This window comes from Stenotrophomonas sp. PD6 (assembly GCF_049199305.1).
Taxonomy (GTDB): Bacteria; Pseudomonadota; Gammaproteobacteria; order Xanthomonadales; family Xanthomonadaceae; genus Stenotrophomonas.
The window spans coordinates 1-40,731 of the sequence record NZ_JBLZQD010000004.1 but is presented as its reverse complement, the minus strand read 5'-3'; the positions used below and the strand labels follow the sequence as shown (position 1 = coordinate 40,731).

The 40,731-nt window shown below is 64.8% G+C and carries 43 protein-coding genes; 23 read left to right on the top strand and 20 right to left on the bottom strand.

Going from position 1 to position 40,731, the window contains the following annotated elements:
- Positions 1 to 120 precede the first annotated feature (120 nt).
- From ACOZHM_RS07875 to ACOZHM_RS07860, 4 genes are all read right to left on the bottom strand, one after another.
- Positions 121 to 915 carry a dienelactone hydrolase family protein gene (locus tag ACOZHM_RS07875; RefSeq protein WP_421568681.1) on the bottom strand — a complete coding sequence of 265 codons (795 nt, stop codon included), beginning with the start codon at positions 913 to 915 and terminating at the stop codon, positions 121 to 123.
- 139 nt (positions 916 to 1,054) lie between these two features.
- Entirely contained in the window at positions 1,055 to 2,464 is a 1,410-nt protein-coding gene (gene murD / locus ACOZHM_RS07870) for a UDP-N-acetylmuramoyl-L-alanine--D-glutamate ligase (protein WP_421568680.1), read from the bottom strand.
- A complete protein-coding gene (gene murL, locus ACOZHM_RS07865) occupies positions 2,445 to 3,797 on the bottom strand; it encodes a UDP-N-acetyl-alpha-D-muramoyl-L-alanyl-L-glutamate epimerase (protein ID WP_421568679.1) in 1,353 nt (450 codons plus the stop codon). The genes murD and murL overlap by 20 nt, the downstream gene beginning before the upstream one ends.
- Positions 3,798 to 3,881: 84 nt before the next feature.
- A complete protein-coding gene (locus ACOZHM_RS07860) occupies positions 3,882 to 6,485 on the bottom strand; it encodes a bifunctional aspartate kinase/diaminopimelate decarboxylase (RefSeq protein ID WP_421568678.1) in 2,604 nt (867 codons plus the stop codon).
- Positions 6,486 to 6,658: 173 nt separating this feature from the next.
- On the opposite strand from ACOZHM_RS07860, the gene ACOZHM_RS07855 reads away from it, so the two are divergent.
- On the top strand, positions 6,659 to 7,534 hold the full coding sequence (locus ACOZHM_RS07855; protein WP_421568677.1) for a PhzF family phenazine biosynthesis protein: 876 nt from the start codon (positions 6,659 to 6,661) through the stop codon (positions 7,532 to 7,534).
- Between the two features lie 126 nt (positions 7,535 to 7,660).
- On the opposite strand, the gene ACOZHM_RS07850 is transcribed toward ACOZHM_RS07855, so the two are convergent.
- Positions 7,661 to 8,095: an OsmC family protein gene (locus ACOZHM_RS07850; RefSeq protein WP_282246895.1), complete on the bottom strand. Its 435-nt coding sequence runs from the start codon at positions 8,093 to 8,095 to the stop codon at positions 7,661 to 7,663.
- A 385-nt stretch (positions 8,096 to 8,480) separates the two neighbouring features.
- On the opposite strand from ACOZHM_RS07850, the gene ACOZHM_RS07845 reads away from it, so the two are divergent.
- From ACOZHM_RS07845 to ACOZHM_RS07830, 4 genes are all read left to right on the top strand, one after another.
- Positions 8,481 to 8,879 carry an HU family DNA-binding protein gene (locus ACOZHM_RS07845; protein WP_421568676.1) on the top strand — a complete coding sequence of 133 codons (399 nt, stop codon included), beginning with the start codon at positions 8,481 to 8,483 and terminating at the stop codon, positions 8,877 to 8,879.
- Between the two features lie 259 nt (positions 8,880 to 9,138).
- Positions 9,139 to 9,447, top strand: a complete 309-nt coding sequence (locus ACOZHM_RS07840) for a DUF3861 family protein (protein WP_421568675.1) — start codon at positions 9,139 to 9,141, stop codon at positions 9,445 to 9,447.
- 40 nt (positions 9,448 to 9,487) lie between these two features.
- Entirely contained in the window at positions 9,488 to 10,024 is a 537-nt protein-coding gene (locus tag ACOZHM_RS07835; RefSeq protein WP_421568674.1) for a hypothetical protein, read from the top strand.
- 135 nt (positions 10,025 to 10,159) lie between these two features.
- Positions 10,160 to 10,756, top strand: a complete 597-nt coding sequence (locus tag ACOZHM_RS07830; RefSeq protein ID WP_421568673.1) for a DUF1439 domain-containing protein — start codon at positions 10,160 to 10,162, stop codon at positions 10,754 to 10,756.
- A gap of 96 nt (positions 10,757 to 10,852) precedes the next feature.
- Here ACOZHM_RS07830 and ACOZHM_RS07825 read toward each other — a convergent pair whose 3' ends face one another.
- The gene (locus ACOZHM_RS07825; protein ID WP_313346307.1) at positions 10,853 to 11,320 is read right to left on the bottom strand and encodes an SET domain-containing protein; all 468 of its coding nucleotides are present in this window, start codon (positions 11,318 to 11,320) and stop codon (positions 10,853 to 10,855) included.
- Between the two features lie 132 nt (positions 11,321 to 11,452).
- Between ACOZHM_RS07825 and ACOZHM_RS07820 the strand changes: the two genes are divergently transcribed.
- From ACOZHM_RS07820 to ACOZHM_RS07800, 5 genes are all read left to right on the top strand, one after another.
- A complete protein-coding gene (locus ACOZHM_RS07820; RefSeq protein ID WP_313346309.1) occupies positions 11,453 to 11,905 on the top strand; it encodes an SUF system Fe-S cluster assembly regulator in 453 nt (150 codons plus the stop codon).
- Between the two features lie 16 nt (positions 11,906 to 11,921).
- Positions 11,922 to 13,397 (top strand): Fe-S cluster assembly protein SufB, encoded by a 1,476-nt coding sequence (gene sufB / locus ACOZHM_RS07815; RefSeq protein ID WP_421568671.1) that lies wholly within the window; start codon positions 11,922 to 11,924, stop codon positions 13,395 to 13,397.
- Between the two features lie 61 nt (positions 13,398 to 13,458).
- Positions 13,459 to 14,223 (top strand): Fe-S cluster assembly ATPase SufC, encoded by a 765-nt coding sequence (gene sufC / locus ACOZHM_RS07810; protein WP_313346313.1) that lies wholly within the window; start codon positions 13,459 to 13,461, stop codon positions 14,221 to 14,223.
- Positions 14,223 to 15,485, top strand: a complete 1,263-nt coding sequence (sufD, locus tag ACOZHM_RS07805) for a Fe-S cluster assembly protein SufD (protein ID WP_421568670.1) — start codon at positions 14,223 to 14,225, stop codon at positions 15,483 to 15,485. The genes sufC and sufD overlap by 1 nt, the downstream gene beginning before the upstream one ends.
- The gene (locus ACOZHM_RS07800; RefSeq protein ID WP_421568669.1) at positions 15,482 to 16,738 is read left to right on the top strand and encodes a cysteine desulfurase; all 1,257 of its coding nucleotides are present in this window, start codon (positions 15,482 to 15,484) and stop codon (positions 16,736 to 16,738) included. The genes sufD and ACOZHM_RS07800 overlap by 4 nt, the downstream gene beginning before the upstream one ends.
- 148 nt (positions 16,739 to 16,886) lie before the next feature.
- On the opposite strand, the gene ACOZHM_RS07795 is transcribed toward ACOZHM_RS07800, so the two are convergent.
- From ACOZHM_RS07795 to ACOZHM_RS07735, 13 genes are all read right to left on the bottom strand, one after another.
- A complete protein-coding gene (locus ACOZHM_RS07795) occupies positions 16,887 to 17,456 on the bottom strand; it encodes a hypothetical protein (RefSeq protein ID WP_421568668.1) in 570 nt (189 codons plus the stop codon).
- A gap of 10 nt (positions 17,457 to 17,466) precedes the next feature.
- Positions 17,467 to 17,775: a DUF5076 domain-containing protein gene (locus tag ACOZHM_RS07790; protein ID WP_421568666.1), complete on the bottom strand. Its 309-nt coding sequence runs from the start codon at positions 17,773 to 17,775 to the stop codon at positions 17,467 to 17,469.
- A 102-nt stretch (positions 17,776 to 17,877) separates the two neighbouring features.
- Entirely contained in the window at positions 17,878 to 18,354 is a 477-nt protein-coding gene (locus ACOZHM_RS07785; RefSeq protein WP_421568665.1) for a hypothetical protein, read from the bottom strand.
- 175 nt (positions 18,355 to 18,529) lie between these two features.
- The gene (locus tag ACOZHM_RS07780; RefSeq protein ID WP_421568664.1) at positions 18,530 to 19,192 is read right to left on the bottom strand and encodes a hypothetical protein; all 663 of its coding nucleotides are present in this window, start codon (positions 19,190 to 19,192) and stop codon (positions 18,530 to 18,532) included.
- 73 nt (positions 19,193 to 19,265) lie between these two features.
- On the bottom strand, positions 19,266 to 19,793 hold the full coding sequence (locus ACOZHM_RS07775) for a hypothetical protein (RefSeq protein ID WP_421568663.1): 528 nt from the start codon (positions 19,791 to 19,793) through the stop codon (positions 19,266 to 19,268).
- A gap of 626 nt (positions 19,794 to 20,419) precedes the next feature.
- On the bottom strand, positions 20,420 to 20,713 hold the full coding sequence (locus tag ACOZHM_RS07770; protein WP_421568662.1) for a hypothetical protein: 294 nt from the start codon (positions 20,711 to 20,713) through the stop codon (positions 20,420 to 20,422).
- 249 nt (positions 20,714 to 20,962) lie between these two features.
- Entirely contained in the window at positions 20,963 to 21,325 is a 363-nt protein-coding gene (locus ACOZHM_RS07765) for a hypothetical protein (RefSeq protein ID WP_421568661.1), read from the bottom strand.
- 345 nt (positions 21,326 to 21,670) lie between these two features.
- A complete protein-coding gene (locus tag ACOZHM_RS07760) occupies positions 21,671 to 22,063 on the bottom strand; it encodes a hypothetical protein (RefSeq protein WP_421568660.1) in 393 nt (130 codons plus the stop codon).
- Positions 22,032 to 22,949, bottom strand: a complete 918-nt coding sequence (locus ACOZHM_RS07755; protein ID WP_421568659.1) for an RHS repeat domain-containing protein — start codon at positions 22,947 to 22,949, stop codon at positions 22,032 to 22,034. The genes ACOZHM_RS07760 and ACOZHM_RS07755 overlap by 32 nt, the downstream gene beginning before the upstream one ends.
- Before the next feature lie 942 nt (positions 22,950 to 23,891).
- Positions 23,892 to 24,770 carry a hypothetical protein gene (locus ACOZHM_RS07750; RefSeq protein WP_421568658.1) on the bottom strand — a complete coding sequence of 293 codons (879 nt, stop codon included), beginning with the start codon at positions 24,768 to 24,770 and terminating at the stop codon, positions 23,892 to 23,894.
- A complete protein-coding gene (locus ACOZHM_RS07745) occupies positions 24,767 to 25,813 on the bottom strand; it encodes an RHS repeat domain-containing protein (RefSeq protein WP_421568656.1) in 1,047 nt (348 codons plus the stop codon). The genes ACOZHM_RS07750 and ACOZHM_RS07745 overlap by 4 nt, the downstream gene beginning before the upstream one ends.
- The gene (locus ACOZHM_RS07740; protein WP_421568654.1) at positions 25,806 to 26,429 is read right to left on the bottom strand and encodes a hypothetical protein; all 624 of its coding nucleotides are present in this window, start codon (positions 26,427 to 26,429) and stop codon (positions 25,806 to 25,808) included. The genes ACOZHM_RS07745 and ACOZHM_RS07740 overlap by 8 nt, the downstream gene beginning before the upstream one ends.
- A 517-nt stretch (positions 26,430 to 26,946) precedes the next feature.
- A complete protein-coding gene (locus tag ACOZHM_RS07735; protein ID WP_421568653.1) occupies positions 26,947 to 27,144 on the bottom strand; it encodes a hypothetical protein in 198 nt (65 codons plus the stop codon).
- 393 nt (positions 27,145 to 27,537) lie between these two features.
- Between ACOZHM_RS07735 and ACOZHM_RS07730 the strand changes: the two genes are divergently transcribed.
- Positions 27,538 to 28,311 carry an energy transducer TonB gene (locus tag ACOZHM_RS07730; protein WP_421568651.1) on the top strand — a complete coding sequence of 258 codons (774 nt, stop codon included), beginning with the start codon at positions 27,538 to 27,540 and terminating at the stop codon, positions 28,309 to 28,311.
- Positions 28,312 to 28,323: 12 nt separating this feature from the next.
- Here ACOZHM_RS07730 and ACOZHM_RS07725 read toward each other — a convergent pair whose 3' ends face one another.
- Positions 28,324 to 28,737, bottom strand: coding sequence for a hypothetical protein (locus ACOZHM_RS07725; protein WP_421568650.1), 414 nt, complete (start codon positions 28,735 to 28,737; stop codon positions 28,324 to 28,326).
- 304 nt (positions 28,738 to 29,041) lie between these two features.
- Between ACOZHM_RS07725 and ACOZHM_RS07720 the strand changes: the two genes are divergently transcribed.
- The 12 genes from ACOZHM_RS07720 to ACOZHM_RS07665 all read left to right on the top strand — a co-directional run bounded on the left by ACOZHM_RS07720 (position 29,042) and on the right by ACOZHM_RS07665 (position 40,589).
- On the top strand, positions 29,042 to 29,578 hold the full coding sequence (locus ACOZHM_RS07720) for a GNAT family N-acetyltransferase (protein ID WP_421568649.1): 537 nt from the start codon (positions 29,042 to 29,044) through the stop codon (positions 29,576 to 29,578).
- The gene (locus tag ACOZHM_RS07715) at positions 29,575 to 29,907 is read left to right on the top strand and encodes a non-heme iron oxygenase ferredoxin subunit (protein WP_421568648.1); all 333 of its coding nucleotides are present in this window, start codon (positions 29,575 to 29,577) and stop codon (positions 29,905 to 29,907) included. Before ACOZHM_RS07720 ends, ACOZHM_RS07715 begins: the two co-directional genes overlap by 4 nt.
- Before the next feature lie 262 nt (positions 29,908 to 30,169).
- Complete coding sequence (locus ACOZHM_RS07710; protein ID WP_421568647.1) at positions 30,170 to 30,793, top strand: LysE family translocator; 624 nt, start codon at positions 30,170 to 30,172, stop codon at positions 30,791 to 30,793.
- A 103-nt stretch (positions 30,794 to 30,896) separates the two neighbouring features.
- The gene (locus ACOZHM_RS07705; protein WP_421568646.1) at positions 30,897 to 31,262 is read left to right on the top strand and encodes a hypothetical protein; all 366 of its coding nucleotides are present in this window, start codon (positions 30,897 to 30,899) and stop codon (positions 31,260 to 31,262) included.
- A 150-nt stretch (positions 31,263 to 31,412) separates the two neighbouring features.
- Positions 31,413 to 33,710: a TonB-dependent receptor gene (locus ACOZHM_RS07700; RefSeq protein ID WP_421568644.1), complete on the top strand. Its 2,298-nt coding sequence runs from the start codon at positions 31,413 to 31,415 to the stop codon at positions 33,708 to 33,710.
- A 50-nt stretch (positions 33,711 to 33,760) separates the two neighbouring features.
- Positions 33,761 to 34,450 (top strand): Fe2+-dependent dioxygenase, encoded by a 690-nt coding sequence (locus ACOZHM_RS07695; RefSeq protein WP_421568642.1) that lies wholly within the window; start codon positions 33,761 to 33,763, stop codon positions 34,448 to 34,450.
- The gene (locus tag ACOZHM_RS07690) at positions 34,443 to 35,156 is read left to right on the top strand and encodes a tetratricopeptide repeat protein (RefSeq protein ID WP_421568641.1); all 714 of its coding nucleotides are present in this window, start codon (positions 34,443 to 34,445) and stop codon (positions 35,154 to 35,156) included. Before ACOZHM_RS07695 ends, ACOZHM_RS07690 begins: the two co-directional genes overlap by 8 nt.
- A 299-nt stretch (positions 35,157 to 35,455) precedes the next feature.
- A complete protein-coding gene (locus ACOZHM_RS07685; protein WP_421568639.1) occupies positions 35,456 to 35,884 on the top strand; it encodes a hypothetical protein in 429 nt (142 codons plus the stop codon).
- A 146-nt stretch (positions 35,885 to 36,030) separates the two neighbouring features.
- Positions 36,031 to 38,463 (top strand): TonB-dependent receptor domain-containing protein, encoded by a 2,433-nt coding sequence (locus ACOZHM_RS07680; RefSeq protein ID WP_421568637.1) that lies wholly within the window; start codon positions 36,031 to 36,033, stop codon positions 38,461 to 38,463.
- Positions 38,464 to 38,543: 80 nt separating this feature from the next.
- Positions 38,544 to 39,185, top strand: coding sequence for a PepSY-associated TM helix domain-containing protein (locus ACOZHM_RS07675; RefSeq protein ID WP_421568636.1), 642 nt, complete (start codon positions 38,544 to 38,546; stop codon positions 39,183 to 39,185).
- Between the two features lie 22 nt (positions 39,186 to 39,207).
- Positions 39,208 to 39,726, top strand: a complete 519-nt coding sequence (locus tag ACOZHM_RS07670) for a DUF2271 domain-containing protein (RefSeq protein WP_421568635.1) — start codon at positions 39,208 to 39,210, stop codon at positions 39,724 to 39,726.
- A 56-nt stretch (positions 39,727 to 39,782) separates the two neighbouring features.
- Positions 39,783 to 40,589 carry a DUF4198 domain-containing protein gene (locus ACOZHM_RS07665; protein WP_421568634.1) on the top strand — a complete coding sequence of 269 codons (807 nt, stop codon included), beginning with the start codon at positions 39,783 to 39,785 and terminating at the stop codon, positions 40,587 to 40,589.
- The last annotated feature ends 142 nt before the right edge of the window (positions 40,590 to 40,731 follow it).

The following is a 40,731-nucleotide window of genomic DNA, read 5'->3' as shown; positions in this document are numbered from 1 at the left end:
TTTTTTAAATACCCCCGTGCGGGGGCCTCCGCGCCCCCCCCCCTCCTCACCCCCCCACACCCTTTTGTTCTACATTCGGGGCGGGGGCGGGCGGGGGGGGGCCCCCCCCCCCCCAACGATCTATCGCTTGTCGAACAACCCTTCAAAGAACGTATCCAGCGACTTCCACGCCCGCTTCGCTGCCCGCTCGTTGTACAGGCAGCCCGGCGGGCTGTTGGCGTCGGCCTCGGCAAAGCAGTGCACCGCGCCGCTGTAGTTGGTGAACTCCCAGTCGACCTTGGCCGCGTTCATCTCCTGCTCGAAGCTGGCGATGTCCTCCTTGCTCACACCCTTGTCGTCGGCGCCGTTGAGTACCAGCACCGACGGGTGCGTGCCTTCGGCCTTGGCCGGCAGCGGTGAGCCCAGCCCGCCGTGCAGGCTGACCACACCCGCCAGCGGCGCGCCGGCGCGGGCCAGCTCGAGCACGGTGGTGCCGCCGAAGCAGAAGCCCACCGCACCGATCTTCGTCACATCCAGCGGCGCGTTGCCGGCCTGGGCCTTGAGCACTTCCAGCGCCTTCAGCGCGCGGGCGCGGAGCACCGGCCGGTCATTGCGCAGCTTGGTCGCGACCGGTCCGGCCTCGGCGTCGGTCTTCGGGCGCACGCCCTTGCCGTAGACGTCGGCGACCAGCACCACATAGTCGTCGCCGGCCAGCTGCTTGGCCTTGGCGATGGCCGACTCGTTGACGCCCTTCCAGTTCGGCACCATCACCAGGCCGGGGCGCTTGTCGTTGTCCTCATCGTCGTAGACCAGCACGCCACTGAACGTGGTGCCTTCGTGCTTCCACTCCACCGGCTTGGCCTGCATCGCTGCCACCGCCGGCAACGCCGTCATACCCAACAGCACCGCCGCACCCCACTGCCATTGCCTGCTCATGCGTCTGCTCCTCCAGATGGAAACCCGAATATACGGCGCGCAGGCGCAACATGTCGTAGAGCGGGGCTCTGCCCCGCTGCACGGATCGCCGGACATCGCACGCGGCCGGGCAGAGCCCGGCGCTACGGGGGCTGCGGGATCAGGCGATCCCGATCCCCGGAATCGCGGTGATCTGGTCCGGGTCGAACCCGGCCAGTTCGGCGAAATGGCGGCCACGCGCGACGTAATCGCGGTACACGCCATAGCTCGGCGCGCCTGGCGACATCAATACCACCCCACCCTGCCCGCCCAGCGCGGCGCGGGCCAGTTGCACCGCCTCGTCCAGATCGCCGGCCGCATGCAGGCCGAACCGCCCGGCATCCGCCAGCGGCTGCAGCAGCGCGTGGATACGGGGGCCGTTGGCGCCCATGGTGACGATCTCCACCGGCGGCACGTCGTGCGCCATGTGGTCCACGAAATCCTGCCAGTCCAGCCCGCGGTCATGGCCACCCACCAGCAGCGCGATGCGCTGGCCGCCGAAGCACTCCAGCGCCGCCAGACTCGCGTGCGGGGTGGTGCTGATCGAATCGTTGACGTAGCGCAGCCCCTCGCGCTCGCCGACGGTCTGCAGGCGGTTGGGCAGCGGGCGGAATGTCTGCACGGCCGGCGCCAGCGCCACCGCATCCAGTCCCAGCGCCTCGATGGCCGCCAGTACCGCACACAGGTTGCCGCGGTTGTGCCGCCCCGGCAGCGGCGTGTTCGCGGTGTCGAACACCGCCTGCCCGCCGCGATACACCACCTCACCGCGCATGTGCCAGCCCTGCGGCTGGTTGAACCACACCACCTCGCTGTGCGGCAGCACCAGCGCGGCCAGGTGCGGATCGGCGGCGTTGAGCACGGCCACGCGCGGTGCCGCCTCGGTCACCAGCGACAGCTTGTCGGCGATGTAGCGCGCTTCGCTGCCGTGCCAGTCCAGGTGTTCGGGGAACAGGTTCAGCACCACCGCCACCTGCGGGTGCGCACCGCTGCGCGCCACTTCGCCGGTCTGGTAGCTGGACAACTCCACCGCCCAGTAATCCGGCGTCGGCTCCGGCGCCAACACTTCCAGCAGCGGCAGGCCGATGTTGCCGACCAGCCCCGCACGCGCGCCGGAGGCACGCAGCAGGTGGGCCAGCAGCGAGGTGGTGGTGCTCTTGCCCTTGGTACCGGTCACGCACACCGTGTCGCGCACGGTGCCGTCGGCGTCGGCGTGTTCGGCGAACCACAGTGAGGTGCCGCCGATGAACTGCGTGCCCTGCGCGGTCGCGTACGCGGCCGCCTCGCCATACGGGCTGATGCCCGGCGACTTGATCACCACCTCGAACGCGGCCAACGCGTCGCCGCTCACGTCCGAACGCACCTGCAGCGCCGCGCCGGCCTCGGCACGCGCGGTGGCGGCTTCGGCTTCCGGGCAGAACAGGGTCAGCGCAAGGCCGGGCAGGCGCTCGCGCAGCACGCGGAACGCCGCGCGCCCCTCACGCCCCCACCCCCACAGCGCAACCCGCTTTCCCTCAAGCTGCGAAATTCGCACGCAGGCGCTCCCAGATCGCCGCCGGAATCCGGTGCTCGCCATCCAATACCAGCAACGGCTCGATCTGCAGTTCGGCGGCATCCAGCTGCGGCCGGATCTCCTCGACAAACCGCTTCACCAGCGCGTCTTCGCTCCACTCCGGGCGCGTGGCCAGCGTGGCCATGGCCGCGCGCGATTCGCGGCCTTCGCCCACGCATTCGAACGGCTTGTGGTCCTGGAATTCCAGCAGCGCATCGAAGCCGCCCGCCTGCTCGACATCGTCCAGCAGGTTGCGGCCGAAGATGCGCACCAGGCGCGTCTTCGGCATGAACGGCGCCAGTGCCAGGAACACGAAGTGGCACTTCGGGCAGACGCCGCACCAGCGATTCACCGGGCGCTCGCCAAGGATGTGGAAGTTGCGGTTGCAGCTGGAGAAGTGCGCGTCGTAGAAATCGGTCTTGGCAAACTGCCGCGCCACTGCCAGCTCGGAGAGCGGGCGCAGCAGCGAGTAGTAGTGCAGGTCGGCGGCAACGTGTTTCTCCAGGTGCTCGCCGAAGGCCTGCTCGAACGCCCAGCCCTTGGACCACTGGTGGTTCACTTCGCCGGTGCCGGGAATCTGGCTGCCGTAGCTGGCCGAACGCTCGTTGGAGAACACCACCTGGTCCACGCCCTGCAGCAGCGCGGCCAGCACCATGATCGCCGAGTTCACCGCGGTCACCGGAATATGCCCGTTCCAGGCGCCCTGGCGGTTGAGCTCGAACAGCTCCGGGGCCAGCACGCGGCCGATGTTGAGCGTGGGCAGGCCGGTGCGCTCGGCACAGGCACGGATCAGCTGTGAACCGCCGATCCAGGTGACCGTCTCGGCGATGCCCAGCGCGCGCAGCGCTTCGATGCTGACCAGCGAATCCTTGCCGCCGCCGATGGCGACCAGCGCGTGCTCGCGCAGGCCCAGTGCTGGCGCCTGCAGCGCCTGGCCCTGCACCGGCAGGCGGAACCGACCGCGCAGGTTGAGCCCATTGCGGTAGGCGAACTCGCCCAGCCCGTTGAGGTAGACCGTTTCCACCAGCGCCGCGGTCTCCGCGTCGATGCTGTAACTGTCGATGCGCACGTCGTCGGGCACGCCCGCCTTGTAGTAGCTCACACCGGCGAACAGGTGCAGCAGGCGCAGCGCCTGCTCCACGGCCTGCGCGCGCGCGGCGTCCAGCACGAACGGCGCGCCCGGCACGGTCACCGTTTCGGTCAGCTCCGGGCCGTTGTCGAAGGCGTAGACCAGCTGGGCCACGCCGGTGTCCACGTCCAGCGCACAGCGGACGAAGTGGAACGTGGCAACCTGGTGTTTATCGAAAGCAGTCATGGCGTATCCGGTGAGACGTGGCGTTTTCGCGGCGGCGCGCGGAGGCGTTCAAGCGGGCGTGCGAGGCAGCACGGCAGGCTGCGCTCAGGGCAGGTCATCGATGACGTCCTCGCGCGGCAGCTCGCGCTGGTTGTAGGTATTGGCCATGACGTAGCCGTAGGCGCCGGCATCGGCGATCAGCATCACGTCGTCCGGCGCGGTCGAGACCGGCAGGCGGCGGCGCTTGCCGAACACGTCGCTGGACTCGCAGATCGGGCCGACCACGTCGAACATGGCCTCGGCATAACCGCCCAGCCGGCTCAGGTTCTCGATGTCATGCCAGGCGTCGTACAGCGCCGGGCGCATCAGCGTGTTCATGCCGGCATCCAGCCCGACGCGGCGCACGCCGTCCTTCTCCACCACCTGGGTGGCGGTAGTGAGCAGCACGCCCGATTCGGCCACCAGGTAGCGGCCGGGCTCGATCGCCAGGCGGAACGCCGGATGCACCGCCTTGACCTCGGCCAGGCCAACGGCCCAGGCGTCCAGGTCGAACGGTTCGTCGTCGGCGCTGTACGGAATGGGCAGGCCACCGCCGATATCGATGGTTTCCACGCTGCCGATGCGGCGCGCGAAGCCGGCCAGCTCGTCGCACATCAAGCGCCAGTGCTGCGCGGTTTCCACGCCGCTGCCGAGGTGGGCATGCAGGCCAACCACGCGGGTGCCCAGCTCACCGGCCAGGCGCACGAACTCGTCCACGCGGGCGGTGGGCAGGCCGAACTTGGAGTCCTTGCCGCCGGTACGCACCTTGGCGTGGTGGCCTTCGCCCCGGCCCAGGTCCACGCGCAGCCACAGCTCGCGGTTGCGGAACAGCTCCGGCCAGCGCTGCAGCGCCTCGACGTTGTCGAGGGTGACGGTCACGCCCAGCGCGAAGGCCGCCTCGTACTCGGCACGCGGCGCGAAGCTGGGGGTGAACAGCACCCGCCGCGGCGACAGCGTGGGCAGCGTGTTGAACACGTGCTTGAGCTCGCCGTGCGAGACGCACTCCAGCCCGAAGCCTTCCTGCTCCAGCAGCTCCAGGATGGCCGGATGGCTGTTGGCCTTGATCGCGTAGTAGCGCTGGTCGATCGGCTTGATCGCTGCCAGCGCGCGTGCACGCGCGCGCACCGTGGGCAGGTTGTACACGTAGCGCGGCGTGCCGGCCTCGGCAAGCTGCAGCAGGTGCTCGCGCTGGCCGCGCCACCAGGCGGTCTCGCGCGGGCGGATGGTGCCGGCAATCTCGCGCCAGCGCGGGCCGAACACTTCGCCCTCTTCCACCGGCATCGCACCGCTGTCGATCAGCTCGGCGTGCAGAATCGGCAGCAGGCCGTCCGCATCCGCCTCGTCGATGACGAAGGTCAGGTTCAGGTCGTTGGACGACTGCGAAATCATGTGCACGCGTTCACGCCCGAAGGTCGCCCACACGTCGGAAAGCTTGTGCAGCAGCGAGCGCATGCCGCGCCCGACCAGGGTGATCGCCGCGCACGGCACGATGATCTTGACCTTGCAGATCTGCGACAGATCGGCCGACAGCGCGGCCAGCACGTCGGTGTTGACCAGGTTCTCGGACGGATCCAGCGACACGGTCACGTTGGTTTCGGCCGAACCGATCAGGTCCACCGACAGGCCATGCTTCTTGAACAGCCCGAACACGTCGGCCAGGAAGCCCACCTGCTGCCACATGCCGATGCCTTCCATCGACACCAGCACGATGCCGTTGCGGCGGCTGATCGCCTTCACGCCCGGCACCGGTGCGGCGTTGCCGTCGATGCTGGTACCCGGCAATTCGGGGCGTTCGGTGTCCAGGATCGCCATCGGCACGCCGGCATCGCGGCACGGCTTGATCGAGCGCGGGTGCAGCACCTTGGCGCCGGTGGTGGCGATTTCCTGCGCTTCGTAATAGTCCAGGCGGGTCAGCAGGCGCGCGTCGGGCACGTCCTTCGGGTTGGCGCTGAACATGCCCGGCACGTCGGTCCAGATCTCCACGCGGCTGGCACCCAGCAGCGCGCCGAAATAGGCGGCCGAGGTATCCGAGCCGCCGCGGCCGAGGATGGCGGTGCCACCATCGGCGTGGCGCGAAATGAAGCCCTGGGTGATCAGCATGCGGGTCGGCTGGGCGCGGAAGCCCGCCGCCCATTCGGCGTCCGAACGCCACTGGCAGTTCACCGACAGGCGCTGCGACCAGTCACTCTGGTTCGGCTGCGGCGGCAGCGCCTGCAGCCACTCGCGGGCGTCCATCCAGCCAAAGTCCAGGCCGCTGGCGCGCAGGTAGGCGGCGCCGACCGTGGACGACAGCAGCTCGCCCTGGCCCAGCACGTCGGCCTGCCAGTCCAGCGGGCGCGCGGCGGCGCGCGGATCGTCCAGCAGCGCCTGCAGCGCCGTCAGGCGCACATCCAGGGCCGCAGCGTCCAGGTCCAACTCGGCCAGGAATTCGCGGTGGCGGGCCACCAGTGCATCTACCCGGGCGCGGCTGTCGGCGGCACCATCGGCAATGGCGGTCAGCTCGTTGGTCACCCCGGACAGCGCCGATACCACCACCAGCACGCGCGCACCGGTTTCTTCCGCACGTTTTTTCGCCAGCTTCCCGATCGTGTCCCAGCGGTGACGACGCGACACGGAGGTGCCGCCGAACTTCAGTACGATCCAGCGATCGACAAGGGGGGAAGCTGACATGGTGGTAGGAATGGGTAGCTAGTGGGGGGAATGACCCGGCACGCCGGGCCGAACCTCTGATTCTATGCCAAGCCACGCCCCGACAGGGCCCGCGCGGCGGCATCGGCCTATTTGCCGGGCAGGCGCGGCCCGGCTTGCTAAGCTGCCCGACCGTTCCGCCTGACCGATCTGCCATGACTGCTCGCCGTTTCCTCCAGCTTGACGTGTTCTCCCCTTATCCCGGCGCCGGGAATCCGCTGGCCGTGGTGCTGGACGCCGAGGGCCTGGACGATGCGCGCATGCAGGCCATCGCCCGCTGGACCCGGCTGCCGGAAACCACCTTCGTATTCGCCCCGCAGGCGCCGGGCGCCAGCTACCGCATCCGCATGTTCAGCCCGCAGAAGGAAGTGCCGTTCGCGGGCCACCCCAGCGTGGGCACCGCGCACGCGGTGCTGGACGCCGGCCTGGCCGCCCCCGTGGACGGCGTTCTGGTGCAGGACGGCATCGCCGGTGCCCTGCCGCTGCGGGTGGTCGGCGAAGGTGCCGCGCGCAGCATTGCCATCCGCACCCCGCGCGCGGCGGTGGCCGAGGTGACCGATGCCTCCGATCCGCGCCTGCAGGCCGTGCTGGCCGGCTGGCCGCTGGGCGAACTGCCGCCTGCGCGCATGTCCGGCGGCCGCAGCTGGTGGGTGGTGGAACTGGCCGATGAAGCGGCGTTGCGTGCGCTGTCGCCGGCGTGGGACGCGGTGGCCCTGCTCGCGGAAAGCACCGACAGCATGGGCGTGTTCGCCTATGCGCGCAGCAGCGGCGCCGAACATGACCTGGCCGTTCGCGCGTTTGTCGGCAATGGAAGGCGTTTCGAGGATGCCGCGTCCGGCGCGGCCAATGCCGTGCTGGCCGCCTGGCTGGACAGCCGCAATGCACTGCCGGGAAGCGGGGGCAGCTACGTGGTCAGCCAGGGTCGCGAGGTTGGCCATGACGCGCGGCTGACGCTGCACGTGGACGCCGATGGAGAGGTCTGGTCGGGTGGACAGGTGCAGACGGTGATCGAGGGGACGATTAGCTGGTAACCGGATCGGATTGGGCGTCACCGTAGAGCCACCCCATGGGTGGCTGCGCTTCGATCCGGCACCGCGCTTAGCCACCCATGGGGTGGCTCTACGGGTGCCGGCCCGGGGCCGGCACCCGGCTCGATATCAACCGGCCAGCTCAGCCTCCAGGCTGATCGGCACGGCGCTCAAGGCCTTGGATACCGGGCAGTTCTGCTTGGCATCATCGGCGATGGCGCGGAACTGGGTCGCGTCGATGTTGGGGACCACCGCCTTGACCTTCAAGGTGATCTGGGAGAGCTGCGGGCCACCCTCCATCGACAGGTCCACCTTGGCCTCGGTGTCCAGCGAGGTCGGCACGAAACCTGCCTCGGTCAACTTGGCCGACAGTGCCATGGTGAAGCAGCCGGCATGCGCGGCGGCAATGAGTTCTTCCGGGTTGGTGCCCTTCTCGTCGCCGAAACGGCTGCTGAAGGCATAGCGGGTCTTGTCCAGCAGGCCGCTCTGCGGCGTGCTCAATTGTCCCTTGCCTGTCTTGAGGTCACCTTCCCAGTGCGCGGTGGCGTGACGCGAAATGCCCATTGGTTCTTCCTCTGTGCGTGAATGGCAGCACCAGACTAGACGCCCGGGCGTTAGCACCGTGTCTGGCCGTACCGACCTGCGCCGATCCGACGCACTGCGGCCGCCCAGGACCACGTCACGGCACCACCCCTCCATGCGGAAAACACTGTTTTCAAGGTGTTTCTTGCTACTCTCCAAGGTGTGGCGCGTCGGTCGACGGCCGTCGGGACGGCACACACGGGCCTGCGTCCCGGGCATGAACTGATGCACTGCAGTAACCGGAAACGCAAAAAACCCGAATTTTTATGCGTTTGCCTATTGGCGCCGCCGCATTGTTGCCCTACATTTCGCTTGCCGATGGGTTCGGCGCGACCACACAACCAATCGATCACGGAATCAGGAAACCATGGCAAAGACCGCTAAGAAGGCTGCCCCGAAGAAGGCAGTAAAGAAAGTCGCTACGAAGGCCGCCGCAAAGCCGGCTGCTCCGAAGCCGATCAAGGAAGCGCTGACCAAGTCCGGCCTGGTTGCACACATCGCCGAAGCCTCTGGCGTTGTCGCCAAGGACGTCCGCGCGGTGCTGGCCCACCTGGAAGCCACTGTGGCCTCCTCGGTGCACAAGAAGGGCGCCGGCAGCTTCACCCTGCCGGGCCTGCTGAAGATCACCACCGTCAGCGTTGCGGCCAAGCCGAAGCGCAAGGGCATCAACCCGTTCACCAAGGAAGAGCAGTGGTTCGCCGCCAAGCCGGCCACCACCAAGCTGAAGGTGCGTCCGCTCAAGAAGCTCAAGGACGCCGCGCTGTAATCCACGCGCCTCCTGCAGCACCCGAACGGGACGGCCATGGCCGTCCCGTTCCTTTTTATGCGTTACCCTGCAGCGAAACACAGCGTTGCCAAACCGCCGCTGCGCCGGTGTTGCAGGCGCAAACCCTGCCGCCACGGCACTCCCGCCGGCGGCGCGCATCGCCGGAACGCACAGGGTGGAACACTGCGTGCGACCGCTCCCATCGCCCCGCCCTGCCCGCACGCCTATCGTGGCCCTGTCCCCCTCAGTGCATGCAGCCATGGCCAGCCCTTCGCAACGCTATCGCATTACCGTTACCCCGATCGAAAAGGACGGGTTGCAGTGCAGCGGGCGCTGCACGATCGAACTGGAGCACCGTGCCCAGCAGGACTGGATGCGGCTGCTGGAAGCGGCCCGGCGCCAGACCGGCCTGAGCGGCGACGAGCGCGCCGCCGCCATCGTGGCCACCCAGTTGCTGCAGGACCTGGCCCGGCGCCATGCCGAAGAGCCCAGCCACCCGTTGACCGCACTGCAGCCGAAGCTGGACGAAGTGCTCGACGCCCTGGACGCGATCCAGCGCGCGCCCTGAGTGCCCGCTACACTCTGCCCTTCTCTGGGGAGAGTGCGCCATGCGTCGAGCCGTATTTCTGCTGCCGCTGCTGTTTGCCGGATGCTCCTGCCAGCCGGACCCGCTCGCGGAGCGCACTCCGGCTGGCGCCGCGCCAGCCACCTCTGTCGCTGCCGAGCCAGCGCGCGAAACACCCGCACCTTCAGCCGAAGCGCAGTCTGTGCCGCCATCGGAGCTGAGCGCGGTAGCACCGGGCGCGATCGACGAAAGCGCCACTGTCCATGCCTACGTCTTTACCCTGCTGGGCGACGACCGCGCCGCTTCCGATGCCTATTGGACGGGCGGCCACACCGCCCCGCGCGCCGACGATGCAGTGCTGCGCACGATCCCGGACCTGCGCAGCCTTCGGGTGAAAACCAGTACCCCCATCGCACGCGATGACAAGAAGCCCTCTCACCTGCTTGAGGTGCCGGTAAGCATCCGCGCGATGACCGGCAACGGCACGCTCAACTTCGAGGGCTGGTATCGCCTGCAGCCCAAACCGGATGGGAGCGGTTGGGAGATCCACAGCGCCTCGCTGCAGCCGACGTTGGATTGACTGGCCTCCCTGCAGCCACCCATGGGGTGGCTCTACGGCACCTGGTAGAGCCACCCCATGGGTGGCTTGCCCATGAAGCGCCGATTCAGCCCAACGCGCTATCGTGTCTGCATCTCAAGCCAGCGCCTCGCCACCATGAAGCTACGCCCCCTGTTCACCCGCATCGCCGCCTGCACCGTCCTCATCGCCGCAGCCGTCGGCGCGCAGGCGGCCCCGAGCATTTCCGGCCGTGACCTGTCGGTCGGCGCTACCGACGTCCAGCAGTATCTGGACGGCAGCTTTCCGCGCACCCAGGACGCCCTCGGCGGCCTGATCGAAATGACCATGAGCCATCCGAAACTGACCCTGCCGCAGGGCAACCGGCTCGACCTCGGCTTTGATGTGGCACTGGCCACCGCAGGCGGCGCGCCGGCACCGCTGGGCAAGGTGAAGTTGAGCAGCGGCCTGCGCTACGACGCACAGACCCAGGGCTTCCACCTCGACCAGCCCACCGTGGACGACTTCACCCCGGCCAACAACGGCGGCAAGCTCGATTCGCGCACGCGCGGCCTGCTCAATACCTTCCTGGTCGACTACGCCCGCCGCGAACCGATCTACAAGATCGACCCGACCGTGGCCGCCGTGCTCGGCGCCCTTCAGGTGCAGTCGGCGCAGGTCCAGAACGGCAAGCTGGTGGTCACCTTCAACCAGGACCTCGGCGCACTGGTGCCGGCCGGGCTTTTGGGCCGGTAGGTACCGACCGTTGGTCGGTACTCGAAATGCCATCCGACCAACGGTGGGCTGCTACCGGGCATGTACCGACCGTTGGTCGGTACATGCCCTTGGCGTTTAACGTTTGGGCTGCAACATCGTTCCGGTGCACTTCTTCGAGCCGCAGCGGCATTCCCAGATCTTCTTCAGGCGCGCGGTGTGGCGCTCGGCCAGGGTGATGCCGTAGTTGTAGGTCAGCTCGTCGCCCGGCTTGATGTCCTTGATCGCCTCGATGAAGACCTTGTCTTCGCGGCGGTTGTCGCCCTCGGCCTCCTCGATCACCGCCTCGCAGTTCGGGTCGCAGCTGTGGTTCAACCAGCGCGCGTCGTTGCCCTTGTAATTGGCATCGATGACGTAATCGTCGTTCAGGGTGAACAGGAAGGTGTGACCGCTCTCCACATCCCCGGTATCATCGGCATCCACGTCGGCGTGGCTGCGCAGCAGCCCCTTGTACTGGATGACCCGTTCGCCCTTCTTGAGCGGCGCCAGCGCGAACACGCCATTGCCGTGGATGGAGGACTTGCGGGCTTGGATCTTCTTGGGCATCTGGCTGGCCGTTGCGTTGGGATGTCCGATTCTCGCTTAATCCTTGTGATTGTGACCACCTGAACATGACGGGTTGGATGCCCGGGCATAAAAGCGTACAATTTCAGTCCGCTTTATGGCTCTGCCCCAACCATGCTCCGCGTTACCAAGCTCACCGATTACGCCACCGTCGTCCTGACCGTGCTCGCCGCGCGCCCGGGCGAGGTGCTCAGTGCGACCGAGCTGGCCGAATTCGCCAGCCTTGAGCCGCCCACCGTCAGCAAGCTGCTCAAGCCGCTGGCCCAGGCCGGGCTGGTCGAAGGCCTGCGCGGTGTGCGCGGCGGCTACCGGCTGACCCGCGCGGCCGACCAGATCAGCCTGTTCGAGATCGTCGAAGCCATGGAGGGCCCGCTGGGCCTGACCGAGTGCGCGCACGACCACAGCCAGTGCGGACGCGAGCTTCAGTGCGGCGCGCGCAGCAGCTGGCGGCTGATCAACGACGTGGTGTCCGAAGCACTGCGCAAGGTCAGCCTGGCGCAGATCCTGCCCCCTCTTCCCCTTGTTGACGCCCCCCGCCGCGTGATCGCGGCGGATGTCGTCTCCTGATCCACAGGCAGCCCCCATGGCCACCGATACCCTCGACACCGTCGCCCCCGGCGACACCCCCAACCGCGAGATCCATGAGCAGCTCGGCCGCAAGTACTCGGCCGGCTTCATCACGGACATCGAATCGGACTCGCTGCCGCCCGGCCTGGACGAGGACACCATCCGCGCCCTGTCGGCCAAGAAGGAAGAGCCGGAATGGATGACGGAATGGCGCCTGGCCGCCTACCGCCACTTCCTGACCATGCCGATGCCGAACTGGGCCAAGCTGCAGATCGCCGCCATCGACCTGCAGGCGCTCAGCTACTACTCCGCGCCGAAGGGCCCGAAGTACGCCTCGCTCGATGACGTGCCCAAGGAACTGCTGGACACCTACGACAAGCTGGGCGTGCCGCTGCACGAGCGTGCCAAGCTGGCGGGCGTGGCCGTGGACGCGGTGTTCGACTCGGTCTCGGTCGGCACCACCTTCCGCAAGGAACTGGCCGAGAAGGGCGTGATCTTCTGCTCCATGTCCGAGGCCATCAAGGAACACCCCGAGCTGGTCAGGCAGTACCTCGGCAGCGTGGTGCCGGTGGGCGACAACTACTTCGCCGCGCTGAATTCGGCGGTGTTCTCCGACGGCAGCTTCGTGTTCATTCCCAAGGGCGTGCGCTGCCCGATGGAACTGAGCACCTACTTCCGCATCAACGCCGGCCACACCGGCCAGTTCGAGCGCACCCTGATCATCTGCGAGGACAAGGCCTACGTGTCCTACCTCGAAGGCTGCACCGCGCCGATGCGCGATGAGAACCAGCTGCACGCCGCCGTGGTCGAGCTGGTGGCGCTGGAAGATGCCGAGATCAAGTATTCCACCGTGCAGAACTGGTACCCCGGCGACGAGAACGGCGTGGGCGGCATCTACAACTTCGTCACCAAGCGTGCCGAATGCCGTGGCGCGCGCAGCAAGGTCACCTGGACCCAGGTCGAGACCGGTTCGGCCATCACCTGGAAGTACCCGTCCTGCGTGCTGCTGGGCGACGACTCGGTGGGCGAGTTCCACTCGGTGGCGTTGACCCACCATCGCCAGCAGGCCGACACCGGCACCAAGATGATCCACATCGGCAAGCGCACCAAGAGCAAGATCGTCAGCAAGGGCATCAGCGCCGGCCGTGGCCAGAACACCTACCGCGGCCTGGTCAAGGTGGACCGCAACGCCGACGGCGCGCGCAACTACACCCAGTGCGATTCGCTGCTGATCGGCAAGACCTCCGGCGCACACACCTTCCCGTACATCGAGGTCAAGAACCCGAGCGCGACGGTGGAGCATGAGGCCACTACCTCCAAGATTTCCGACGACCAGCTGTTCTATTGCCGCGCGCGCGGCATCGACCAGGAAAACGCGGTGTCGATGATCGTGGATGGCTTCTGCAAGCAGGTGTTCCGCGAGCTGCCGATGGAGTTTGCGGTGGAAGCCAAGAAGCTTTTGGAAGTTTCGTTGGAAGGCTCGGTCGGCTGATCGCCTGCTTCTTCGTTTTACATTTTTGCCACGCATGGCGTGGCACTACGGGATTCGTATCATGCTGAAGATTGACAACCTGCACGCCCGCATCGGCGACAAAGAAATCCTCAAGGGCCTGTCGCTGGACGTGAAGCCCGGCCAGGTGCACGCCATCATGGGCCCCAACGGCGCCGGCAAGTCCACCTTGGGCAACGTGCTCGCCGGCCGCGACGGCTATGACGTCAGCGAGGGCAGCGTGCTGTTCGAAGGCAACAACCTGCTGGAGCTGGCGCCGGAAGAACGCGCCGCCGCCGGGCTGTTCCTGGCCTTCCAGTACCCGGTGGAAATTCCCGGCGTGAACAACACCTACTTCCTGCGCGCCGCGCTCAACGCCCAGCGCAAGGCGCGCGGCGAGGAAGAACTCGATTCCATGCAGTTCCTCAAGCTGGTGCGCCAGAAGCTGGCCGTGCTGCACCTGAAGGACGAACTGCTGCACCGCGGCGTCAACGAAGGCTTCTCCGGTGGCGAGAAGAAGCGCAACGAGATCTTCCAGCTGGCCGTGCTCGAGCCGAAGCTGGCGATCCTGGACGAAACCGATTCAGGCCTGGACATCGACGCGCTCAAGAGCGTGGCCGACGGCGTCAACGCGCTGCGCTCGCCGGACCGTTCGTTCCTGGTCATCACCCACTACCAGCGCCTGCTCGACTACATCAAGCCGGACGTGGTGCACGTGCTGGCCGACGGCAAGATCGTGCAGAGCGGCGGCCCCGAGCTGGCCCTGGAACTGGAAGCCCACGGCTACCACTTCCTGAAGGACCGCGTGGTGCCGGAGGCAGCGGTCTGATGAGCGTCCTGCTGGATTCCCTCGCCAGCGGCTTCTGCGGCGGCGACGCCCGTCGCGCCGAACTGGACGCCGCCCTGCAGGCCGGCCTGCCCGGCCCGCGCTCCGAAGCCTGGAAGTACACCTCGCTGCGCCAGCTGGAACGGCGCAGCTTCAGCCCCGCCCCGCTGTCGGCACCGCCGGTGGACACCGCCCTGCTGGACGGCATCGCCGCGCCGCGGCTGGTGTTCGTCAACGGCCGCCCGTCCGAGGCGCTGAGCGACCTGTCGGCACTGCCGGCCGGCGTGCAGGTGCAGACGCTCTCGTCGGCGCTCCACGCCGGTGACGAGGCGCTGCGCTTCCTTGGCCGCCGCTTCGAGCGCAGCGAAGAAGTGTTCGCCCGCCTCAACGCCGCCCTCGCCGACGAAGGCGTGCTGGTCCGCGTGGACGACGGCGTGCAGGTCGAGACCCCGCTGCAGCTGGTCTTCATCAGCGCCGCAGGCGATGCCGACCTGGCCTGGCACCACCGCCACCTGATCGAACTGCGTGTCGGCGCCTCGCTGGGCGTGGTCGAGCACCACCTGCATGCCGGCGATGCCGCGCACCTGGACAACACTCTGGTGCACGTCCATCTGGCGCAGGACGCCGTGCTGTCGCATGCGCGCGTGCAGGCCGACAGCGCGCGCGCCACCGCCTTCCTGCGCACCGATGCCGTGCTGGCCCGCAACGCCCAGTACCGCCGTATCGACCTGGAGCTGGGCGCGGCGCTGAGCCGGCATGAGCTCAACGTACGGCTGGAAGGCGACAACGCCCAGCTCACTGCCAACGGCGTGCTGCTCGGCAACGGCCGCCGCCATATCGACACCCGCCTGGGCATCGAGCACATCGCACGCGATACCGCCTCCGAGATGGTGTGGCGCGGCGTGGCCGCCAACCGCAGCCGCGTGGTCTTCCACGGCGGCATCCACATCCGTGCCGGTGCCGACGGTACCGATGCCAACCTGTCCAACAAGAACCTGCTGCTCTCGGCCGACGCCGAGATCGACACCCAGCCCACGCTGGTGATCGATGCGGACGAGGTAAAGGCCGCGCACGGCGCGACCGTCGGCCAGCTCGACGCCAACGCGCTGTTCTACCTGCGCTCGCGCGGCCTGCCCGCCGAACAGGCACAGCAGCTGCTCAGCGCCGCGTTCTGCCACGAGCCGCTCAACGCGCTGGACGCGCGCTTGACCGCGCAGCTGCGCCAGCAGCTGGACCTGGCGCTGGCACGGGCAGGCGTGGCATGAACCTGTCCACCCCGCGCCCGCTCGCCGACACCGTCGACGCGCCCGACTGGGACCGCGTACGCCTGGACTTCCCGCTGTTGATGCGCGAAGTGCACGGCAAGCCGCTGGTGTACTTCGACAACGCCAACACCGGCCAGAAGCCGGTGCAGGTGATCGGCGCGGTGGACGAGTTCTACCGCCGCTACAACGCCAACGTCAGCCGCGCCGTGCACGCGCTTGGCACCGAGGCCACGGACGCCTACGAGGGCGCGCGCAACAAGCTGGCGCGCTTCCTCAACGTGCGTGCCAGCGAACTGATCCTGTGCAGCGGCACCACCTTCGCCATCAACCTGGTGGCGTATTCGTGGGCACTGCCGCGCCTGAAGGCCGGCGATGTCATCCTGGTCTCGCGCATGGAGCACCACGCCAACATCGTGCCGTGGCAGCTGGTCGCCCAGCGCACCGGCGCGACCATCCGCGTGGCCGAGATCACCCCGGAGGGTGCGCTGGACCTGGACGCCCTGCGCAAGGCCATGACCCCCGAGGTCAAGCTGCTCGCCGTGGCCCACGTCTCCAACGTGCTGGGCACCGTCAACCCGGTGCGCGAGATCTGCCGTGAAGCGCGCAAGCGCGGCATCATCACCGTGGTGGACGGCTCGCAGGCCGTGCCGCACCGCAAGGTCGACATTGCCGCCATCGGCTGCGACTTCTACGCCATCACCGGCCACAAGATGTGTGGCCCCACCGGCACCGGCGCGCTGTGGGCCAAGCGCGAGCACCTGGATGCCATGCCGCCGTTCCTCGGCGGCGGCGAGATGATCAAGGAAGTGAGCTTCGAGGGCACGGTGTTCAACGACGCCCCGCACAAGTTCGAGGCCGGCACCCCGAACATCGCCGGCTTCATCGGACTGGGCGTCGCGGTGGACTACCTCGAATCACTGGGCCTGGACCACGTAGAAGCGCGCGAAGGCGAGCTGCTGGCGCACTTCACCGAAGAGCTCAACAAGATCGACGGCCTGCGCATCTTCGGCACCACGCCGGACAAGGCCGCCGTGGTCTCCTTCCTGATTGAAGGCGCCCACGCGCATGACCTGGCCACGCTGCTGGACCTGGAAGGTGTAGCCATCCGCTCGGGCCAGCATTGCGCGCACCCGCTGCTGCAGTACTACGGCGTGGCAGCGACGTGCCGGGCGTCGCTGGCGTTCTACAACACGCATGACGAAATCGAGCGATTCATTGCGGCGTTGAACAAGGTGCGCAAGCTGCTGGGTTGAAACAGCGCGGTCGCGTCGAAACCAAGAACGCCGCGGGAAACCGCGGCGTTTTGCATGGCGCGAACCAGCACCTATTACATGGAAGCGGTAGCGCACGACCGTTGGTCGTACCTCACACATCCTGACCCGCGCCTTTCGTTGTGTACAGCTATGACAACGGCGCAAGCAACCCGTCCAAATAGCCACCGAGCCCCACAACATCGTCAACATCACCGATAAGGTCGTCGTTCATCATCTTTTTGACGTCAGCTACCCCACCCAGTCTATCCACCACCGACCGCATGAAATCCAGCGTCCCCAAGAACAGAGTCGTGTCCTGATCCAGCCGAACAATCCATTCTCGGCCAAGTGAAAACACATAGTGATCGCGCAGAAAACTGTCGTTCTCGTTCCAGTACGCGCGAATGGAGTCCATGTCCGGCTTGAGCTGGGCCGCGGTCAGAAAAGCAGAAATATTCCTGTATCCAATCGCACCGAGTCCCGAGGGATACCCGACCGTCTCGTTGTGGGTCGCCAGCCAGCACTCCCAAACGACACTTGGCGCTAGATCCTCATACGCGGTTCGATCAAACGCCATTCCGGCCCAACCCTGAGTTGCGAACGGAAGATCTGGTGGCATCGTCGGCAGGACGACAGACGCTATAAATTCTGGCCAAGCAGTAGTCATTGCCTTCCCTGTTTTCTGATAGAGCGAACTGGTGCCGGCATCTTGGTCCACGCCAAACATATCAGTTGGGTCGAACGAACTTGCCTTGGGTTTCCGACGTGGGGCGACCCAGCTCCTCTTCAAAGGACGCCCTAATACCATCCAAGGTGTCGCTCGCGCGCCGTCCCTCCATCTCTGAGAGTGCATTGGAGATGTGCCTCGCGGCGTCAGCAAGGATTCTCCCCCACGCGGACACCTCATCCAATTGCATCGCGGTGTACATCCCGACCTTGATCGAACAGTGAAGAGAACGCTCCGCGATCCACACAGTCAACATTTCGACAGAATCGGGGTCATTGACTGCTGCCTCCGGAATAGATTGTCTGTTCATTGCAACTTTCCTTCCATCATTTTTGTCGTAGTCCCGTTCCTGCACACCCAGCGATCCTGACAGGTGCCGCTTGCCGAAATAGAGGATGCACGGATATTCGCCTCAGGTCGCATCGATCACGGTACGTCGATAGTCCTGCCACGGGAACTGCGGACGCAGCTCACCCTGTCCGTTTGGCATCATCATGGAGAAGGCACCCGGGATATCGCCTGCGACGAAGAGGAGCTGTCGACCATCCTCCGCAAAGATCGCCAACCCGGCTTCAATCTGCCATTGCGCATCATCAACCACCAGTACAAAGACCGACTGGATGACGAATCCATCGAGCTCCGTCTGCACGGCCCACTCGCCAAGCGGGGGCGAAGGTGCCAGAAATTCCACATTCATGGTGCCGCATTCCTCCCAGCCGCCCACCTCGGTACTGGAGCCGCTGAAGACGACACCCCTCCCCGATGCCAACGCAGCGAGGGCATACCATGCCTGCCCCATGGACTGGTCTGCTGGAATGGAAACGAAGAGGATCTGCTCGCCGGTCAGCAATGACGCCAACCGGTCCCGTCGAGCGCCCTCGATCTGCATTGGCAGACGGGTTCTACCTCCATCAATGGGAATGCCGACTGTGTACGATCTCATGCGACTGTGGATGCCTTGGCGGGTGCGCCCCCGATCTGTCGAGTAGACGCTATAAGCATGTTGCTGTGGGTGTCGAAGAAGATGCTTGAACAATCCAATCGGCGCCACCTTCCGGCGAAGCTTAGCGCCACTTCTCCCTGACCGCCTTTGTGAGCTGGAGGATTTCCTGTACAAGTAGCTGAGCAGCAGAGAATTCAACGCCGCCCGATGATTCCATCGCCCACGGAGAGTGAAACGCAAGTCGTCTGATGTCCTTTCCATCGAACGATGTGACATAGACGCACGGCACGTCATACCCGTCTCCGTCGTACTCCCCCTTGACCAAGGCCAGCCGCTCGAGAAGACCATTCATCTGAGCCACTGGCGGACGCTGCCCTGAACCATACACATGCCTATCGAGCGCGCTTCCACCAGACGCGCTCCACTCCAACTCATTCTGACAAAGAAAGGTAAATTGGTAGATTGACGAGTTCACCTCAATGACCTGCACAGCCACCCAAGCGCGACAATCCGAAGCAGCAACTTCGGCAATCGCGTCGCGATATCTCGCCGATTGCAGAGCTGACGCCAGGCACGCAGAGAATGCGCTGAAACCTCGATTGGAACTCTGCGCATCTACAGATCTGTAGTACGAAAGATCGTCGACTATGGACCACTTGCCTGCGTTGACTTGAGCGCTCGACAAGGATGGAAGACCAATAGCCATAAGCAGCCAGATCGCGCCTTTCGACCTTCGGGTCCGTGACAGTTTCGCGGCAGAAACTCTCTCTTGCCAGCATTCCATACCTTTTCCTCTCCCTGCTCTCAATCCTCATCGAGTGATCGCTCGAGCTCGGACCAGTGGACTTCCACGCAACTCAACGAATCAACGGTGCGACAATTTCGTCCAGGTAGCACTGCAGTCCAACGGAGTCTCCTTCGCCTGGGTCGAAGTCGTCAACCATCCTGGCCATTACAGAGCCAATCCCACCCAGGCGATCGACCACGTTCGAGAGGAAGCTGGCCTTCGCGACGAACAACGTAACATCCTGATCGAGACGAATCACGAATTCGGATTCCCGGGACACGACAAAGTGATCTCGAAGGAACCGGGCATCGTCACTCCAGTATTCCCTCAGTGATTCCAGACGCGGGGGAAGAAGGTCTGGCCGCACTCCTTTCGCCAGATCCATGAATGACTCTACACACAGATTGACGTCTGGCCCGGTCAGATCCCGGTGGACGGCAAGCCAAGCCTCCCACACGTCGGTCGGCGCGAGGTCCTCATATCGGTTCCGATCGAACGCTATGCCGGCCCAGCCAGCATCCATGATCGGGCTGTCAGGAGGCTGAGCACTCGTCAGCACAGTCGCGATATAGGCTCGCAGTCCAAAGGAGTCTGCCAACGTAGTAATCCTTCAAATGCATAGAATTCGGTTCGGCCAGAGCGTCGTCGGCCCACTTGACGCTAACACCACTTGGGACAACCGCCGCAAGGATCGAAGCTTTGCTATCCGGCGCACCGCTCCTGGACCCGCCACGATGTCCATTGCCTTATCTTTCGCTGTGCTTTTGGCTCTATTTGCCCCCACATCCATCTAGCCCAAGGGATCAATGGAAACTTCGCACTCTGCTTCTCGCTTCGCTTTTTACAAGTCAGGCTGTCACCTGGCGGAGACGTAGCCCCCGTTCTTGTCCAGTCGCAATGCCCCAATCGGCCTAAATACCTGACTAAAGAATTCATCAGCCTCGCATCGCGGAAACATTGAATTGCGACAGCTGCCCAGGCTGCGGCTCCCCGAAGGGAGCGTATCACCTGATCACTACCCGGAGAATCTGATGCCTTATCCATTATGGGGTAGGAGCGAACGATGCAGATCGGCGTGAGCGTGGACAACGGCGACCAACCCAACTCCGGACGTCACATTTCCGACTTCAAGCATGAAGTAATTAACGACTAATCGCTTTCACCGACCGAAGTTGCCACAGCATCAATGTGAGCGCGAGCCTCCAACTCCGGCACTCGTTTGATTCAACCAGTCATGAAGGCGGCCGTGACAAAACCAACTACAGTGAGCGCCAGAAACACCCGTATGGTGAGTATCTCGCCGCGAACCTCCTGGAGCGCCCCTTTCGGCACCTTACTCTCCATTCCCAGGACCACCCCCAAGTAAGTTGACTGACCGCGGAGCCCTAGAGATTCCGGACAGCCCAGAGTCCTCCACAACTCTGGAAACAACTTCGGAAAGCGCCTGGTGAATCGAAAGAATGCAATCAAGTAGGTGAATACAGATACAAATGCGACTAGAAAAACGATATTCAGCATCGTGGCACCTTTCCTGGGGTGTACACGATTTCGTATATTTCCACACGTGCCGAAGCACCGAGGCCTCCATTGACACTCAGCTCAAATTTCGCTGGTGGGACGTAGCGAATGTTAGCACCCACGACGCCAATATCGCCTACTTCTCCCCCGACATTGAGACCTACATCAACCGGAACCGGCCTGCGAGGCGGCGCTTGGATAAGGATCGTCCGCTACTTGCAGGCATTTTTGTGCCACTCGGGTGGCACCTCAATCGCTCGATATAGCTGACGAAGTTCCCCGTAACCCCAACTCCTCGCACACCTTCAATATGCTCAGCCGTGCCTCAGACTCCGTCAACCTGCCAGCCAGCTTGATTTGCTCGTCCGTAAAGTTTGCATCAAGAACCAGCCGATTGACGACCTGCTCTTGCACGCGACGATGCAGTTCGACTGCAGGCGCAAGCCTCTGCAGATCGTGAGGCGACAGTGCGCTTAAAGATTCATGCCCGTCCAATGCCTCGTAGTAGTAGAAGTTTGAATACTTCTCTACGAATTCGCGTGCAGACACAGCGCCGGACGCGAAGCTCTGCACAAGTAGCGTCATTTCATCGAGCCTAGATTGAATACCCATGATTCGTCCACCTCCTATTTGTTTGAGCCAGTTCGCCAGCGACTTCACAGCGACGTTGAGCTGCCGGGCAGCGGCGGTAGGCCGAAGGATTCGACCAAGATGACGGCCTGGGCCTTCTGATCATGGGTGTAGTGACGGCGAGGGGGACGTGACACAGGGAACCTCAAAGTGCGAGTAAATTATCGCTTCTTGGCGTCCGTTTCAGCGGGGCAGGTTCAGTCGATACCCTTGCCACCGGAACTGAAGAGGAGCTCTCGACCACCCCTGCAAGGATCGCCATTCCTGATTCAATTTCGGTGGAACTCAATTTCCACATAAAGGTGCCGGGCATTGACTACCTATATTTCAGTCGGTTACATCAACCACGTGACAGACCCCGCCTCCAATTTCAACCTCCACGCGCACGCGGAGATTGTTGGTGAAATATACATCTCCATCGCAAACTACATTCTCTTCATTGTCTCTGTAATTAATTCGCAAAGACGAGTCACCCTTGATATCCGGCTTTATCAGCAACTTTTCACCGGCCGCGATAGATTCGATCTCGATGATTCCACCTCCCACTTCCAATCGAATCTGATCCAACGGATGAACTCCAACGTTTTCGATGGTCACAACGGCGCCAGCCAGCCATCCACACGCGCTGACACTTAATGCAACCACCGCTACGACGCATACCCGAACGGCGCGACGCGCCGGCAAAACGTCAATTGCCCATATAGACTTCCAACTGATCATTTCTCGCGGCCTCCGTACAGTTCGCAGAGCAGGTGCCCGGCAGCGTTGATAGTGCTCTACCGGACGCGTTGTTATTCAAGCCCATTTGCCTTGCTCCAGGAACATCAGTGCCCCATATCTCATGATTGTCACCAATCATCTTAGATCTATCGGGTCCGATGTCTCTAGCCATCTGACAGCTCCATGTGCAGTGCCTCATTGCGTCCCCTTTGCCATGACCCAAGCCGCCCAACCCGCTATTTTTTGCAGACTCTCTTGCATCGGAAGCTGAACCGTACGCTCTAGCCGTATCAATAAGACCAACCAGCTTAACTGCGCTTGCCGCCTCACTCCCTCCTGCTCCCCCGTTGTGGGCAGAGATCACTTTTTCGGAAATTTTCTGATTCTGTCGGGGTGTGCCACCTCCTTCCGTTCTGTCCATAGGACTCCTGAACGAGCTCCGCACAATCGCAACTCGGCTTCCAGAGAAGCCCTGTCCACCGCTCAACTGCGAGCCAGTAGCCCTTTCAAACCTTCCGTCAGGATCCGTATATTTGTAAGGATTGTTTGCTGCGTATCGATACCGCCCGAACGCAATGTCTGGCGCGCTCATGGCCGTAACCGGGTCGGCGCTCAGGAACCGCCCGGCGACAGGGTCATAGTACCGCTGCTGCATGTAGCTCAGCCCGGTAGCCGAGTCGCTCACATGTCCCGTGTAGGCAGGCCCATCCTGGACCTCAGCACCGATTGGAGCGCCATACGGCTCGTAGTCATAGCGCTCGACCACGTTGCCGTTTACATCCGTCTTGGCCACCACCGAGCCCAGGGCATCGGTATGCACGTACAACACGGTCTGCGTGGTCTGCGCATGAACAGGCAGCGCTGCCGCGCAATCCTTCAAGTGCATTGTATTCCGAACGGTCACCTGCGACCGACGACCATCTCACAGCATAGGCGCCGTTCGCGGCCTGGGCAGGCGCAGAGGCTTGGTACCCCTGTTGGCGGCAACTGCACCACTATGGGCGCTACCGCGCTCCATACTGGGCCCTTTATGCTGTACGCACTTGGTGAGACATGAAGCACCCCCTCAAGAGATCGAGGCCAGCCCCTTGAGCCACGATGCTGAACTGAATCTCTGGGTTACTACCGTAACAGTCGACGAGTATCGAAAGCTCGGAGGCAGTCGGATAGAAAAGCAAAGAATCCGCTAATTTGGATGCAGCGCCTGACATTAGACGTACAGAGAAGTTCTTGACGCACGCAAACCCTAAGTAGTCCTTGTCGTGAAGCCCCAGCGCTCCATCGAGGCTGCCAAGCTTCTCATCCACGCACACAAGCACCTGGTCAACAGCGGCTCGACTAACGTAAGGCAGAACTAGTCCAGGAGCGTTCCGGATATCTTCTGGCCATTCCAAATACCTCTCGACGGTACAAGGGCCAAAATCCTCAACCCGTAACGCCAAACCCGTCGCAGAATTAATTGACCCAACCAGTGCCGGAGCATACTTAGCACGCAATGCTGCCTGCCGTCTGGCTTCGCTTAGTTGCTGAAGTCGGCCCCTCAGCATCTCCTCCCTGTCTCTATCGATCATCTTCTCTCATCGCCCTGGTTCAAAGTCCACTCTGACCTTTGTTTCATTCTGAATTCGAGAACGGCCTCTGGCATCCTTCTGTCTTCGACTCCACCCGTCAGCACAGTGGTTTCCATGCCATCAGCGACCCCGTAGATCCAACGGTCTGAATCTTTATTCGAAGTACACCTGGGCTTTTATCGATCCTGTCAATCAACTGACCCGCAACTCTTGAACGAGGTTCGCAGACTGCTCGGCTGAGCTGGAGGGATTCGCCCTCACTGTCGCACAGGAACGGCATCCTCAAGCAGCGGAAGCAACTTATCGATGAACATTTCGTATGCGCGTATCTGCAATGCGAACTCCAGATCGCTCCCAGCTGATCGATATCGTCCAAATCCCTGAATGATCGGCTCCACGATGTCAATGTACGCACCACTATCGAAGCCCCGACGCAGCTCGTCGGAACATCCGCTCAGGTCCAATCTCGGCATGGCTCCCATCGAGACAGTGGAGACATGGCCCGGCAATGCGTTCACGCGAAGTGCAACGACCAAGCGCCCTTGCGGTCCGCGATGGAACAACGTGGCACCATTTCCTGGCATGTTCAGCTTGCGATATCCAAGCTGGCGCAGAAGTGATGCGTAGATTCTCCTCACGCCCGAAGTGTCCGGTATTGGCTCCGGCGTCAGACTCAAGGCCCCCGCCTCTGCCTTGCGCTCTTCAGCAGTCAAGCGGGAGAGCTCAGGCGACTGCAGCCCCAGCATTTTGGCAACGGTGAATTCAGCACCCCATGATTGGGACGCGATCACGTCCTCAGCGCGGGCATCGCGGTCGCGACCGCGCAACTGTGCGATGGTGATACCCAACTCTGACGTAACCTTCTCTAGAAGTGCCGAGCGGTAACCCAGCATTTCCCAGAGCTCTCCGCCGCGGTGGACCCTCCAGTTTCCGTAGCGTTCACGCAACAGCTCATCCTTCAACAGACAAGCCGTTTCATCCTCATCGCCTACCCTTCCACCGAACGCATGGTTGAGCAGACCTAAACCTTCTGCGTGCAACTCCGACGCCACCCGCTTGGCCTGATAAGCCACGATGGAATAACTGGAAAGCTGCGATTCCACACCCTTGTCACTTGGATTCGAACTGCGGCTCATTTGGAAGTTGCCTCCGGCCCATCGGCATAGTAGATGATACCGGAGGCCTCGCTTTCGTCACCGGGCCCGTAAACGTACGATCCACTGAAGATCACCCCTCCATAATTAACGGGGAGATGATTGACCCACCGGCTTTGCTGGCCTGGGAAGACTGAGCTCCACCTCCCTACTTCTGCATCCTCCCCGAGATCTTTAAGGGCCTGCACATAGCCGAGCAGCTGCGAGGTTGCACGGTTGTTGAGTCCTTTTCTCGCCATATGTGACAGTGGCTTCAGTTCGAAGACCTGCCATTTCGCATTGGGACTATCCCTTATTGCAATGTCTAACCTTCCCTTGTAGTCGCCGACCTTGAGCACGCGCTCGGCTGTGACTTCTGCCCCCTGCAGATCATTGACGATGTCTTGTTGAATCAACCGGTGCGCAACGACCCCTCTCCAAGCCTTGTCCAGACCTGCCTTTACTCTCTTCTCTGCCCCACCCTCGAGGCCGTTGGCACAATGGGGGTCCGAACCGCATTGCCACCGCCCTCCGCTGCGCCTGCTGATATCAAGGGCCTGCCGCCCATCCGGGTCGGTGAAGCGGTAAGGATTGCCATGCGCGTACCCGTACCTCTGGAAGCCCCGACCAGTGGGACCGGCATTGATTGGATCGACGCTAAGGAAGACACCCAGCTGCGGATCGTAGTACCGCTGCTGCATGTAGCTCAGTCCAGTTGCCGAGTCGCTTATATGGCCGGTGTAGGCGGGCCCATCCTGGACCCCCGCACCGATTGCTGCGCCGTACGGCTCGTATTCATAGCGCTCGACCACGTTGCCGTTTACATCCGTCTTAGCCACCACCGAGCCCAGGGCATCGGTATGCACGTACAACACGGTCTGCGTGGTCTGCGCATGAACAGGCAGCGCTGCCGCCATGCCAAGCGCAGCCAAGCACGCCACACCGGCAGCGGTTCCCGTGTGCAGCAGTCGCTTGAGCAGCCCCAGGCATCCAGATGCGCTGTCCATAACCTTCCTCAGTCCATTGGTTTCCATGTGATCAGCCATCGGACTCTCCAATCGTCAGCACCTGCGGCGTAGGCGGGTTCGACCAGGGCGAGCAGCCTGCGGCGTTGCAGGCGCGCACCTGATGCGAGGTGGCGCAGTAGTTCTGGTTGCTGGAACTGACGTTGGTCAATGGACCGCTGTAGGCGGTAACCACGCCATCCTTGAGCAGTTCGTAGGTGGTGGCCCGGGGTACCGCCGTCCACCAGACACTGCACAGAATCCGTATTGGCGGCCTGGCCGACTGGAACTTGGTGTTGGAGGTGATCTGCGGCGTCGGCGGCGGCAGCGTGACCACGATGGTGGCCACGTTGGAGTAGCCGCTGCAGCCAGCCGCATTGCAGGAAAGCACCCGGTAGGCGTACGTGCCGTCCGCCATTCCACCGATGTTGCGTGCGGTGGCACCTTCACGCTGGATCTCGCCCCACCCGCCTCCGTTGGCGCTCTGCTCCAAGCGGTATTCGGTTGCCAGCGGCACCGGGTTCCAGCTGACCGAATAGCTGCCGGTGTTGCTGGAGCCGGGCACGCTCACCGTAGTGCCCTGCGGGGGCTGCAGCGAGGCAACGCTCACCACGTTGGAATAGACCCCACTCCAACCGGCATTGTTGCCGGCACGCACCCGATAGCTGTAGTTGCCGGTGGGTTTGCCCGATACGGCAAGCCCAGTGGCCGCCAGTTCGCTGTAGGCGGCCCACCCGCCTCCGTGCTTCAGTCATATGCAATTAGGCAGCCATCTGGCGATTGGATAGACGCCATCAACCGACTGAGCAGCTGCCGTGTTTTTCATAGCACACAAAGATGGGCCCAGGAACGAATAGAGCGAAACTTGGGTCAATCACGTCACCCATTGTCGCGACGTTCTCACCCTGTCATGTGCTCGACTTCGACGAAAAACCCACACGCTCGGAAGCCAGCCTCGAGCGCCATGGAAGATCGCGCTCCACTCCACCGAACTCCAAGCGCAATATCTGGCTGACGCAGCGCAACCACCCATCAATCCATGCGCTTCCTGCTCGAGTCAGCAGGCCGGCTGAGTGCGATCAGCACTGAACGATGAAGCCACCCTAAACCTCAACTTACACACGGTCGCAGAGCAAGTGCCCGGCTAAAAGCGCACCCATGCCGTTGCTTCAGCCTCATAGACCATAAAGAGCATTCAGAAACTCCTTCCACAATCGAGCAACCTTTTCACGCGGAATGGCACCCATCCAGAGAAGCACGCTGGCGACCACGGAACCCAAAAGCAGTGCCGTCGCCACGACGATTCCGATCCACCCAGGCAGGAAGTAGAACATCCAGACGCCAAGGGCGACCGTAGCCAGAGCCATCAACATGCCAAACGCTGCCCTCATGGCATCACCTCATTCGCCAGTCGCACCAGCACGGCCTTCGCCAGGATCACCCGCGGAACGTCATGGAAGCCCCTATAGGTCACCACATCAATCCACTGATGGGCCGAACCGAACACCCCTTGCCCAAGAGCGCCCACCAGGGTCTGCCCATCGATAGGAAAATCACGTAGCGATCCAGCCATCCGGCGCCCCTTCGTTCCCCGTAGCGGCCCGCCCTCATTGGCTGGCCCGGTTGCGCCGCTGAGGATACGACGAATCCATGCGCGCCTCGGACCCCCGGGATCGTGCCATAATGAGAACCCTTCTCATTCAAGACGTTGCATGTCGCCGTCGGCTGTCCCCACTGCTGCGAACGCCCGGTCGCTCGGCAACGCCGTGCAAGGAACTCGGCAGGACCTGCAACGCACCGTGCACGCCTACCGGCATGCCGCCGTGGTGACCACGCCCACCGCGCCCTTCACCGAGCGCCACGCCCGCAAACTGGCGGCCACCCTCACCATCGCTGCGCACGTGGGTGTTTTCGCCCTGCTGCTCTGGACCCAGGTAGCCAACGTGGCCCGGCTTCCGCCGCCGCCGGCCGAGCGCACCCAGCTGTTCCTCATTCCGCCGCGCGCGCCCGAAGTGCCGCTTGAAGACATCATCGCTCCGACGCCCAGCACGGCGGCCACCGTGCAGCAGCAGCCGCCCGAACCGCCGCGCCCGCTGCCGCCCACGCCGCCACGCGCCGTAGCCAACTGGATAGTGCCGCCGCCCACGCCGCCGCGACCGGTCACCGATGTGCCCGCGCCCCTGCAGCAGCAGGCCTCGGTCGCCGCCGCACCGCCCAGCCCGCCGCTGCCGCCGGGGCCGAGCGAGACCCCGCCCGGCCGCGACAGCTGGGAGGGCCGGGTGATGGCACAGCTGGAACGGTTCCGCCGCTACCCCCACGCAGCGCGCGCGCGCCGCATCGAGGGCGTGGTGCAGATGCGGGTGAGCGTGGCGCGCGATGGTCGTCTGTTGGCGCTGTCTGTAGAGCAGAGTTCGGGTCAGCCGACGCTGGATCAGGCCGCGCTGGACACGTTCCGCCGCGCCGCGCCTTTGCCGCCGGTACCCGATGAGCGCCCCGCGCCGGTGGAACTCTCGTTCCCGGTCGAGTTCTTCATGCGCTGACCGGCGCGCCGGTCACTCCTCCAGCGCCTGCACCGCCCTGCCGATCTGCTCCACCAGCAGCTGCGTGGAATGATCGGGCTGGCTGACATGCGAGCGCTTGGCGGCGGCGTGCGCTTCTTCGAGCAGCGCATGGCGCAGCGCCGGATCGCCCTCGACCTCGGCCGCGGCAAAACGCCTGGCGGCAAGGTAGTACAGCTCCTGTGCGTCACCCAGCGCGCAGGCCCGCTCGCGCCATTGTTCGGCCAGCACATCGTTTCCCAGGGTCGCCTCGTAATGCGCGATCAGGCGCTTGATCGCGACCACATCGCCGGCATCGGCCGCCTCCATCACGGCGGCCTTCTCCCGCCCGGAAATATGGTCGCCCTCATCGCGTGCGGCGCACGCCGTCACCATCGCAACCCACAGGAGGATTGAGAGCTTCTTCATGATCTGCCGCCAGGAGTGAAAGAGTGCTGCCTGCCATGCGCCAACTACCGGCGCGATGCGGTGCGTCACAGCGGATGGGCAGCCGGCACATCGTAGGGATTTGACCCGGCGGCGGCTAACGCACTGTCCCTATGGCTTTCCGGGCCGTGATTCACAGGCCGCTATATTTCGCCAGATTCCGTACATCATCGGAAAGGATGTGCGGGAAATTGGGCGGATTTCGACATTCCGAACGGCATCAGGGCCACGACGCGGCGTCCCGAATCTCCTCCACACCCCGCCCCCACCGCCTTAGAATGTCGCCATGAGCACCCTGACCTTCCGGGCGGCCACCGCCGCCGACATCCCCGCCCTGATCACCCTGGTCACCTCGGCCTACCGTGGCGACGCCAGCCGCGCCGGCTGGACCACCGAAGCTGACATGCTCGATGGCGCGCGCATCGATGCGCAGGGGCTGCAGGCCGACCTGGCCCGCCCACGCAGCACCATCCTGCTTGCCGAACGCGACGGCCAACTGCTGGCCTGCGCGCACGTTGCCGACGACCACGGCAAGGGCTACTTCGGCATGTTCTCGGTGGACCCGGCCCAGCAGGGGGGCGGCATCGGCAAGCAGGTGATGGAGGCCGCCGAGGCCCACGCCGCGCGCGAATGGGGCGTGCCGGTAATGCAGATGACGGTGATCGACATCCGCGACGAGCTGATCGCCTTCTACGAGCGCCGCGGCTACCAGCGCACCGGCATCAAGAAGCCGTTCCCGTATGGCGATGAACGCTTCGGCGTGCCCAAGCGCGACGACCTGCGCTTCGAGATCCTCGAGAAGCCGCTGGCAGCGCACGCATGAGCGAGACCTGGACCTTCGTCTGCGCCACGGCCGAGCTGCTGCCCGGCGAGATGAAGAGCACCTTCGACGAGGTGACCGGCACGCCGATCGTGGTGTTCAACCTGGACGGTGAGCTGTACGCGCTGGAAGACCAGTGCACGCACGAGGAGTTCGAACTCTCCTCGGGCACCTTCGATACCACCGAAGGCAGCATCGAGTGCGTGCTGCACAGCGCGCGCTTCGACGTACGCGACGGCCGCGCCCTATGCGCGCCGGCCTATACGGCCGTGCCCAAATTCCCGGTGAAGCGCGAATACGACGGGGTCTGGACCCGCGACGACCGCGATTGAGCATGACGGGAGCAGGGCGTGCCCCTGCCCTGCCCCGGGTGGCGCTACCCATGGCCACTGAATTCAAGAGTGGCCTCGTCGCTCCCAGGCGCGTTCGGCGTGATCGACGGAATCTAAGTTCGGTCGATTCTTGCTGTTCGCGATAAAGAAAAGCTCTGATCAACTCCATCAAAACCGTGCTGCAGTGCCGACCACCTGTCGGCACTGTCGGGGACAATTGCGGCTCCAAACTGCCGGTCGACTCCATATCTTGAATACCGCAATGGTGGTCACCTACATCCTGACTGTCACTCTTCTGATAGCAACGCCGGGGCCCGTCGTCGCATTGGTAATCAATACGGCAAGCACTGCAGGGCCGAGGAAGGCGCTCTCCACCGCGATAGGAACCAACCTTTCATCGCTGGCATTGATTGCCATTGCCTCATACATAGTCCTCACAAGCGCAGCCATCAGCCCCGTTTTCCTGGGCATTTTTGGCTTGCTCGGCTGCTTGTTCATAGGGTATCTGGCATTCGACGCGCTAGCCGCCCGACCCGATCCAGAGTTGATTGAAAGCCGCACAGGCAGCTCGATGCATGGCGGACTTTGGCGCGGAGTCCTTCTGGGGATCTCAAACCCCAAGGACATCATTTTCTTCATCGCATTTTTTCCGCAGTTCATTCATGCCACACCATCGCCGGAACACAGCCTGCTTCTACTATCGCTGCTGTGGGTCGTGATCGATTTCCTGATCCTGGGCGCCTACATTCTGGTTACCAAAAAGATGGAGAGCTATCTCAGTCAGCGTTTGATCTCCAGATGCTCGGGAGCAGCCTTGCTACTGGTGGCACTCTTGGGAACGATCTACAACACCCGCGACCTTCTGCGCGTGCTTTCGCTGAATTGATTACGGCCTCGGCACCCCACCTGAATGGGGATATTTTGAAAACGCGAATTGTTAGCATTACCATAGGCGTTGCGGCCACCCGGTCGCGCCTGTCGGATCCTGCGTGTCTGCCAACCGTGCCATCGTCGGTGCCCTCGCCCTGTGGGCCACGCTCTGCGTGGTGCTGCTGGCGTGCGTGTCGCATGGCCCGGCACGCGACACGCATGCCCTGATCGGGGCCCAACTGCATGCCCCCGTTGCCGGCACGCTGACCCTGCCGCCTGTCCCAGCGCCGGAAATGCCCGCGCCCGAGACGGCTGCCGCAGACACCTGCCCAGATACCGAGTCCCCCAGCCCGCTTCCGGCTGCCCGCGTGCGCCGCACGGCGTGGGTGGCCCGGGTGCCGCTGTGGCCGGCCGATGCGCTGCGCTGGCAGCGGCTGGAACCGTCGTTGCGGCTCAACCCCGGGCACGCCCCTCCGTACGCCTGATCCCGGCGTCCACGCCCTGCGTGGATGCCCGCCGTGGCCGTGCCTGCGCGGTCGCTGTTTCGCCTCTGCTACACCCCTTGTCTGTTCACTTCCACGCGCCGTGACCGCCTGCCAGGCGTCCGGCTACCGTCCGCACATCCAGGAAACTCCATGACCGTCCGTCCGACCCCGCTGTCGTCCGCGCTGCTGCTCGCCATTGCCGCCCCTGCCCTCGCCCACGCCGAAACCGACGCTGCCAACGAGCCGCAGCGCGCCACCGAACTGGACGGCGTTGATGTGCATGGCGAACGCGTGCGCCCGCAGTCGTCGAAGTTCACCGCGCCGCTGCTGGATATGCCCAAGTCGGTCAGCGTGATTTCCCAGCAGGTGATCGAGCAGACCGCCGCCACCACCCTGCTCGACGCACTGCGCACCGTGCCGGGCATCACCTTCGGTGCCGGCGAAGGCGGCAACCCGACCGGCGACCGGCCGTTCATCCGCGGCTTCGACTCCGCCTCGGACATCTACGTGGACGGCCTGCGCGATGCCGGCAGCCAGACCCGCGAAGTGTTCGCGATCGAGCAGATCGACGTGGTCAAGGGCCCGAGTTCGGCCTACTCCGGTCGTGGCTCGGCCGGCGGCACCATCAGCCTGGTGAGCAAGACGCCGAAGCTGGACAACTTCGTGCAGGGCTCGCTGGTGGCCGGCACCGACAGCTACCGCCGCGGCACGCTGGACGCCAATGAAGTGATCGGCGACGGCATTGCCGCCCGCCTGAACATCATGAGCCACGACGCCGACGTGGCCGGCCGCGATGCCGCCAACAGCAGCCGCTGGGGCATCGCACCGTCGCTGGCCTTCGGCCTGAACGGCCCGACCCAGCTGCTGGTCAGCCATTACCACATGGAAACCGACGACCTGCCCGATGCAGGCGGCTTCCCGTACAGCAACCCGTTCACCACCGGTGCCAACGTGGCCCTCAACGGTGACGGCAGCCCGCTGGTGCCGAATCGCGAGGCCTATTACGGCCTGGCCGACCGCGACTTCCAGAAGACCCGCGCCGATATCACCACGCTGAACATCTCGCACGATTTCGGCGGCATCGTACTGCGCAACATCGCCCGCTACGGCGATACGCGCAATGATTACCTGTGGACCCAGCCGGACGACAGCAAGGGCAACCCGAACCTGTACGGCACGCTGTGGCGCCGTAGCAACTCGCGCGCGACCCAGACCGACAGCTTCATCAACCAGACCAGCCTGTCCGGCGAATTCGAGACCGGTGCACTGCGCCACAGCTTCAATGCCGGCGTGGAATACAGCGACGAGAAGACCGTGCGCGGCAGCTTCCTGATCGGCGACGTGGTGCGCCCGAACGGGCAGACCACCGCCGGTACCAACAACCCGATCACCGGCAACCAGAGCTGCCCGACCAGCGGCGCGGCGACCGGCTACAACTGCACCGATTTCGCCAACCCGAATCCGAATGATCCGTGGGCGTCGCTGCACACCGTGACCCGCAGCAACCCGCTCAATGACGTGCGCCAGACCACGCGCACCAAGTCCGCGTACGTGTTCGACACCATCAGCTTCAGCGAGCAGTGGATGCTGAACCTGGGTGCGCGCTTCGACGACTACAAGACCCACCAGTTCGTGCCGACCGCCGCCGCCAACCTGCAGCACCTGCGCAACAACAGCTCGTTCTGGAACGGCCAGGCCGGCCTGGTGTTCAAGCCGGTCGAGAATGGCAGCATCTACCTGTCGTGGGGCACCTCGTCCACGCCGGTCGGCGTTGACGGCGGCGACGGTGCCGACGGCATCAGCGCCACCATCCAGGACCTGCAGCCGCAGCGCAGCCGCAACATCGAGCTGGGCACCAAGTGGGACCTGTTCGATGCGCGCCTGTCGCTGACCGGTGCGATCTTCGAAACCGAAATGACCAACGCGCGCGTGACCAGCGATGCGGGTACCACTCAGAACGCCGGCCGCAAGAAGGTCAAGGGCGCCGAGATCGGGTTCAGCGGCACCGTGCTGGAAGGCTGGCAGGTGTTCGGTGGCTACACCTACCTGGACGCGGTGGTGGAAGACAACGGCTTCGTCAACACCGGCACGACCGCCGCGCCGATCTGGTCGCCCTCGCCGTTCAACGGCAACCAGTTCCCCAACACCGCAAAGCACAGCGCCAGCCTGTGGACCACCTGGGCACCGTCGTTCGTGCCGGGCCTGAGCCTGGGCGTGGGCGCCAACTACGTGGACAAGGTGTACGGCAACGTCAACAACACCAAGTGGGTGCCGTCCTACACCCGTTGGGACGCGATGGTCGGCTACCAGTTCAACCCGCAGTACAGCCTGCAGTTGAACGTGCAGAACCTGGCCGACAAGACCTACTTCACCAAGGCGTACGCTTCGCACTACGCTGCCATCGCGCCGGGCCGTTCGGCGACGCTGGCCTTCAACTTCAAGTTCTAAGCGATACGTCCTCCTCCCGCGCTCCGGCGCGGGAGGAACTGGAGCCGATCATGCTGCTGCACATTCCCGACGTCCTCACCGCCGAGCAGGTTGCGCTGGCGCGCAAGCAGCTGGCCACCGCCGGCTGGACCGACGGACGCCTCACCGCGGGCTACCAGTCCGCGCAGGCCAAGCACAACCTGCAGTTGCCCGAATCCGACCCGGCCGCGCGTGCGGTCGGCTCGGCCATCCTCGATGCGCTCGGCCGCAACAGCACCTTCTTTTCCGCCGCGCTGCCGCGCCGGATCTTCCCCCCGCTGTTCAACTGCTATCAGCAGGGCCAGACCTTCGGCTTCCACATCGACAACGCGGTGCGTTACGACTACAGCGCCGAGGGGCAGCCGCAACCGGTCCGCACCGACCTGTCGGCCACCCTGTTCCTGAGCGACCCCGACGAATACGAAGGCGGCGAGCTGGTCATCGAGGACACCTACGGCAACCAGCGGGTGAAACTGCCGGCCGGCCACATGGTGCTGTACCCCGGCACCAGCCTGCACCAGGTCACCCCGGTCACGGCCGGCGCACGCCTTGCCTCGTTCTTCTGGATCCAGAGCATGCTGCGCGACGATGGCCAGCGCCGCCTGATGTGGGACCTGGACGTCTCGATCCGCCGCCTCACCCACGATCACCCCGAACACCCCGCACTGGTGAACCTCACCGGTGTGTATCACAACCTGCTGCGGCAATGGGCCGATGTCTGAGCCCGTCGTTGCGTTCGATGTAGCTGCGCTGGCCGAACAGTTGCAGCGCGATCCTGCCGCGGCCCTGGGCACGCTGCAGGCCACCGCCCAGCGCGGCGATGCGCAGGCACAGTACCTGCTGGGCCAGGCCTGCATGGAAGGCCGCGGCCTGCCGCAGGACCTGCCGGCCGGCATGCACTGGTTCGAGCGGGCCGCGAATGCGGGCCTGGCGATCGCCATGAACATGCTGGGCCGCTGCCATGAGCTGGGCACCGGCACCGCGGCCAATCCCGCGCTCGCGGCGGTCTGGTACCGCAAGGCGGCGGGCGAAGGGCTGGACTGGGGCATGTACAACCTGGCCAACCTGCTGGGCACCGGGCGCGGCGTGGCCCGCGATGCGCCGGCGGCGTTCGCGCTGTACCTGCAGGCCGCGCGCCTGGGCCATGCCAAGTCGATGAACCTGGTGGGCCGCTGCCTGGAGGACGGCATCGGGGTGGCCGCCGACCCTGCCGCCGCGCCCGCGTGGTACCGGCGTTCGGCCGAGGCCGGCGATTTCCGCGGGCAGGCCAGCCATGCTTCGCTGCTGCTGGCGGCGGGTGATGTGGATGCGGCGGTGGTGTGGCTGCAGAGGGCGCTGGCGCAGGGCAGCGCTTCGTTTTTGGCGCATATACGACCGACGTTGGCCGTGTCGCCCCATCCGCAGGTACGGGCGCTGGTGCAGGGCTGACATTCTGCACAGCCACGCATGGCGTGGCTCTACGTTGGGTGCACAGCCACGCATGGCGTGGCTCTACGTGGGGTGCGCAGCCACGCATGGCGTGGCTCTACGTGGGCTTGCCCAGCCACGCATGGCGTGGCTCTACGGGACGGTGAATCAGACGTAGAGCCACGCCATGCGTGGCTGGATGTCCGATTCGCGCATCGAACCGCCGGATCCTGTAAATCATTCCTATTTGCGTTTGTTACAGGCGCTCTCTACAATCCCCGCCGCGTCGGACCTCCCGGCGCGCTTACCGGGATTCCAACTTGCGCCACCCCCACCGCCACCGCAGCTTTGCCCCCGCCATGCGCGGGCAGCGTCCTGCGTTGGCGACGGTGCTGGCCTGGCTGGCCCTGCTGTCGGTGTTGCTGGGCGCCCTGCCGCTGCTCGAGCAGCGCCTGCCCGGCACTGCCGCGCTGGTGCTGCAGGTGCCCGCCGAAGAACGCCCCGGCGGTGACCACCGCCTGCAGGAAGAAGCGCCGGCCAAGCCGCGCCGCATGGCCAGCGCACGCCCGGCGGCAACACCGCCGCGCCTGCCGCAGCCGCCACTGACCGAATCGCTTGATGCATTGATGGCCACACTGGACGCGCTGCCGCCGCACGTCGCGCCGTCGATCGGCTCGGCCCCGGCCACCCCGTTGCCGGCGGCGCCCGGCATGCGCGTCCAGCGCGGCCAAGCCCCGCCGCAGGGCTGATTCCGCGCGTCCGCGACGGTGCACCTGCACCTCCCAGCTGACCGCACCGCCCCTGCCCGCCCTGCGGGCCCCCCGCTGATTTCCGATTCCGCTGCGGCCGCCGGCCACGGCGTTCCCGCGTTCGCATCTTTTTCGAGGTATCCCCCATGGCCCAGCGCCATCGTCGTCGTACGTCCCTGTCCCGCTGCACGCTGAGCGTTGCCCTGCTCGGTGCACTCAGCGCGCCTGCCTTCGCCAACGGCGACGCCAGTGGCGCCACCAAGACCCTGGACCAGGTGGTGGTGACCGCCTCGGGCTTCGAACAGAAGATCACCGACGCCCCGGCCAGCATCAGCGTGGTCAGCCGCGAGGAACTGAGCAAGCGCCCGTACACCAGCCTGGTGGATGCGCTGCGCGACGTGGAAGGCATCGACGTCGGCATGGAAACCACCGACAAGAACGGCCGCGCCACCATCTCCATGCGCGGCATGCCGTCCGAGTACACGCTGGTGCTGATCGATGGCCGCCGCCAGAGCAACGTCGGCCAGCTGTACCCGAACAACTTCGGCGGCGGCCAGTTCTCCTACCTGCCGCCGCTGGATGCGATCGAGCGCATCGAAGTGGTACGCGGCCCGATGTCCACGCTGTACGGTTCGGACGCCATGGGCGGCGTCATCAACATCATCACCCGGCGCAACCAGGACAGCTGGCACGGCTCGGTCACCCAGGGCATCACCGTGCAGCAGGACGACCAGTTCGGCGATGCGCGCACCACCGACGTGTACCTGAGCGGCCCGCTGGTGAAGGAGCGGCTGGACATGGCCGTGCGCGGCAGCTACTACGACGCCAAGGCCTCCAACCCGGAATGGGACGACCTGCCGCTGCCCGACGGCACCCTGTGGGAACGCAGCATCGGCTTCGGCGGCGGCGGCAAGGCGGTGGCCAACACCAACTGGAACACGGGCCTGCGCCTGAGCTGGCACATCAACGACGACCACGACCTGTCGCTGGACTACGACGTCTCGCGCCAGAAGTACGACAACAGCGAAGGCCAGACCGGCACGCTGGACAGCCTTGCCAGCCTGTGGCGCGTGGGCAACGCGACCATTCCCAATCCGAACGGCACCGGCACGGTCACCCGCCGCGTCGTGCAGCCGCGCGTGGGCTACACCGCCTACCAGCGCTACGAGCGCGACCAGCTGGCGCTGACCCACCAGGGCCGCTATGCATTCGGCACCTGGCAGACCACGCTGACCCACACCACCAGCAACAACCTGGGCCGTTCGCTGCCGCTGACCCTGGACGAGCGCGCCGACCTGCAGACGCTGTGGAACGACGTCTGCCGCCGCACCGGCGCGGCCAACAACTGCGCCGCCGGCCGCACCAATGCGCTGACCGCGCTGAACCCGGCGGAGCTGGCGCGGCTGGAAGCGTTCCTGCCGCGCCCGCTGCGCACGATGGAGCTGGAAGGCTACGTGCTGGACACGATGCTGGACATGAGCTTCGGCGCGCACAAGCTGACCGTGGGTGGCCAGTACAACGACACCGACATGACCGACGGCGTGTTCGGCATGGACGGCGCCGGCTACCGCGACAACGTGAAGCAGCAACACCGGATGTGGTCGGTGTTCGCCGAAGACAACTGGGCGCTGACCGACACGCTGACCGCCACCGTGGGCGTGCGCTATGACGACCACAACATCTTCGGCAGCCACGTCAGCCCGCGCGCCTACCTGGTGTGGAATGCCAGCGATGCGTGGACCTTCAAAGGCGGCGTGAGCACTGGCTACAAGACCCCGCGCCCGGACCAGCTGTTCCCCGGCGTGACCGGCTTCGGTGGGCAGGGCGTGCTGCCGCTGGTGGGTTCGCCCAACCTGCAGCCGGAAACCAGCACCAACTACGAGATCGCCAGCTACTACGAGGGCGAGCGCTGGGGCTTCAACCTCACCGGTTTCTTCAACAAATTCGACGACAAGATCGCCAGCGGCGGCACCTTCCCGAACTGCGAAGTGGCGCCCGTGGGCAGCGGCTACTGCGTGGACGTCGGCCCGGGCTGGGCGGCGCTGGGCTACAGCACCTTCAGCCAGAGCGTGAATGTCGACACCGCCGAAACGCGGGGCGTGGAAGCGGCCGCGCATGTGGACCTGCTCGACACCCTGCAACTGCGAGGCAACTACACGTATACGAAGTCCGAGCAGACCAGCGGCGTGGACAAGGGCAAGCCCGTAGGCGGCACCACCACGCCGGCCAAGCACATGGCCAATGCCAGCTTGAACTGGCAGATCAGCGAGGCGGTGAGCCTGTCGCTGATCGGCGAAGGGCGTTATGACCGCTACCGCGACACGCTGGTGACGAACGTGGGCGGGGTGAGCAATTCGCAGGTGCGGTACTACGACGATTACACGATCTTCCACCTGGGGGGCAGCTGGGACATCAATCAGTGGCTGACGGTGAACGCGCGGGTGAACAACCTGTTCGACAAGGACTTCGTCTCGCAGTCCTGCGTGTTGATCAGCGACAGTGAGTACAACTGCGTGGACGATTACGCGACGAAGGATCAGCGGCGGAGCTACTGGATTTCGTTGAACGCGAAGTTCTGACCGGAGGGGGGGCGCGACCAATAATTGCGAACCATTCTCATCAATGGTGTAATTCGGTATTCGCCCCCTTCTTTGTGACCGTGGCCACCCCTTCGCCTTCCTCCGCCGTGCAGCAACAGCAACGCCGCGGCTTCTGGCTGCGTACCCTGCACCAGTGGCACTGGATCAGCTCGGCCGTATGCCTGATCGGCATGCTGCTGTTCGCCGCTACGGGCATCACCCTCAACCACGCCGCGAAGATCGAGGCCAAGCCCCAGGTGGTGAACCGCCAGCTGGAGCTGCCCGCCGAACTGCTCGGCCAGCTCGGCGACCGCACCGACGGCAACGCCCCGGTGCCACGCCCCGCCGCCCGCTGGCTGGACCGTGAGCTGGGCATCTCGGTCGGCCGCCGGCCGGCCGAGTGGTCCGCCGAGGAAATCTACCTCTCCATGCCTAGCCCCGGCGGCGACGCCTGGCTGAGCATCGACCGCGAAAGCGGCGCGGTGGAGTACGAGGCCACCTCGCGCGGCTGGGTCTCCTACTTCAACGACCTGCACAAGGGCCGCAATGCCGGCCCCGCCTGGGGCTGGTTCCTGGACGTGTTCGCCGTGGCCTGCCTGGTGTTCTGCATCACCGGCCTGTTCCTGCTGCACCTGCATGCCCGCCAGCGCCGCATGACCTGGCCGCTGGTCGGGCTGGGCCTGATGGTGCCGTTGCTGATCGCCCTGATCCTGATCCACTGACCCTTCCCTTCGGAGCCGCACCATGCGCGTCACCCTTACCATCGCCCTGAGCGGCCTGCTGGCCACCTCGCCGGCCTATGCCACCACGCTGGACATCAACGTCGAAGTGCCCACGCTCAGCGTGGCCGAATACCACCGCCCGTATGTGGCCGTGTGGCTGGAAGGGGCCGACCAGAAGGTCGCCGCCAACCTGTCGGTCTGGTACCAGCAGACCGGGAACTCCGAGGGCCATGGCACCAAGTGGCTGCCCGACCTGCGCCAGTGGTGGCGCAAGAGCGGCCGCACCTTGGATGTGCCGGTCGACGGCGTCACCGGCCCGACCCGCCCAGCCGGCAAGCACGCGCTGTCATTCAACGACAAGCAGCCCGCCATGAAAGCATTGGCTCCGGGCAATTACACTCTGGTGGTGGAAGCCGTCCGCGAAGTCGGCGGCCGCGAACTGCTCAAGATCCCCTTCACCTGGCCGGCCACTGCGCCGCAGACCGGCAAGGCGCAGGGCAGCACCGAACTGGGCCTGGTCACGCTGTCGGCCAAGCCCTGATGTTTCACTGCCCTCCCGGCCGGGAGGGCGCCCCTCACCCGTACATGGAGTTGTTGATGAAGCGCTCGCTCGTCCTAGCCGCCGCCCTGGCCGCCGTCCTTCCGTTCTCCGCTCTGGCCCACAAGGCCTGGTTGCAGCCCTCGCAGACCGTGATCGCCGGTGAAAATCCGTGGATCACCGTCGACGCCGCCGTGTCGAATGACCTGTTCTACTTCAACCACGTGCCGCTGCGCCTGGACAGCCTGGTCATCACCGCACCGGACGGCACCACCGTGCAGCCGCAGAACGCGTCGACCGGCAAGTTCCGCAGCGTGTTCGACGTCGAGCTGACCCAGCAGGGTACCTACCGCCTGGCGTCGGTCAGCAACGGCCTGTCGGCCACCTGGGAAGAAGATGGCAAGCCCAAGCGCTGGCGCGGCACCCCGGCGACCTTCGCCACGGAAGTGCCGAAAAAGGCCAAGAAGCTGCAGGTGAGCCAGTCGGTCAACCGCATCGAGACCTTCGTCACCAACGGCACCCCGAACGACACCGCGCTCAAGCCGACCAAGTCGGGCATCGAGCTGGTCGCCGTGGGCCACCCCAACGACCTGGCCGCCGGCGAAGCCGCGAAGTTCCGCGTGCTGGTCGACGGCAAGCCGCGCGCCGGCCTGGCCTTCGAGATCACCCGTGGCGGCACGCGTTACCGCAACGCCCAGGACGAGATCAAGGTCACCAGTGACAAGAAGGGTGAGTTCAGCGTGACCTGGCCGGAAGCCGGCATGTACTGGCTGGAAACCAGCAGCGAAGACAAGAAGACCTCGCTGAAGCAGGCCAAGAGCCGCCGCCTGAACTATGTGGCAACGCTGGAAGTGCTTCCGCAATAAAGGCGCGTCCGGCCATAGGCCGGTCCTGCTCGTAGCGCCGGGGGGGGGGGGGGGGGGGGGGGGGGGGGGGGGGGGGCGGCGGCGCCGGGGGGGGGGGGGCCGCCGGGGGGGGGGCCCGGGGGGGGGGCGCCCCGCCCGGCGC

Excerpts from the sequence above, each read along its gene's own strand:
- ACOZHM_RS07840 (WP_421568675.1), top strand. The coding sequence starts at position 9,139 with ATGGCCAGCCCTTCGCAACGCTATCGCATTACCGTTACCCCGATCGAA.
- ACOZHM_RS07725 (WP_421568650.1), bottom strand. The coding sequence starts at position 28,737 with ATGAAGAAGCTCTCAATCCTCCTGTGGGTTGCGATGGTGACGGCGTGC.
- ACOZHM_RS07800 (WP_421568669.1), top strand. The coding sequence starts at position 15,482 with ATGAACCTGTCCACCCCGCGCCCGCTCGCCGACACCGTCGACGCGCCC.
- ACOZHM_RS07850 (WP_282246895.1), bottom strand. The coding sequence starts at position 8,095 with ATGGGCATTTCGCGTCACGCCACCGCGCACTGGGAAGGTGACCTCAAG.
- ACOZHM_RS07860 (WP_421568678.1), bottom strand. The coding sequence starts at position 6,485 with ATGTCAGCTTCCCCCCTTGTCGATCGCTGGATCGTACTGAAGTTCGGC.
- ACOZHM_RS07720 (WP_421568649.1), top strand. The coding sequence starts at position 29,042 with ATGAGCACCCTGACCTTCCGGGCGGCCACCGCCGCCGACATCCCCGCC.
- ACOZHM_RS07735 (WP_421568653.1), bottom strand. The coding sequence starts at position 27,144 with ATGTTGATGGCTCTGGCTACGGTCGCCCTTGGCGTCTGGATGTTCTAC.
- ACOZHM_RS07845 (WP_421568676.1), top strand. The coding sequence starts at position 8,481 with ATGGCAAAGACCGCTAAGAAGGCTGCCCCGAAGAAGGCAGTAAAGAAA.
- ACOZHM_RS07780 (WP_421568664.1), bottom strand. The coding sequence starts at position 19,192 with ATGGAATGCTGGCAAGAGAGAGTTTCTGCCGCGAAACTGTCACGGACC.
- ACOZHM_RS07710 (WP_421568647.1), top strand. The coding sequence starts at position 30,170 with ATGGTGGTCACCTACATCCTGACTGTCACTCTTCTGATAGCAACGCCG.
- ACOZHM_RS07790 (WP_421568666.1), bottom strand. The coding sequence starts at position 17,775 with ATGAACAGACAATCTATTCCGGAGGCAGCAGTCAATGACCCCGATTCT.
- ACOZHM_RS07855 (WP_421568677.1), top strand. The coding sequence starts at position 6,659 with ATGACTGCTCGCCGTTTCCTCCAGCTTGACGTGTTCTCCCCTTATCCC.
- ACOZHM_RS07770 (WP_421568662.1), bottom strand. The coding sequence starts at position 20,713 with ATGCTGAATATCGTTTTTCTAGTCGCATTTGTATCTGTATTCACCTAC.
- murL (WP_421568679.1), bottom strand. The coding sequence starts at position 3,797 with ATGACTGCTTTCGATAAACACCAGGTTGCCACGTTCCACTTCGTCCGC.
- ACOZHM_RS07875 (WP_421568681.1), bottom strand. The coding sequence starts at position 915 with ATGAGCAGGCAATGGCAGTGGGGTGCGGCGGTGCTGTTGGGTATGACG.
- ACOZHM_RS07760 (WP_421568660.1), bottom strand. The coding sequence starts at position 22,063 with ATGATCAGTTGGAAGTCTATATGGGCAATTGACGTTTTGCCGGCGCGT.
- ACOZHM_RS07715 (WP_421568648.1), top strand. The coding sequence starts at position 29,575 with ATGAGCGAGACCTGGACCTTCGTCTGCGCCACGGCCGAGCTGCTGCCC.
- sufC (WP_313346313.1), top strand. The coding sequence starts at position 13,459 with ATGCTGAAGATTGACAACCTGCACGCCCGCATCGGCGACAAAGAAATC.
- ACOZHM_RS07695 (WP_421568642.1), top strand. The coding sequence starts at position 33,761 with ATGCTGCTGCACATTCCCGACGTCCTCACCGCCGAGCAGGTTGCGCTG.
- ACOZHM_RS07750 (WP_421568658.1), bottom strand. The coding sequence starts at position 24,770 with ATGAGCCGCAGTTCGAATCCAAGTGACAAGGGTGTGGAATCGCAGCTT.
- ACOZHM_RS07665 (WP_421568634.1), top strand. The coding sequence starts at position 39,783 with ATGAAGCGCTCGCTCGTCCTAGCCGCCGCCCTGGCCGCCGTCCTTCCG.
- ACOZHM_RS07700 (WP_421568644.1), top strand. The coding sequence starts at position 31,413 with ATGACCGTCCGTCCGACCCCGCTGTCGTCCGCGCTGCTGCTCGCCATT.
- ACOZHM_RS07690 (WP_421568641.1), top strand. The coding sequence starts at position 34,443 with ATGTCTGAGCCCGTCGTTGCGTTCGATGTAGCTGCGCTGGCCGAACAG.
- ACOZHM_RS07765 (WP_421568661.1), bottom strand. The coding sequence starts at position 21,325 with ATGGGTATTCAATCTAGGCTCGATGAAATGACGCTACTTGTGCAGAGC.
- ACOZHM_RS07745 (WP_421568656.1), bottom strand. The coding sequence starts at position 25,813 with ATGGCTGATCACATGGAAACCAATGGACTGAGGAAGGTTATGGACAGC.
- ACOZHM_RS07785 (WP_421568665.1), bottom strand. The coding sequence starts at position 18,354 with ATGCAGATCGAGGGCGCTCGACGGGACCGGTTGGCGTCATTGCTGACC.
- ACOZHM_RS07680 (WP_421568637.1), top strand. The coding sequence starts at position 36,031 with ATGGCCCAGCGCCATCGTCGTCGTACGTCCCTGTCCCGCTGCACGCTG.
- ACOZHM_RS07835 (WP_421568674.1), top strand. The coding sequence starts at position 9,488 with ATGCGTCGAGCCGTATTTCTGCTGCCGCTGCTGTTTGCCGGATGCTCC.
- ACOZHM_RS07670 (WP_421568635.1), top strand. The coding sequence starts at position 39,208 with ATGCGCGTCACCCTTACCATCGCCCTGAGCGGCCTGCTGGCCACCTCG.
- ACOZHM_RS07755 (WP_421568659.1), bottom strand. The coding sequence starts at position 22,949 with ATGCACTTGAAGGATTGCGCGGCAGCGCTGCCTGTTCATGCGCAGACC.
- ACOZHM_RS07820 (WP_313346309.1), top strand. The coding sequence starts at position 11,453 with ATGCTCCGCGTTACCAAGCTCACCGATTACGCCACCGTCGTCCTGACC.
- ACOZHM_RS07830 (WP_421568673.1), top strand. The coding sequence starts at position 10,160 with ATGAAGCTACGCCCCCTGTTCACCCGCATCGCCGCCTGCACCGTCCTC.
- sufB (WP_421568671.1), top strand. The coding sequence starts at position 11,922 with ATGGCCACCGATACCCTCGACACCGTCGCCCCCGGCGACACCCCCAAC.
- ACOZHM_RS07825 (WP_313346307.1), bottom strand. The coding sequence starts at position 11,320 with ATGCCCAAGAAGATCCAAGCCCGCAAGTCCTCCATCCACGGCAATGGC.
- sufD (WP_421568670.1), top strand. The coding sequence starts at position 14,223 with ATGAGCGTCCTGCTGGATTCCCTCGCCAGCGGCTTCTGCGGCGGCGAC.